Annotated in this window: 44 protein-coding genes (2 of these 44 cut by a window edge); 18 read left to right on the top strand and 26 right to left on the bottom strand. The window is 61.5% G+C overall.

The window, feature by feature from the left end; all coding sequences use genetic code 11:
• The 5 genes from OKC41_RS10555 to OKC41_RS10535 all read left to right on the top strand — a co-directional run.
• Positions 1–1200: the 3' portion of a putative nucleotidyltransferase substrate binding domain-containing protein gene (locus tag OKC41_RS10555; RefSeq protein ID WP_201894129.1), read on the top strand. It extends 588 nt beyond the left edge of the window; only the last 1200 of its 1788 coding nucleotides appear in the window; its start codon lies off the left edge, out of view; it ends in the stop codon at positions 1198–1200.
• 2 nt (positions 1201–1202) lie between these two features.
• Positions 1203–1829, top strand: a complete 627-nt coding sequence (locus tag OKC41_RS10550; protein ID WP_201894130.1) for a 3'-5' exonuclease — start codon at positions 1203–1205, stop codon at positions 1827–1829.
• A 107-nt stretch (positions 1830–1936) separates the two neighbouring features.
• Positions 1937–2248 carry a DUF485 domain-containing protein gene (locus tag OKC41_RS10545; protein WP_039039049.1) on the top strand — a complete coding sequence of 104 codons (312 nt, stop codon included), beginning with the start codon at positions 1937–1939 and terminating at the stop codon, positions 2246–2248.
• Positions 2245–3900, top strand: coding sequence for a cation acetate symporter (locus OKC41_RS10540; RefSeq protein ID WP_039039048.1), 1656 nt, complete (start codon positions 2245–2247; stop codon positions 3898–3900). Before OKC41_RS10545 ends, OKC41_RS10540 begins: the two co-directional genes overlap by 4 nt.
• A gap of 210 nt (positions 3901–4110) precedes the next feature.
• Entirely contained in the window at positions 4111–5703 is a 1593-nt protein-coding gene (locus OKC41_RS10535; RefSeq protein ID WP_041215256.1) for an ABC-F family ATPase, read from the top strand.
• Between the two features lie 283 nt (positions 5704–5986).
• Here the strand turns inward: OKC41_RS10535 and ppiD are convergent, their stop codons facing one another.
• The 6 genes from ppiD to tig form a co-directional block, all read right to left on the bottom strand.
• The gene (gene ppiD / locus OKC41_RS10530) at positions 5987–7900 is read right to left on the bottom strand and encodes a peptidylprolyl isomerase (RefSeq protein ID WP_201894131.1); all 1914 of its coding nucleotides are present in this window, start codon (positions 7898–7900) and stop codon (positions 5987–5989) included.
• Between the two features lie 149 nt (positions 7901–8049).
• A complete protein-coding gene (hupB, locus tag OKC41_RS10525; RefSeq protein ID WP_005315375.1) occupies positions 8050–8322 on the bottom strand; it encodes a nucleoid-associated protein HU-beta in 273 nt (90 codons plus the stop codon).
• A 240-nt stretch (positions 8323–8562) separates the two neighbouring features.
• Positions 8563–10917: an endopeptidase La gene (lon, locus tag OKC41_RS10520; RefSeq protein WP_010674574.1), complete on the bottom strand. Its 2355-nt coding sequence runs from the start codon at positions 10915–10917 to the stop codon at positions 8563–8565.
• Between the two features lie 139 nt (positions 10918–11056).
• Complete coding sequence (gene clpX / locus OKC41_RS10515) at positions 11057–12331, bottom strand: ATP-dependent protease ATP-binding subunit ClpX (protein WP_010674573.1); 1275 nt, start codon at positions 12329–12331, stop codon at positions 11057–11059.
• 70 nt (positions 12332–12401) lie between these two features.
• Positions 12402–13025 carry an ATP-dependent Clp endopeptidase proteolytic subunit ClpP gene (gene clpP / locus OKC41_RS10510; protein ID WP_270671996.1) on the bottom strand — a complete coding sequence of 208 codons (624 nt, stop codon included), beginning with the start codon at positions 13023–13025 and terminating at the stop codon, positions 12402–12404.
• 86 nt (positions 13026–13111) lie between these two features.
• Positions 13112–14422, bottom strand: coding sequence for a trigger factor (tig, locus tag OKC41_RS10505; protein ID WP_151028030.1), 1311 nt, complete (start codon positions 14420–14422; stop codon positions 13112–13114).
• Between the two features lie 430 nt (positions 14423–14852).
• Between tig and OKC41_RS10500 the strand changes: the two genes are divergently transcribed.
• Together OKC41_RS10500 and yfbR are read left to right on the top strand one after the other, a co-directional pair.
• A complete protein-coding gene (locus OKC41_RS10500) occupies positions 14853–15287 on the top strand; it encodes a YccF domain-containing protein (protein WP_039039046.1) in 435 nt (144 codons plus the stop codon).
• Positions 15288–15371: 84 nt separating this feature from the next.
• Entirely contained in the window at positions 15372–15962 is a 591-nt protein-coding gene (gene yfbR, locus OKC41_RS10495; protein ID WP_010674569.1) for a 5'-deoxynucleotidase, read from the top strand.
• 130 nt (positions 15963–16092) lie between these two features.
• On the opposite strand, the gene lolE is transcribed toward yfbR, so the two are convergent.
• The 3 genes from lolE to OKC41_RS10480 are packed head-to-tail and all read right to left on the bottom strand — an operon-like array spanning position 16093 to position 19308.
• Entirely contained in the window at positions 16093–17334 is a 1242-nt protein-coding gene (gene lolE, locus OKC41_RS10490; RefSeq protein ID WP_270671994.1) for a lipoprotein-releasing ABC transporter permease subunit LolE, read from the bottom strand.
• Positions 17334–18032, bottom strand: coding sequence for a lipoprotein-releasing ABC transporter ATP-binding protein LolD (gene lolD / locus OKC41_RS10485; protein ID WP_201894132.1), 699 nt, complete (start codon positions 18030–18032; stop codon positions 17334–17336). The genes lolE and lolD overlap by 1 nt, the downstream gene beginning before the upstream one ends.
• A 40-nt stretch (positions 18033–18072) precedes the next feature.
• The gene (locus OKC41_RS10480; RefSeq protein WP_201894135.1) at positions 18073–19308 is read right to left on the bottom strand and encodes a lipoprotein-releasing ABC transporter permease subunit; all 1236 of its coding nucleotides are present in this window, start codon (positions 19306–19308) and stop codon (positions 18073–18075) included.
• 76 nt (positions 19309–19384) lie between these two features.
• Here OKC41_RS10480 and OKC41_RS10475 point away from each other — a divergent pair, with 76 nt between their 5' ends.
• Positions 19385–19960, top strand: a complete 576-nt coding sequence (locus tag OKC41_RS10475; RefSeq protein WP_042863798.1) for a PilZ domain-containing protein — start codon at positions 19385–19387, stop codon at positions 19958–19960.
• A 42-nt stretch (positions 19961–20002) separates the two neighbouring features.
• On the top strand, positions 20003–23467 hold the full coding sequence (mfd, locus tag OKC41_RS10470) for a transcription-repair coupling factor (protein ID WP_103260032.1): 3465 nt from the start codon (positions 20003–20005) through the stop codon (positions 23465–23467).
• Between the two features lie 528 nt (positions 23468–23995).
• Here the strand turns inward: mfd and fbp are convergent.
• The gene (gene fbp / locus OKC41_RS10465; protein WP_029314452.1) at positions 23996–25030 is read right to left on the bottom strand and encodes a class 1 fructose-bisphosphatase; all 1035 of its coding nucleotides are present in this window, start codon (positions 25028–25030) and stop codon (positions 23996–23998) included.
• On the bottom strand, positions 25018–25404 hold the full coding sequence (locus OKC41_RS10460) for a hypothetical protein (RefSeq protein ID WP_158654833.1): 387 nt from the start codon (positions 25402–25404) through the stop codon (positions 25018–25020). Before OKC41_RS10460 ends, fbp begins: the two co-directional genes overlap by 13 nt.
• Here OKC41_RS10460 and OKC41_RS10455 point away from each other — a divergent pair.
• Positions 25404–27020: a peptide ABC transporter substrate-binding protein gene (locus OKC41_RS10455; RefSeq protein ID WP_103243215.1), complete on the top strand. Its 1617-nt coding sequence runs from the start codon at positions 25404–25406 to the stop codon at positions 27018–27020. The genes OKC41_RS10460 and OKC41_RS10455 overlap by 1 nt on opposite strands.
• Positions 27021–27070: 50 nt before the next feature.
• Here OKC41_RS10455 and OKC41_RS10450 read toward each other — a convergent pair whose 3' ends face one another.
• The 3 genes from OKC41_RS10450 to sixA all read right to left on the bottom strand — a co-directional run bounded on the left by OKC41_RS10450 (position 27071) and on the right by sixA (position 28984).
• A complete protein-coding gene (locus OKC41_RS10450; RefSeq protein ID WP_039039040.1) occupies positions 27071–27991 on the bottom strand; it encodes a DMT family transporter in 921 nt (306 codons plus the stop codon).
• Between the two features lie 185 nt (positions 27992–28176).
• Positions 28177–28383 carry a DUF1107 domain-containing protein gene (locus OKC41_RS10445; protein ID WP_005324080.1) on the bottom strand — a complete coding sequence of 69 codons (207 nt, stop codon included), beginning with the start codon at positions 28381–28383 and terminating at the stop codon, positions 28177–28179.
• A gap of 133 nt (positions 28384–28516) precedes the next feature.
• Positions 28517–28984: a phosphohistidine phosphatase SixA gene (sixA, locus tag OKC41_RS10440; protein ID WP_201894138.1), complete on the bottom strand. Its 468-nt coding sequence runs from the start codon at positions 28982–28984 to the stop codon at positions 28517–28519.
• A 162-nt stretch (positions 28985–29146) separates the two neighbouring features.
• Here sixA and OKC41_RS10435 point away from each other — a divergent pair, with 162 nt between their 5' ends.
• Positions 29147–31921, top strand: a complete 2775-nt coding sequence (locus OKC41_RS10435) for an insulinase family protein (protein ID WP_202042535.1) — start codon at positions 29147–29149, stop codon at positions 31919–31921.
• Positions 31922–32205: 284 nt separating this feature from the next.
• On the opposite strand, the gene OKC41_RS10430 is transcribed toward OKC41_RS10435, so the two are convergent.
• Together OKC41_RS10430 and OKC41_RS10425 are read right to left on the bottom strand one after the other, a co-directional pair.
• A complete protein-coding gene (locus OKC41_RS10430; protein WP_041215264.1) occupies positions 32206–32853 on the bottom strand; it encodes a thiopurine S-methyltransferase in 648 nt (215 codons plus the stop codon).
• 110 nt (positions 32854–32963) lie between these two features.
• Positions 32964–34334: a leucine-rich repeat-containing protein kinase family protein gene (locus OKC41_RS10425; protein ID WP_201894140.1), complete on the bottom strand. Its 1371-nt coding sequence runs from the start codon at positions 34332–34334 to the stop codon at positions 32964–32966.
• A gap of 260 nt (positions 34335–34594) precedes the next feature.
• Between OKC41_RS10425 and OKC41_RS10420 the strand changes: the two genes are divergently transcribed.
• The 5 genes from OKC41_RS10420 (at position 34595) to OKC41_RS10400 (ending at position 38324) form a co-directional block, all read left to right on the top strand.
• Positions 34595–35125, top strand: coding sequence for a MarR family winged helix-turn-helix transcriptional regulator (locus tag OKC41_RS10420; protein ID WP_201894141.1), 531 nt, complete (start codon positions 34595–34597; stop codon positions 35123–35125).
• The gene (locus OKC41_RS10415) at positions 35122–35904 is read left to right on the top strand and encodes a HEAT repeat domain-containing protein (protein ID WP_201894142.1); all 783 of its coding nucleotides are present in this window, start codon (positions 35122–35124) and stop codon (positions 35902–35904) included. Before OKC41_RS10420 ends, OKC41_RS10415 begins: the two co-directional genes overlap by 4 nt.
• A complete protein-coding gene (locus tag OKC41_RS10410; protein ID WP_201894143.1) occupies positions 35901–36272 on the top strand; it encodes a DUF6616 family protein in 372 nt (123 codons plus the stop codon). Before OKC41_RS10415 ends, OKC41_RS10410 begins: the two co-directional genes overlap by 4 nt.
• A gap of 408 nt (positions 36273–36680) precedes the next feature.
• Positions 36681–37445 (top strand): SDR family oxidoreductase, encoded by a 765-nt coding sequence (locus OKC41_RS10405; protein WP_201894144.1) that lies wholly within the window; start codon positions 36681–36683, stop codon positions 37443–37445.
• 51 nt (positions 37446–37496) lie between these two features.
• Complete coding sequence (locus tag OKC41_RS10400) at positions 37497–38324, top strand: methylated-DNA--[protein]-cysteine S-methyltransferase (protein ID WP_270671982.1); 828 nt, start codon at positions 37497–37499, stop codon at positions 38322–38324.
• 250 nt (positions 38325–38574) lie between these two features.
• Here the strand turns inward: OKC41_RS10400 and OKC41_RS10395 are convergent, their stop codons facing one another.
• The 5 genes from OKC41_RS10395 to OKC41_RS10375 all read right to left on the bottom strand — a co-directional run bounded on the left by OKC41_RS10395 (position 38575) and on the right by OKC41_RS10375 (position 50224).
• Positions 38575–41526 carry a KAP family NTPase gene (locus OKC41_RS10395; RefSeq protein ID WP_270671981.1) on the bottom strand — a complete coding sequence of 984 codons (2952 nt, stop codon included), beginning with the start codon at positions 41524–41526 and terminating at the stop codon, positions 38575–38577.
• Between the two features lie 637 nt (positions 41527–42163).
• The gene (guaA, locus tag OKC41_RS10390; RefSeq protein ID WP_010674550.1) at positions 42164–43753 is read right to left on the bottom strand and encodes a glutamine-hydrolyzing GMP synthase; all 1590 of its coding nucleotides are present in this window, start codon (positions 43751–43753) and stop codon (positions 42164–42166) included.
• An 84-nt stretch (positions 43754–43837) separates the two neighbouring features.
• Entirely contained in the window at positions 43838–45301 is a 1464-nt protein-coding gene (gene guaB / locus OKC41_RS10385; RefSeq protein WP_010674549.1) for an IMP dehydrogenase, read from the bottom strand.
• Between the two features lie 265 nt (positions 45302–45566).
• The gene (locus tag OKC41_RS10380) at positions 45567–46202 is read right to left on the bottom strand and encodes a YitT family protein (RefSeq protein ID WP_010674548.1); all 636 of its coding nucleotides are present in this window, start codon (positions 46200–46202) and stop codon (positions 45567–45569) included.
• 815 nt (positions 46203–47017) lie between these two features.
• Positions 47018–50224 (bottom strand): alpha-amylase family glycosyl hydrolase, encoded by a 3207-nt coding sequence (locus OKC41_RS10375; protein WP_234922225.1) that lies wholly within the window; start codon positions 50222–50224, stop codon positions 47018–47020.
• 377 nt (positions 50225–50601) lie between these two features.
• Between OKC41_RS10375 and OKC41_RS10370 the strand changes: the two genes are divergently transcribed.
• Complete coding sequence (locus OKC41_RS10370) at positions 50602–51510, top strand: DMT family transporter (protein ID WP_201894147.1); 909 nt, start codon at positions 50602–50604, stop codon at positions 51508–51510.
• Positions 51511–51616: 106 nt separating this feature from the next.
• Positions 51617–52981 (top strand): exodeoxyribonuclease VII large subunit, encoded by a 1365-nt coding sequence (gene xseA / locus OKC41_RS10365; RefSeq protein ID WP_270671977.1) that lies wholly within the window; start codon positions 51617–51619, stop codon positions 52979–52981.
• A gap of 56 nt (positions 52982–53037) precedes the next feature.
• On the opposite strand, the gene hutW is transcribed toward xseA, so the two are convergent.
• The 5 genes from hutW to tyrR form a co-directional block, all read right to left on the bottom strand.
• On the bottom strand, positions 53038–54393 hold the full coding sequence (hutW, locus tag OKC41_RS10360) for a heme anaerobic degradation radical SAM methyltransferase ChuW/HutW (protein WP_270672017.1): 1356 nt from the start codon (positions 54391–54393) through the stop codon (positions 53038–53040).
• A 275-nt stretch (positions 54394–54668) separates the two neighbouring features.
• On the bottom strand, positions 54669–55157 hold the full coding sequence (locus OKC41_RS10355; RefSeq protein WP_010674543.1) for an OmpA family protein: 489 nt from the start codon (positions 55155–55157) through the stop codon (positions 54669–54671).
• A 33-nt stretch (positions 55158–55190) separates the two neighbouring features.
• Entirely contained in the window at positions 55191–56432 is a 1242-nt protein-coding gene (locus OKC41_RS10350) for a diguanylate cyclase (RefSeq protein WP_201894152.1), read from the bottom strand.
• Positions 56429–56971 (bottom strand): YfiR family protein, encoded by a 543-nt coding sequence (locus OKC41_RS10345; RefSeq protein ID WP_269475971.1) that lies wholly within the window; start codon positions 56969–56971, stop codon positions 56429–56431. Before OKC41_RS10345 ends, OKC41_RS10350 begins: the two co-directional genes overlap by 4 nt.
• A gap of 198 nt (positions 56972–57169) precedes the next feature.
• On the bottom strand, positions 57170–57671 hold the 3' end of the coding sequence (gene tyrR, locus OKC41_RS10340; RefSeq protein WP_010674540.1) for a transcriptional regulator TyrR. 1046 nt of this gene lie beyond the right edge of the window; the window shows 502 of its 1548 coding nt (coding positions 1047–1548); its start codon lies beyond the right edge, outside the window — the gene reads right to left on this strand; its stop codon occupies positions 57170–57172.

Genomic DNA, 57671 nt, shown 5'->3' with positions numbered 1-57671 from the left:
CTGCTCCACGCCCTCACCCTCAAGGGATTGCCGCTCAGTGCGCCGCTGGCGGTGCTGACTCCCACCCCGCTGACGGGTCTGCCACTGGGGAGCTATCTGTTCGATGCCCTGCTGCTGATGACCCGCCACCGCATCAAGCGCCTGGTCATCTGGCAGGGGCAGGAGGTGGCAGGCATCCTGCATCTGACCCAGGTGCTCGGGCTCTTCTCCACCCACTCCCATGTGCTGACCCTGCGCATCGCCCGCGCCGACTCCCCGGCCGCCCTCGAGGCGGTCGCCCGGGAGCAGCAGCAGCTCATTCGCTCCCTGTTTGCCCAGGGGATCCACACCCTGTTCCTGATGAAGCTCATCGCCACCATCAACGAACAGTTGATCGCCAAGGCCTTTTCCCTGGTGATCCCCGCGGCGCAGCAAGAGCAGGTGTGCCTGCTGATGCTGGGGTCGGAGGGGCGTGGCGAGCAGATCCAGAAAACCGATCAGGACAATGCCCTGATCCTGCCGGATGGCCTGCCGTGGCCCACCCAGTCGGCGGATCTGGCCGCCTTCAGCGCCCTGCTGGCGCGCCTGGGTTATCCCCCTTGCCCGGGCAGGGTGATGGTCAACAACCCGGCCTGGGTGAAGCCGCTTGGCGGCTGGCTGCAAGGGATAGAGCAGGCCTGTGTGCGCGCCAGCGAAGCGGATCTGCTCTGGCTCGCCACCCTGGCCGATGCCCAGGCCATCACGGGAGATCGCGCCCGGCTCGCCCCCGTCGCCCGCCACCTGCGGGCCTGCCTCGCCGACAGGCCGGATCTGCTGGCGGAGATGGCAAGGGCCGCCGTCGCCTTTCACGCCCCCCTCACCCTCTTTGGCAGATTGGAGCAAGCCCCGGAGGGGCTGGATCTCAAGCGGGGCGGCCTCTTCCCCCTTGTCCACGGCGTCCGGGTGCTCTCCCTGGAGGCGGGGATCCTGGAGACCTCGACCACAGGACGCATCGAGGCCCTGGTGGGCCAGGGACGCCTCAGCCGGGACTATGGCACCAATCTGGCGGAGGCCTTCCGGCTGTTCATGCGGCTTCGGCTGCGCAGCCAGTTGCAGGAGGGAGACGGACGGGTGCGGGTGGCAGACCTCGGCCCCGCAGAGCGGGATCTGCTGCGCCATGCCCTGCACCAGGTGAAGAAGTTCCAGCAATGGCTCACCTTGCACTTTCGTCTTAGGCAATAGCGATGTGGATGCACTGGCGCCGCCGCTGGCTTGGCAGGATGTTTCGGGAGGGGGAGTTTGCCCCGCTCTTTGCCCGCCCTGCTGGCGACGAGTGGGTGGCGCTGGACTTCGAGACCACCAGCCTGGATCCGGCGCTGGCGGAGATCGTCTCCATCGGGGCGGTGCGCATCCGGGGCAACCGGATAGAGACGGGCGATGCCCTTGCCATCCGGGTCCAGGCTCCCGCCAGCCTGAGCACCGGGTCCGTGGTGATCCACGGCCTGCGCCATCAGGATCTGCAACAGGGCATGGCACTGGAGCCCGCGCTGCGCGCGCTGCTGGAGTTCATCGGCCCCCGTGAGCTGGTGGGGTATCACATCGCCTATGACCTGCGCATTCTCAACCTCGCCTGCCAACGGCTGTGGGGGCTCACCCTCCCCCAGCGCGGCATCGAGGTGAGCCGCCTCTATCACGATCACCTCTATCGCCGCTATCCCGATGCCGCCATCGATCTGCACCTGGCCGCGATCTGTCGCCATCTGGCGCTGCCAGCCCTGCCCCCCCACGACGCCCTGAGCGATGCCGTCACCGCCGCCCTTGTCTTTGTTCGCCTGCATCAGGGCGGCCCGCTGGCTTATCCCAAAGTCTAATTGTCCACAAATAACATTTAATTCACATTTTGATTACATGGACAGCCGTGCTGTCCGGTAGGGAACCCCTCATCCACCGCTGACATTCACTGTCATGGAGAACTGCAATGGAACAGCAACCGTATCTTCGGATCCAGCAAGATCCCAACTTCCAGGCACTGGTCGCCAAACGCCAGCGCTTTGCCTGGACCCTCTCCATCCTGATGCTGGGGCTCTACCTGGCGTTCATCCTGCTCATCGCCTTTGCACCGGGCTGGCTTGGCACCCCCTTGAGCGAAGGCTCCAGCATCACCCGTGGCATCCCGGTCGGGATTGGTCTCATCGTATCGGCCTTCGTGCTGACCGGTATCTACGTATTTCGTGCCAACGGCGAGTTCGACGAGCTGAACCAGAAGATCCTCAAGGGAGCGCAATCATGAAAGGCAAGTTTCTGCTGCCGCTGGCAGGTCTGATCTCCACCCCCTTGCTGGCGGCCGACGCCATCAGCGGCGAGGTGCAACGCCAACCCCTCAATATCTCGGCCATCGTGATGTTCGTGGTCTTCGTGGCCGCGACCCTGTTCATCACCTACTGGGCCTCCAAGCGCAACCGCTCGGCTTCCGACTACTACGCCGCTGGCGGGCGCATCACCGGCTTCCAGAACGGTCTGGCCATCGCCGGTGACTACATGTCCGCCGCCTCCTTCCTCGGCATCTCCGCCCTGGTCTACACCTCGGGCTACGACGGTCTCATCTACTCCATCGGCTTCCTGGTGGGCTGGCCCATCATCCTGTTCCTGATCGCGGAGCGGCTGCGCAACCTCGGCAAGTACACCTTTGCCGACGTGGCCTCCTACCGCCTCAAGCAGACCTCGGTGCGCAGCCTCTCCGCCAGCGGCTCCCTGGTGGTGGTCGCCCTCTACCTCATCGCCCAGATGGTCGGTGCCGGCAAGCTCATCGAGCTCTTGTTCGGCCTCCAATACCACGTGGCCGTGGTGCTGGTCGGCATCCTGATGGTGCTCTACGTGCTGTTCGGCGGCATGCTAGCCACCACCTGGGTACAGATCATCAAGGCGGTGATGCTGCTCTCCGGTGCCTCCTTCATGGCCATCATGGTGATGAAGTCCGTCAACTTCGACGTCGGTACCCTGTTCAGCGAAGCGGTCAAGGTCCATGCCAATGGTGCGGCCATCATGAGCCCGGGGGGCCTGGTCGCCGACCCCATCTCCGCCATCTCCCTTGGGCTGGCCCTGATGTTCGGTACCGCCGGTCTGCCCCACATCCTGATGCGCTTCTTTACCGTGAGCGATGCCAAGGAAGCCCGTAAATCGGTGTTCTATGCCACCGGCTTCATCGGCTACTTCTACATCCTCACCTTCATCATCGGCTTTGGCGCCATCCTGCTGGTCAGCACCAACCCGGACTTCAAGGACGCCACCGGCGCCCTGCTGGGGGGCACCAACATGGCGGCGGTCCATCTGGCCGATGCGGTGGGCGGCAGCCTGTTCCTGGGCTTCATCTCCGCCGTGGCGTTTGCCACCATACTGGCGGTCGTGGCCGGGCTGACCCTGGCGGGGGCCTCCGCGGTCTCTCACGACCTCTATGCCTGCGTCATCAAGGAAGGCAAGGCCAACGAGGCCGACGAGCTGCGTGTCTCCAAGATGACCACCCTGGTGCTGGGTGTGGTCGCCATCGGCCTTGGCATCCTGTTCGAGAAGCAGAACATCGCCTTCATGGTGGGCCTGGCGTTCTCCATTGCGGCGAGCTGCAACTTCCCGGTGCTCTTCCTCTCCATGTTCTGGTCCCGCCTGACCACCCGTGGCGCCGTCTATGGCGGCTGGCTCGGTCTCATCAGCGCCGTAACCCTGATGATCCTGGGCCCCACCGTCTGGGTGAAAGTACTGGGTCATGCCCAGGCCATCTTCCCCTACGAATATCCGGCGCTCTTCTCCATGGGGCTGGCCTTCATCGGGATCTGGTTCTTCTCGGTCACCGACAAGTCCCAGGCAGCCTCCGACGAGCATGCGAAGTTCTTCCCGCAGTTCGTCCGCTCCCAGACCGGGCTCGGTGCCTCCGGCGCCTCCGCCCACTAAGTGGCATCCTACGCATCCAAGCCGGCCCAGTGCCGGCTTTTTTCATGACCGCTCCCTCGCCTCCCCTCTGCAAGAGAGGCCGGAGCCCGTTGCCGGCCTGGTCGTGAAACCTTCCCCCCTGCAATGGGGCCAGATCACAGTTCCTGCTAAAACTTTCGGGGGATCTGTGCCATAATGCGCGCCATTTGACAGACCAACCGGGACATTCCAGTGCTTTCAAGCAACAACATCACCATGCAGTTCGGCGCCAAGCCGCTGTTTGAGAACATCAGCGTCAAGTTTGGCGGCGGCAACCGCTACGGCCTCATCGGTGCCAACGGCTGTGGCAAGTCCACCTTCATGAAGATCCTCGGCGGCGATCTCGAACCCACCGGCGGCAATGTGAGCCTGGATGTCAACGAGCGCATCGGTAAGCTGCGCCAGGATCAGTTCGCCTACGAAGAGATGCGCGTACTGGACGTGGTCATGATGGGCCACACCGAGCTGTGGGCCGCCATCGCCGAACGCGATGCCATCTACGCCAACCTGGAGGCCACCGACGACGACTACATGAAGGCCGCCGAGCTGGAAGGCCTGGTCGCCGAATATGATGGCTACACCGCCGAATCCCGCGCAGGCGAACTGCTGCTGGGTGCCGGTATTCCCATCGAGCAGCACAACGGCCCGATGAGCGAAGTGGCCCCGGGCTGGAAACTGCGGGTACTGCTGGCGCAGGCGCTCTTCTCCAACCCCGACATCCTGTTGCTGGACGAACCGACCAACAACCTGGACATCAACACCATTCGCTGGCTGGAGCAGGTGCTCAACGATCGTGAAAGCACCATGATCATCATCTCTCACGACCGTCACTTCCTGAACTCCGTCTGCACCCACATGGCGGATCTGGACTACGGCGAGCTGCGGGTCTACCCGGGCAACTACGACGAGTACATGCTGGCTGCCACCCAGGCCCGCGAGCGCCTGCTGGCCGACAACGCCAAGAAGAAGGCCCAGATCGCCGATCTGCAATCCTTCGTCTCCCGCTTCAGCGCCAACGCCTCCAAGTCCAGCCAGGCTACCTCCCGCCTCAAGCAGATCGACAAGATCAAGATTGAGGAAGTGAAGGTCTCCAGCCGTCAGAACCCTTTCATCCGCTTCGAGCAGGAGAAGAAGCTCTACCGCAACATCCTGGAGATCGAAGGCGTCTCCAAGGGTTATGGCGACGGTCCCCTGTTCAAGGGGCTCAACATGATGCTGGAAGTGGGCGAGAAGGTCGCCATCCTGGGTACCAACGGGATCGGTAAGTCCACCCTGATCAAGACGCTGGTCGGTGCCCTGGCACCGGATACCGGCACCATCAAGTGGTCCGAGAACGCCCAGATCGGCTACTACGCCCAGGATCACGCCGAAGATTTCGACACCGATCTCAATGTGTTCGACTGGATGGCCCAATGGAAGCAGGAGAACGAAGACGAGCAGGCGGTGCGCTCCGTGCTGGGTCGTCTGCTCTTCTCCCAGGACGACATCAAGAAGCCGGTCAAGGTGCTCTCCGGTGGTGAACAGGGCCGGATGCTGTTCGGCAAGCTGATGATGCAGCGCCCCAACATCCTGATCATGGATGAACCGACCAACCACCTGGACATGGAATCCATCGAATCCTTGAACCTGGCGCTGGAGATGTACAAGGGCACCCTGATCTTCGTCTCCCACGACCGCGAGTTCGTCTCCTCCCTGGCGACCCGCATCCTGGAGCTGACCGAAGACGGCATCCGCGACTTCGGCGGCACCTACGAGGATTACCTGCGCACCCAGGGTGTGGTGTAATCCCCCGCCTTCAAGCAAAGCGATCAGAACCGGCGCCTCGTGCGCCGGTTTTTTTATGCCTCCTTTATCACGCCCCACAGCAAGAGAAGGATTGGGGATAAGGAGAGCAAGAGTACAGCGCGCTGTCATACACCTGTCCCGTTCATCCCCAGCCAGGATAGGCAGCACAAGCCCGTGCCTGGCCCCTTCCCTCCTGCGCCCGCCCGCTCTGCCGGGCTGTCGATGGCACAAAAAAACGGCTCCATCATGGAGCCGTTTTCACACTTGGGGCCGTGAGGCTGACTTACTCGACAGTGGCTTCCACGTCGGTGAAGTATTCGATCTTGGCCGCCTTGCGCAGCTCGTCGATCAGCGACTTGTAGTCGGCCTGTGCCTTGCCCTGACCCAGCTGACCTTGCAGCAGGCTCACCATCTGGGACGGCTCCTTGATGACGTTGACCTTGTCCAGCGCCACCACCACACGATCACCGTTGGCTTCGGTCACCAGCTCGACGCTCGGCTTGCCATCGATCGGATGGGGCATGCGGAACGCCTGGGTCACCAGGTTCTGATCCATCTCCTGGGCAAAACGGGATACGCCGGTATGGGTATCCACTTTCAGACCCAGCGCGGTCAGGTCGGCCTGAACGTTCTCACCGGCCTTGAGCTTGTCCAGCAGACCCTGGGCCTTGCCACGGGCCACTTCACTGGCCTTGTCGTGCTTGATGGCGGTGATCACCTGCTCTTTCACCTCGGCAAGCGGCTTGGCCGCCTTCGGCTGGTGACCCATGATGTGCAGCACCAGCGCCTTGCCGTCGGCCAGCTCGATCACGTCGGAGTTGGTGTTGTCATCGCGCAGCTGTTCGGAGAACGCCACGGAGAGCACCTTGGGATCATTGAGCGGTGCCGGCGCATCGGCCTGGCTGAAATAGCCGGTGGACTGCACCTGGAGGCCCATGGCTTCGGCGGTCAAGTCCAGGGAGTCCGGGTTCTCGAAGCTGCTGTCGGCCATCTTCTGCTGTTCGGCGAAGAACTGCTCCTTGGCCTTCTCAGACTGCAGACGGGCGATGGTATCGCTCATCACGTCCACGAAGGGCTTGGTCTTGGCAGGCTCGACTCCCAGCAGCTTGATGATGTGGAAGCCGAACGGGCTCTTCACCACGGCGGAGAGATCGCCGGCCTTGGCCAGCGCGAACGCGGCTTTCTCGAAGGCAGGATCCATCACCCCCTTCTCGAACCAGTCGAGCTCCCCGCCCTTCTTCGCGGAGAAGGTATCGGAGGAGTCGGCCTTGGCCAGCGCGGCGAAATCGTCACCCGCCTTGGCCTTGGCCAGCACGGCCTCGGCTTTCTGCTCGGCGGCCTTTTCATCCTTGCCAAACGGGATCAGGATGTGCGCCACCTGACGGCGCTCGGGACGCTGGAACAGATCCTGATGCTGGTCGTAATAATCCTGGGCATCCTGCTCGGTGACCTTGATGTTCTTGCCAAGGTTCGCGGCATCGAGCAGCAGATAGTCGACCTTGACCGTCTCGTCGTTCATGAAGCGAGCGCTGTTGGCCTTGTAGAACTGCTCCACCTCGGCATCGCTCACCTCGATCCCGTCCACATAGGCGGAAGCGGCCAGACGGATCAGGCGCAGGTCACGGGTCTGGTTGTAGAGACGATCCAGTTGCTCGGCTTCACCCTTGAGGGCGAACTCCGATCCCAGCACGGCGCCCATCAATTGCTGGCGCACCATGTCCTGGCGCAGGGAGTCGCGGAACATCTCGGGGGTCATGCCGGCACGGCGAATGAGCTGCAGGTAGCGGTCATTGCTGAACTTGCCGTTCTCGGCAAACTCGGGCATGGCGACGATGGCCTGCTTGATCTGCTCATCGCTGACGCGCAGACCCAGGGAGCGGGCCTTGTCATCGATCAGCGCCTGATCGATCAGACGGTCCAGCACGCCACGGCGGAACTGTTTCATGTAATCGGGATTGGCGGCCAGCTGGTTGAAGGCCTCACCCATTTGGGATTCCATGCGGGCCCGCTCATTGCGGTAGGCATTCTCCAGTGCGGGGGCACTGATGTCATTGCCGTTGACGGTGGCGGGGGCGGTACGTGCCGGGCCATTGAGGTAGCTGCCTACGCCGGCCAAGGCAAAGGAGAGGATGATCAGGCCCAAGATAACCTTGGCTACCTTGCCCTGCGCCCCTTCGCGTAGTTTATCCAACATCATGTTTGTACTTATGCTCCCGAACTCGATGGGCGTAAATAATGAAAAGGCGCACCGATTGCGATGCGCCTTGGTCAAGCAGTATGAGGGAGAGCCCTCTCACTTGTCTGGTCAGAGACCAAGGACGGTGCCGATAGATATCAGCGACCGGCTTAGTTGACCGCGTCTTTCAGGGCCTTGCCGGCTTTGAAGGCAGGAACTTTACCGGCAGCGATTTCGATGGTCGCACCAGTTTGCGGGTTACGGCCGGAACGGGCTGCACGCTCGCGAACGGCGAAAGTACCGAAACCAACCAGAGCAACCTGGTCACCCTCTTTCAGGGCTTCGCCCACGGCATCGATGAAGGCATCCAGCGCACGACCAGCGGCAGCTTTGGAGATATCAGCACCGTCTGCAATCTTGTCAATCAGTTGAGATTTATTCACTCTTATATTCCCCTTTTATCGAACATCGCTGCGGCGCTGATTTCCCTGGCCACAACAAGTGGAGGTTTTATAACAAGCCTCCTGATCAGTTGCAAGTGACAATCTGGCGCAAACCCGCGCCACATCACGCATTGCGACTCATCATGAGTACCCGATCGGTGGTCAAGGCTACTTCCGTTGTCCGGTGCATGCAAGCCTTAACCACCCCCCGAATGCGCCAAATTTGCGGCGCATCAACATTTACACGACAGAAACGCGTTCGAAACCTTGCGGATTGTCCTGCAACGCCAGTGCAAGCACCTCATCAATCCAGCGAACCGGATAGATTTCAAGATCTTGTTTGACGTTGGCCGGGATCTCCTCGAGGTCACGTTCGTTCTCTTTCGGGATCAGCACACGCTTGATGCCACCACGGTGGGCCGCCAACAGTTTCTCCTTGAGACCACCGATGGGCAACACCTCGCCACGCAGGGTGATTTCACCCGTCATGGCCACGTCGGCACGCACCGGGTTGCCGGTGAGGCTGGAGACCAGGGCGGTACACATGGCGATACCGGCGCTCGGGCCGTCTTTCGGGGTCGCCCCTTCCGGCACGTGCACGTGGATGTCGCGCTTCTCGTAGAAGTCGCCGTTGATACGCAGCTTCTCGGCACGGGCTCGCACCACCGTCATGGCCGCCTGGATGGACTCCTGCATCACGTCACCGAGGGAACCGGTGTAAGTGAGCTTGCCCTTGCCCGGCATGTTGGTGGTCTCGATGGTGAGCAGATCGCCCCCCACTTCGGTCCACGCCAACCCGCACACCTGGCCAATCTGGTTCTGGTCGGTGGCCTTGCCGTAGTCAAAGCGCTGTACCCCCAGGAACTCCTTGAGGTTCTCCTGGTTGACCTGAACATGCTTGATGCTCTTGTCCAGCAGGATGCGTTTGACTGCCTTGCGACAGATTTTGGAGATTTCACGCTCCAGGCTGCGCACACCCGCCTCGCGGGTGTAGTAGCGGATCACCCCGATCAGCGCCGAATCCTCGATGGTGATCTCGGAAGGCTTCAGGCCGTTGCGCTGGATCTGCTTGGCCACCAGGTGCTGCTTGGCAATGTTGAGCTTCTCGTCCTCGGTGTAACCGGACAGACGGATCACTTCCATCCGGTCCAGCAGCGGACCCGGGATGTTCATGGAGTTGGAGGTGGCCACAAACATCACGTCCGACAGGTCATAATCCACTTCCAGATAGTGATCGTTGAAGCTGCTGTTCTGCTCGGGATCCAGCACCTCCAGCAGGGCGGAAGCGGGATCGCCACGCATGTCCGAGCTCATCTTGTCGATTTCGTCGAGCAGGAACAGCGGGTTCTTCACGCCGACTTTCGCCATCTTCTGGATGAGCTTGCCGGGCATGGAGCCGATGTAGGTACGGCGGTGACCGCGGATCTCCGCCTCGTCACGCACCCCACCCAGGGCCATGCGCACATACTTGCGGCCGGTGGCCTTGGCGATGGACTGGCCCAGGGAGGTCTTGCCCACCCCGGGAGGCCCGACCAGGCAGAGGATGGGGCCCTTGAGCTTGTTCACACGCGCCTGCACCGCCAGGTATTCGAGGATGCGATCCTTGACCTTGTCCAGGCCATAGTGATCCGCATCCAGCACCTCCTGGGCCTTGCCCAGGTCTTTCTTGACCTTGGAGCGGGCCTTCCAGGGCACCTGCACCATCCAGTCCACATAGCTGCGCACCACGGTGGCTTCCGCCGACATGGGTGACATCATCTTGAGCTTGGCGAGCTCGGCCTGGGCCTTCTCGCGGGCATCCTCCGGCATCCCGGCCTCTTCAATCTTGCGATTGAGGGCTTCGAATTCATCCGGGCTGTCTTCCAGCTCACCCAGCTCTTTCTGGATGGCCTTCATCTGCTCGTTGAGGTAATACTCCCGCTGGCTCTTCTCCATCTGCTTCTTGACCCGGGAGCGGATGCGCTTCTCGACCTGCAACAGGTCGATCTCCGACTCCATCATGGCCATCAGAAACTCGATGCGCTCGGACACGGAGGCGATTTCCAGCACCTTCTGCTTGTCTTCGAGCTTGAGCGGCATATGGGCAGCCATGGTATCGGCCAGGCGCGCCGCATCGTCGATCGCCGAAATCGAGGTGAGTACCTCGGGCGGGATCTTCTTGTTGAGTTTGATGTAACCTTCGAACTGGCCGATGGCAGAGCGCACCAGCACGTCCTGATCCTTCTCCTCGATGGGGGCGGACGCGATGTACTGGGCCTCCCCGACAAAGAAGTCGCGATCGTCGATCATCCGCTCAAGGCGGGCACGCTGGCCCCCCTCCACCAGCACCTTGACGGTGCCGTCCGGCAGCTTGAGCATCTGCAGAATATTGGCCACTGTCCCGACGGAGAAAATTTCCTCCACCGTCGGTTCGTCAGTCGACGCATCCTTCTGGGCCACCAGCAGGACTTTCTTGTCCTGCTCCATGGCCGCTTCCAGACAGCGAATGGATTTTTCCCGCCCCACAAAGAGTGGAATGACCATGTGGGGATAGACCACCACGTCACGAAGAGGCAGGACGGGAATCTCGATGCGTTCTGAACGCTCTAGGTTCATATATGTCCTCTCGGCTTGTTATACCGTTGGCAAAGGCTTGGCTGAGTATATGGGGGCGCAAAGATGAGATTCAATCGCCTTGGCCGTAAAAAGCATGAAAGGGGCAAAAAGCCCCTTTATGTGATTAAAAATCAGACAGTTACTCTGAGGCTGCGGCCTGAGTCTCGGGATTGTCGTAGATCATCAGGGGCGCGGAGTCTCCCTTGATCACCGTCTCGTCGATCACCACCTTGCTGACCCCTTTCAGGGAGGGCAGGTCATACATGGTGTCGAGCAGCACGGCCTCGACAATGGAACGCAGACCCCGGGCACCGGTTTTGCGCTCCATGGCCTTGCGGGCAATGGCATTGAGCGCGTCGTCACGAAACTCCAGCTCCACCTCTTCCAGGGCGAACAGCGCGGCATACTGCTTGGTCAGCGCGTTTTTCGGCTCTTTCAGGATCTGGATGAGGGCAGCCTCGTCAAGCTCGGTCAGGGTCGCGACCACCGGCAGACGACCGATGAACTCGGGGATGAGACCGTACTTGATGAGATCTTCCGGCTCCACCTTGGCAAAATTCTCGCTCAGGGTTGCCTTGGCATTCTTGGATTTCACCTCGGCGCCAAAACCGATGCCGGTGCCCTTGACGGAGCGCTGCTCGATCACCTTGTCCAGCCCCGCGAAGGCACCACCACAGATGAAAAGGATCTTGGAGGTATCGACCTGCAAAAACTCCTGCTGAGGGTGCTTGCGACCGCCCTGAGGCGGCACGGAGGCGATGGTGCCTTCGATCAGTTTCAGCAGGGCCTGCTGAACCCCTTCCCCGGAGACGTCGCGGGTGATGGAGGGGTTGTCCGACTTGCGGGAGATCTTGTCGATCTCGTCGATGTAGACGATACCGCGCTGGGCCTTCTCCACGTCGTAGTCGCACTTTTGCAGCAACTTCTGGATGATGTTCTCCACGTCCTCGCCCACGTAACCGGCTTCGGTCAGGGTGGTGGCATCGGCCATGGTGAAGGGCACATCCAGCAGACGAGCCAGGGTCTCGGCCAGCAGAGTCTTGCCGCTGCCGGTGGGGCCAATCAGCAGGATGTTGGATTTGCCCAGCTCCACGCCACCGGACTCGCTGCCGCTGCGAAGACGCTTGTAGTGGTTGTAGACAGCCACTGCCAGCACCTTCTTGGCGTACTCCTGACCGATCACGTAGTCGTCCAGATGGGCGCGGATTTCATGAGGGGTCGGCAGCTCGCTACCATCGCGCTTGGGAGAGATCTCGCGGATCTCCTCGCGGATGATGTCGTTGCACAGCTCGACACACTCATCACATACGTAGACGGAAGGGCCAGCGATCAGCTTGCGCACTTCATGCTGGCTTTTGCCGCAGAAAGAGCAATACAGCAGCTTGTCGCCCTCACCCTTGCGTTTCTCTGTCATTCAGCGACCTCGTTTTATCAATAGAGGATGGATCGTCCTGTTGAGTTTACAACAGGACGGGGTACCCTGCTCAGCCGCGCTGGCTCAGGATGCCGTCAACCAGACCATAGGCAACGGCCTGCTCGGCAGACATGAAATTGTCACGGTCGGTGTCGCGCTCGATGGTGGCCATGTCCTGACCGGTATGGAACGCCAGACGATCGTTCAGGATATTCTTGATTTTCAGGATCTCCTGGGCATGGATCTGGATGTCAGAAGCCTGCCCCTGGAAGCCGCCCAGCGGCTGGTGGATCATCACTCGGGCATTGGGCAGGCAGAACCGCTTGCCCTTGGCGCCACCGGCCAGCAGGAAGGCCCCCATGGAGCAGGCCTGCCCCATGCAGACGGTGCTCACGTCCGGCTTGATGAACTGCATGGTGTCATAGATGGACATACCCGCAGTGACGGCGCCACCCGGCGAGTTGATGTAGATGCTGATGTCCTGATCCGGGTTCTCGGACTCCAGGAACAGCAGTTGGGCCACCACCAGGTTCGCCATGTGATCCTCGACCTGACCGGTCAGGAAGATCACCCGCTCTTTCAGCAGACGGGAATAGATGTCGTAGGAACGCTCCCCTTTCGCGGTTTGCTCTACCACCATCGGGATGAGCGCATTGCGTGGGGATTCAGTCACATCGTTATAGTTCTTGTACATAAGGCATTGTCCCTAAAATAAAATGGCCCGAGTGGAGATCACACGAGCCATTATACTTAACAGTTTTGACCTTAAGTCAAATGTTCTTAGGCAGCGGCACCGGACTTGTTGATCACTTCGTCGAAGGCAACTTCTTTCTCGGTGACTTGCGCCTTGGACAGGATCAGATCGATGGCTTGATCTTCAATGGCCAGGTTGCGCACGCCGTTCAGCATCTGCTCGTTCTGCTGATAGTACTCGATCACTTCTTTCGGATCTTCGTAGGCAGTGGCCATGGACTCGATGATGCTGGTCACACGGGCGTCGTCAGCCTTGATCTCGTTGGTGCGGATGACGTCACCCAGCAGCAGACCAACGCGGACACGGCGCTCGGCCTGGGCCTGGAACAGCTCGGCCGGCAGCTCGGGGGCGTTGCCGCCCTGGAAGCCACCGAAGCGCTGCAGAGCCTGCTGACGCAGGGTGTCGATTTCCTGGGCAACGGCAGCCTTCGGCAGATCGATCTGGTTGGCTTCAACCAGGCCGTTCAGTACCTGCTCTTTCACGCTGTTTTTCAGGGCCTGGGCCAGTTCGCGCTCCATGTTCTTGCGCACTTCTGCCTTCAGCTCTTCAACGCTGCCGCTCTCGATGCCGAAACGCTTGACGAACTCTTCGGTCAGCTCGGGCAGCACCTGCTCTTCAACCTTGTGCAGCTTGGAGGCAAACTTGGCAGCCTTGCCCTTCAGGGCTTCGGCGTGGTAGTCAGCCGGGAAAGTCACCTCGATGGTGAACTCGTCACCCGCTTTCTTACCCAGGATGGCGTCTTCAAAGCCCGGGATCATGCGGCCAGCGCCCAGTTCCAGGGTGAAGCCTTCAGCCTTGCCACCATCGAACTCTTCACCGTCGATGGAACCGACGAAGTCCATGGTCACACGCATGCCATTGGCGGCAGCCACAGCGGCTTCAGTCCAGGTGGCGTGCTGCTTGCGCAGGGTGTCGATCATGTTTTCCAGGTCGCTGTCCTTCACGGTGGCAACCGGCTTCTCGACCTTGATGGTCTCCAGACCGGCAACTTCGAACTCCGGATACACTTCGAAAGTGGCGGTGAACTCGAAATCCTGACCTTCTTTGATCTCTTTCGGATCCATGGTCGGGGCGCCAGCCGGGCTCAGTTTGTTCTCGATGATGGCCTTGATGAAGTTGTTCTGCATCATTTCATCGGCAACGCGGGCGTGAGCCATGGCACCGAACATCTTCTTGATGATGGCAACCGGAGCCTTGCCAGGACGGAAACCGTCGATGCGACGAGTTTTGGCCAGGCCATTCAATTCTTTGCGCACGGCGGCGTCAACGGTAGCGGCCGGTACAGTGATGGTAAGACGGCGTTCCAGACCCTGGGTTGTCTCTACAGAAACTTGCATTCTTTTACCTCGTTCAACTCAGCACTGCGTGCTGACCCTTTATTGCCCCCGGGCAAGCCCGGAGTCTTCCTGTTTATAAAGACAACGACTGTCTTTGTGATGAGAAAATATGACGCGACATTATAGCGGCGTGCAGTGGTCGCGTCGAGCCGCACATCCCCCATCCGGGGCACAGACAGCACAATTTGCGCAAGACTTTCTCCTATATGGGGAAGTCTTGCACCGAGTTCAAGCATTCCATCCGCAATAATTTGCACTGGCTCACTCTTTTTCACGGCGAACGGGCCATTTTGATCGCCATCCGCCGCCAATCGGGCACAAAAATGGCGTGCTGCGACCCAAATTGTCCACCTTCTCGCCTGTGCCATTGCGTCCCCCGGCCGGGCTCGCTATGGTGACAACCAATTTACGTGCTGCTGGAGTCACCCACATGTCCTTTTTCCGCTTCTTGTTCAATCTGCTCTGGTTCGTGCTGGGAGGCGTCTTCATGGGGCTGGCCTGGTGGCTGGCGGGGCTGCTCTGCTTCGTCTCCCTCATCGGGATCCCCTGGGGACGCGCCTGCTTCGTCATCGGCACTTTCACCTTCTTCCCGTTTGGCAAGCAGGCGGTGAGCCGCAAGAGCATGACGGGCCAGAGCGACATCGGCACCGGCGCCCTGGGGCTGATTGGCAACATTCTCTGGTTTGTGCTCATCGGGGTCTGGCTGGCCATCGGCCACATCGCCTCGGCGCTGGCCTGTTTCGTCACCATCGTCGGCATCCCGTTCGGCATCCAGCACCTCAAGCTGGCCCTCATCAGCCTGGCCCCCATCGGCCAGATGATAGTGACCAACCACGAGGCCGAATCGGGCCGCTACATCCGCTGAGGGCCCATCTCAGGCTATCCTTGCGGGTGGAAAAAAGGGCAGACTAGGGTCTGCCCTTTTTCATTGCCCCATTCGAGGTCTTCCATGCTGCCCAGCCATTTTTTTGCCAACCTCGCCCGTATGCGCCTCATCTACCGCTGGCCCCTGATGCGCAACATCCAGCCCGAAAACATCGCCGAGCACAGCCTGCAGGTCGCCATGGTGGCCCACGCCCTCGGCCTTATCAGCAATCGCCTGTTCGGCGCTCAGGTGGATGCCGACCGGGCCGCCGTCATGGCCCTCTACCACGACAGCAGCGAGGTGCTGACCGGGGATCTGCCCACCCCGGTCAAGTACTTCAATCCCGAAATCGCCCGCGAATACAAGAAGATTGAGCTTGCCGCCGAGCAGCGCCTGCTCGGCATGTTGCCGCCTGAGCTGGTCGAGGACTTTCGCCCCCTGCTCGACTCCGGCGCCCAGGACGAGGCCCTCACCAGCCTGGTGAAGGATGCAGACACCCTCTGTGCCTACACCAAATGTCTGGAGGAGCTGAGCGTCGGCAACCGGGAGTTCGAGCCCGCGCGAAAGCGCCTCGAGCAGATGCTGGACGCCAGGATGAACCCCGCCATGCGCTACTTCATCGATGTCTTCGTGGGGAGTTTTTCACTGCCTCTCGATGAGTTGAATGCCCATTGATGCCATCAACACAGCACCGGGCATCATCTCCTCCTGCGTATTACCCCGATAACCGCCACGTCGGGGGTTTCCCCACAAAAGAGTGACAATAAAAAGGGCCCCGCAGGGCCCTTTATCACATCCATGGGCATCAATGCCCCAGTTCCCGGGACGGCACCAGGCCGCTCGCCCGCCAGGCGGGATAGAGGGTCGCCACCAGGCTCATCAGGATGGCGGCGCCGGTCACGATGAGCAAGTCCTGCATGTGCAGCTCGGTCGGCAGGAAGTCGATGAAGTAGATGTCGGGATTGAGGAAACGGTGCCCGATCACCCCTTCGATGGCGCTCAGGATCTGGGTCAGCTTGCTGGAGAGCAGGCCGCCCAGCAGGGCGCCGAGCAAGGCTCCCGCCACCCCGTTCACCATCCCCTGGATGACGAAGGTAAGCCGGATCTGGCCCGGGCTCGCCCCCATGGTCTTCAAGATGGCGATCTCGCTGCGCTTCTCGTTCACCGCCATCACCAGGGTGGAGACGATGTTGAAGCAGGCCACCGCCACCACCATCAGCATCACCACGTACATCACGGTGCGCACCATCTGGATGTCCTGATAGAGATAACCCTGACGGCTCATCCAGCTGCTGATATAGACGTAGTGCGGGAATTTCTGGGCCGCCGCCACCGTGATGGACTGGGCCTTGAGCACGTCGCTCACCTTGAGGCTGAACCCCTCCACTGCGCTGCCCATGCCGGTGATGGCCTGGGCGTCCGCCAGGTGCATGAAGCCGAGCAGGCCGTCGAGCTGGCCACCGATCTCGAGCAGCCCCACCACGGTGAGCGCCTCCCGTTTCGGGTTCTTGATGCCGGCGGCATCCCCCGCCTGGGGCAGCAGCAGGGTGACGGTGTCCCCTGTCTTGACCCCCAGCTTGTCGGCGATGATCTTGCCGAGGATGACCCCGTGTTCCCCCGCCTGCAGCTCGCGAAGGCCCCGACCCGTCATGAAGTTGCCCGCATCGGAGAGATTGGCTTCCAGCTCCGGCAGCACCGCACGCAGCTGGACCCCCTTGAGGGAGGAGCCGTGCTCCAACAGGCCGTCCAGGCGAATGACGGGGGCAGCCGCCTCCACCCCGGGCTGGGCCAGCAGGTAGTCCCTGAGCCTCGGCCAGTCAGGCAGCGGCGCTTCCATGCCGATGAGCTCGCCGTGGGGGACCACGGAGAGCACCCGGTTCTTGAGCTCCCGCTCGAACCCGTTCATGGCGGAGAGGCCAAGAATGAGGGCCATCACCCCGAGGGCGATGCCGATGAGGGAGGAGGCCGAGATAAAGGCGATGAAGCCGTTGCGGCGGCGAGAGCGGCTGTAACGCAGGCCCAGGAACAGGGGCAGCGGTTTGAACATCAGGCGACCTCCGCCATGATGCCGCTCACCAGGGTGACCCGGCGGTGGAGCTTGGCGGCCAGGCTCAAGTCATGGGTCACCACCACGAACGCGGTGCCAAGCTCGCGGTTAAGCTCGCAGAGCAGCTCATAGACGGCGGTGGCGCTGGCATGATCCAGGTTGCCGGTGGGCTCGTCCGCCAGCACCAGGCTGGGTTCGTTGACCAGGGCACGGGCGATGGCCACCCGCTGGCGCTCGCCACCAGAGAGCTCGGACGGTCTGTGGTTGAGACGGTGGGAGAGCCCCACCCGCCCCAGCATCTTGCTCGCCTTCTCGGTGGCGCTGGCCACCGACTCACCGGCGATCAGCAGCGGCATGGCCGCATTTTCCAGCGCGCTGAATTCCGAGAGCAGGTGGTGGAACTGGTAAACGAAACCCAGCTCCTGGTTGCGAAACCTCGCCTGGGTACGGCTGTCCCAGCCATTGATGTCCTGCCCCTTGAACAGCACGGCGCCGCTGGAGGGGTTGTCCAGCGCCCCCATCAGGTGCAGCAGGGTGGTCTTGCCGGAGCCCGAGCTCCCCACCACCGCCAGCATCTCCCCGGGGGCGACGTCCAGCTCGATCCCCTTGAGTACCTGGGTCTCCAGATTGCCCTCTTTGTAGACATGATTGAGGGCCTGGCAGCGCAGCAGCGGCTCGCAGGGGACGGATTGATTCATAACGGGGGCTCCACTTGCACCAGTAACAACAGAAGATGAATTATTCATAACGCAGCGCCTCCGCCGGTTTGACCCGGGCCGCGCGGGAGGCCGGGTAGAGGGTGGCACTGAAACTCAGCAGCACGGCCCCCAGCAGGATCGTCATGACCTGGGCCGGCTCGACGATAACTGGCAGACCGCTGCCCCCCGCCGCCATATAGAGGTTGAGCCCAAGGGCATTGAGCAGAGGATTGAGGCCGAAGCAGAGCGCCAGCCCCGCCAGCCCCCCGAACAGGGCGCCGATGACGCCGCTCGACGCCCCCAGCACCATGAAGATCTTGACGATGCCGGATTCGCTCATGCCCATGGTACGCAGGATGGCCACCTCCCCTTCCTTGTCGGTGACCACCATCACCAGGGCGGAGAGGATGTTGAAGGTGGCGACCGCGATGATCAGCACCAGCATCAGCCCCATCATCCGTTTTTCCATGGCCACCGCCTGGAACAGCTCGCCGCGCTCGCGGCGCCAGTCCTGCCACTCCAGCCCGTCCGGCAACGCGGTCTTCACCACCTCGTCGGCGGCGAAGGGATCGTCCAGCCAGAGGCGGATGCCGCCCACCTTGTCTGCGGACAGGCGCAGCATGCGCTGGGCATCCCCCAGGGCAATCAGGGCCACCTGGCTGTCCACGTCGGCGCCGACCCCGAAGATGCCGGAGACGGTGAAAAGACGCTGGGCCGGCACTCGGCCAAAGGGGGTAAAGCGGGTACCTTCGGTCAGCATGAGACGCACCTGGTCACCGATGGAGACCTTGAGGCGGCTGGCCACCCCCTGCCCCAGCACGATGTGGTATTCACCGGCCTGCAGGCTGTCAAGGCGCCCTCCCAGCATCTGGGCGTGCAAGATGTCATCCTTGGGCCAGCGGGCGGGATCGATCCCCTGCACGCTCACGCCGGTGAGCTGACCCGGGCTTTGCAGCATGCCTTCACTGTCGAGCATGGGGGCCGTGGCCACCACGTGGGGCAGGCGGGCCAGATCGGGCAGACCTTCGGGCTCGGCCTCGATGCGTCCGGCCTGATTGGTCACCACCACATGGGGGATCACCCCGAGGATGCGCCCCTTGAGCTGGCCTTCGAACCCGTTCATCACCGAGATCACCACCATCAGGGCGGCGACCCCGATGGCGATGCCAAAGGTGGAGAACAGGGAGATAAAGGAGACGAAGCGGTTACTGCGTCGCGAGCCTGCATAACGCAGGCCGATGGCCAGCGACAGTGGCTGAAAAAGTCCGGTCTTCAAGGATATCTACGTTGCCAACGAAATAAGATACCGGATAATAAAGGGAAACCGTCTATGACAACAAGGGATAGCCTCCATGCAGGAACAGTTCTTCAGCGTCACCCATGCCACGCCGGTCAATGTGATCCCCATGCCGGCCGACTTTCGTCTGCCGACGCTGGAGGCCCTGGAGGCCGAGTTGCCCGAGCCGTTTCGCATCGCCTCCGCCATCACCTCCATCGATCTGGTGAGCAGCCGGTTGCTGCGCAGCCAGAACGAGTCCATGCACGATCTGGTGGAGATCATCAACCAGCAGTCCCGCAAGATCGACATGATCATGGGCTATGTGCTGGCGGCCCAGGATCACCCCGAGCACCGCTTCCACACCCTGCGCTTTGGCGCCGGGCAGCTCACCTACCTGCACCCCCACCAAGGGCACGGGGAGGCCCCCGCCCTGCACCAGATAGTGCGGCTCAAGATCTTCCTGCGGGAAGAGGCTTCCGCCGTCTACTGCTACGGCGAGGTCGTGCAGCGGGACGCCGGAGAGCACGGCACCCACGTGGTGCTCGACTACGTGCGCATCCGCGAGGATGACCGGGAGCTGCTGGTGCGCGCCAGCCTGCATGTGCAGTCGAAACAGCTCAAGCTGCGTGCCCAGGAACGTCAGCGCTAACCCAGGTCCATGTCAAAAGAACGCCAACAGTAAAAGACTCCGATGATGCCAATGACCCTCCCCGCCTTGCCCGCCAAAGCGGGCCAGAAGACAACGTTCGGCCAGCTGGTCGGCAGCAGCCTGGCGCTGGTTGCCGCCCGCCTCACCCGGGAAGCCCGAAGACCCGTCCTGCTGGTCACCGCCGATACCCCGAGCGCCCTGCGCCTTGAACAGGAACTGGGGTTCCTGCTGGCGGATCAGGATTGCCCGGTGCTGCTGTTCCCGGACTGGGAGACCCTGCCCTACGACAGCTTCTCTCCCCACCAGGACATCATCTCCCAGCGCCTCGAGACCCTCTACCAGTTGCCGCAGATGCGCCACGGCGTGCTCATCGTGCCCATCTCCACCCTGATGCTGCGCACGGCGCCCCAGGCTTATCTCGACAAATACAGCCTGATGGTCACAAGCGGCCAGCGCCTCAACCTGCAGCAGCTGCGCGGGCGTCTGGCGCAGGCGGGCTACGTGGCGGTGGAACAGGTGCTGGAGCACGGCGAATTCGCCGCCCGCGGCTCCCTGCTGGATCTCTTCCCCATGGGGAGCAGCCGCCCCTATCGCATTGATTTTTTTGACGACGAGGTGGACTCCATCCGCCCGTTCGACCCCGAGACCCAGCGCTCCAGCGAGCCGGTGAAGTCGGTGAGCCTCCTGCCCGCCCGGGAATTTCCCACCGACGAGGGGGCCATCGAGCTGTTTCGTGGCCAGTATCGCGAACAGTTCGAGATCTCCCGGGCCGAGGGCTCCGTCTATCAGGAGGTGAGCAAGGGGCGCTGGCCCGCCGGCATCGAATACTACCTGCCGCTCTTCTTCAACCAGACCGCCAGCCTGTTTGACTACCTGCCAGGCAACACCCTGCTGCTCACCGTGGGGGAGATCTACCCCGCGGCCCAGCGCTTCTGGAACGACATCGGCCAGCGCTATGAAGACAGGCGCTGGGACAACACCCGTCCCCTGCTGCCGCCCCAGCAGATCTATCTGCCGGTGGAGCAGCTCTTCGCCGCCCTCGGGGACTATGGCGCCGTGCGGCTGCAGGAGGCGACCGTTGACGGCGGAGCGGGTCAGCAGGATCTGCCCCTCGCCCCCCTGCCGGATCTGCAGCTCGACCACAGCAAGGAGCAACCCCTGCTGGCCCTTGACGGCTTCCTGCAAGGCTTTGCCGGGCGCACCCTGTTTGCGGTGGAGTCCGAAGGGCGGCGCGAGGGGCTCGGGGATCTGCTCGCACGGATCAACCTGCAACCCCGGGAGTTTGCCTCCCTCGACGCCTTCCTCTCGAGCGATGCGCGCCACGGGCTGCTGGTCTGCCCCCTGGAGCGGGGCTTCCTGCTGCAAGAGCCCGGCCAGACGCCCCTTGCCCTCATCACCGAAGCCGAGCTGCTCGGCGGCAAGATCCGCAGCAAGCGCCAGCGGGACAAGAGCAAGAACCTGAGCTCGGATGCGGTGATCCGAAACCTGGGCGAGCTGACCCAGGGCCAGCCGGTGGTGCACCTGGATCACGGGGTCGGTCGCTATCTGGGGCTCGAGACCATCGATGCAGGCGGCCTGCCCACCGAGTTTCTGACCCTGGAATACGCCGGCGGCGACAAGCTGTTCGTGCCGGTCACCAGTTTGCACCTGATCAGCCGCTACACCGGCTCGGACAACCCGCCCAGCCACAAGCTCGGCGGCGAGGCCTGGGTCAAGGCGCGGCGCAAGGCGGCGGAGAAGGTGCGGGACGTGGCGGCCGAGCTGCTGGATGTCTATGCCATGCGGGCAGCCCGTCACGGCTTTGCCTTCAAACACGACCGGGAGGCCTACCGCCAGTTTGCCGCGAGCTTCCCCTTCGAGGAGACCGAGGATCAGCTCAATGCCATCAACGCCGTGCTCGGCGACATGTGCCAGGCCAAGAGCATGGACCGCCTGGTGTGCGGCGACGTGGGCTTTGGCAAGACCGAAGTGGCGATGCGGGCGGCCTTTGTGGCCGTGCACGGCGGCAAGCAAGTGGCCGTGCTGGTGCCCACCACCCTGCTCGCCCAGCAGCACTACGACAACTTCCGCGACCGCTTCGCCAACTGGCCGGTGCGGGTGGAGGTGCTGAGCCGCTTCCGCTCCGCCAAGGAGCAGAGCGCCGTGATGAAGGAGATGGCCGAGGGCAAGGTGGACATCATCATCGGCACCCACAAGCTGCTCGGCGCCGAGCTCACCTTCAAGGATCTGGGCCTGCTCATCGTCGACGAGGAGCACCGCTTCGGGGTGCGCCAGAAGGAGAAGATCAAGGCGCTGCGCGCCGACGTGGATATCCTCACCCTCACCGCCACCCCCATTCCGCGCACCCTCAACATGGCCATGTCCGGCATGCGAGATCTCTCCATCATCGCCACCCCGCCCGCCAAGCGGCTCGCCATCAAGACCTTCGTGCGCCAGCACGAACCTGCGGTGGTGCGCGAGGCGGTACTGCGGGAATTGAAGCGCGGCGGCCAGGTCTACTACCTGCACAACGACGTGGAGAGCATCGAGAAGTGCGCCGCCGATCTTGCCGAGCTGGTGCCGGAGGCGCGCATCGGCATCGCCCACGGCCAGATGCGCGAGCGGGAGCTCGAGCGAGTGATGTCGGACTTCTACCACCAGCGCTTCAACCTGCTGGTGTGCACCACCATCATCGAGACCGGCATCGACGTGCCGAGCGCCAACACCATCATCATGGACCGGGCGGATCATCTCGGTCTGGCCCAGCTGCACCAGCTGCGGGGCCGGGTCGGGCGCTCCCACCACCAGGCCTATGCCTACCTGCTCACCCCCCATCCCAAGCTGATGACCAAGGATGCGGCCAAGCGGCTGGAGGCCATCGCGTCCCTCGAAGATCTCGGCGCCGGCTTTGCGCTCGCCACCCACGATCTGGAGATCCGGGGCGCGGGCGAGCTGCTGGGCGACGATCAGAGCGGCCAAATTGAATCGGTGGGCTTCACCCTCTACATGGAGATGCTGGAGCAGGCGGTGGAGGCGCTCAAACATGGCAAGGAGCCGTCGCTGGAGCAGCTCATGAGCCAGCATACCGAGGTGGAGCTGCGCCTGCCCGCCTTGCTCCCGGACGACTACATCCCGGACGTCAACATGCGCCTCTCCATGTACAAGCGCATCGCCAGTGCCGCCGACGAGCAGGAGCTGCGGGAGCTCAAAGTGGAGCTCATCGATCGCTTCGGCCTCTTGCCGGAGCCGACCAAGACGCTGATGGAGCTGGCCGCCTTCCGCCAGCGCGCCACGGCGCTGGGCATTCGCCGGGTGGAGATGAGCGAGCGCGGCGGCTATCTGGACTTTACCCAGGAAACCCGCGTCAACCCGGCCTATCTGGTCAAGCTGCTCTCCGAGCAGCCGCGCATCTACAAGATGGACGGGCCGACCCGGCTGCGTTTCCAGGTGCCGACCCAGGACAGGGCCATGCGCCTCAAACTGGTGGATGGCCTGCTGGCAGATCTCGCCCGCCATGCCACCCCCTGAGGGGAAGCATGACGTCAGCAGGGCGCGACCTGCCGCCCATAACAACGGGAGCCCCAGGGCTCCCGTTTCGTTGCTGGCAAGGGGCGGCATCTCGCCCCCGGCCCGCCTTCTTGCCTCCCGATGCCTCGGTTCGCCCTCCTGGCAGCACCATTTTGCCGCCGAATCCATCCACTGATGCGATACATTGAGTCATCACCCATCTAAAAAACAGATGGATGTGGGGATGATTGTGGGCAAAAAACGGGTTCAACGCGCCTCGATAGCCCCGCAGATGGCCCGTGCCGTATTTATCCCGCCCACGTATCCAGACCAGGTATCCCGGCAAGGGGGCCACCAGCCATTGCACCGCGACAACCGAGGCGCCGCGTCAGCCCGTCAGCCCGTCAGTCCGTCAGTCCGTCAGTCCGTCAGTCCGTCAGTCCGTCAGTCCGTCAGTCCGTCAGCATATCAACCTGGCTACACCCGCCTGCACGCCAATAAAAACGGGAGCCTTGACGGCTCCCGTGACGAAGGGACGCTGGCCCGGGCTCAGCCCTGGTTGGCCGGATCCTCGTGGGCGGAGAACTCCCGCATGAAGGCCTCGGCCCGCTCCACCATCCTGGTGGACCCGACGAAGTAGGGGGTGCGCTGGTGCAGGGCGGTAGGCTGGATGTCCATGATGCGGCCAAAGCCATCGGACGCCTTGCCACCAGCCTGCTCCACCAGGAAGGCCATGGGGTTGCACTCATAGAGCAGGCGCAGCTTGCCGTTCGGGGAGTTGGTGCCGGACGGGTAGATGTAGATGCCCCCCTTGAGCAGGTTGCGGTGGAAATCCGACACCAGGGAACCGATGTAGCGGGAGGTGTAGGGCCTGTGAGTCGCCTCGTCACGCTCCTGGCAGTATTTGAGGTACTTCTTCACCCCGTCCGGGAACTTGATGTAGTTGCCCTCGTTGATGGAGTAGATCTTGCCCTCCTCCGGAATGCGGATGTTCTCGTGGGAGAGGCAGAAGCAGCCGATGGAGGGGTCATAGGTGAAGCCGTTGACCCCAAAGCCGGTGGTGTAGACCAGCATGGTGGAGGAGCCGTAGACCACGTAGCCCGCCGCGACCTGACGGTGGCCCGGCTGCAGGAAGTCCTCCAGAGTGACCCCGGCGCCCGGTTTGCTGACCCGGCGGTAGATGGAGAAGATGGTCCCGACCGAGACGTTGACGTCTATGTTGGAGGAGCCGTCGAGGGGGTCTATCAGCACCACGTACTTGGAGTGACGGGAGAGCTCGGAATCGAAGGAGACGAAGTCCTCCTCCTCCTCAGAGGCCATGCCGCACACCTCGCCACGGGCCTCCAACGCCGCCTTGAAGCGCTCGTTGGCGTAGACGTCCAGCTTCTGCTGCACCTCGCCCTGCACGTTTTCGGCGCCGATGGAACCGATGATGTCCGCCAGACCCGCCTTGTTGATCTCCCGGTTCACCACCTTGGCGGCCAGGCGGATGGAGCTGAGCAAGGAGGTCAGCTCGCCGGTCGCGGTCGGGTAGTCCGCCTGCTTTTTGACGATGAACTCGCCCATGGTGATCATGTTTCGCATTCTTGTTCCTTTAAGATCGTTTCCGTTGGCCGTTGAAAACGTTTGCAAGTGTCGGCAAAAAAAGTGCCGATCCCCGGCAGCGTTGTTTTGTAACCCAATGTAACGCCTGTTTTTTGTTTTTGCAGCGAATTAAGCCGTTCTTTAAATCGCCAGAAAACCGCGCCACCACGGGCTTTCGGCGTGAAACAAGGGTGCCATCCGTCATCTTTTGGGGGGTTAATTCGTGACAAGAATGCATCCGGGCCGACGCGGCTGCCCGCCTTGCTCCCCCTGGCGCCCGGCAATGTTGCGCCAGAGGCTCCCCTCTTGAGATCTGCCCCCCAATCCCGCACACTGGCTGCGCTTTGGAAGCAAAAAAACATAAGGATATTCAATGAAAAAGTCGCTTATCGCCGGGGCGGTTGCCGCTCTGCTCACCCTCCCCGTCCTCGCCGCCCAGGTGCCTGAAGGCACCCAGCTTCTGCCAGCCACCCAGCAAGTGTTCGTGCGCAACATCGGCACCGAGCCTGCCTCCATCGATCCCCAGATGGTGGAAGAGAGCGCGGGCAGCGACGTCGTCAACGATCTGTTCGAGGGGCTCTATACCCTGGATGGCAACGGCAAGCTGCAGGCGGCGGGCGCCCTTGGCTACGAGCTCGATGCCACGGGCACCGTCTACACCTTCAAGCTCAGACCCGATGCCAAATGGTCCAATGGTGAGCCGGTGACGGCGGCGGACTACGTCTATGGCTGGCAGCGGGCGGCGGACCCCAAGAACGCCTCCAACTACGCCTGGTTCATCGAGCTGACCGGCGTCGCCAATGCCAGCGACGTGGTGCAGGGCAAGCAGAGCCCGGATGCCCTGGGGATCAAGGCGCTCGATGACTACACCCTGCAGATCACCCTGAAAAACCCGGTCCCCTTCTTCCTCAAGACCCTCTCCCACTACACCACCTTCCCGGCGCCCAAGGCCACCATCGAGAAGTTCGGTCATGAGTGGGTCAAACCGGCCAACATCGTCTCCAACGGCGCCTTCGCCCTCAAGGAGTGGACCCCGAACGAGCGCCTCATCGCCGAGCGCAACCCCCACTACTGGGACAACGAGCACACCGTGCTGAACAAGGTGATCTATCTGGAGATCGTCTCCGATACCGCGGCCTACAACCGCTATCGTGCGAGCGAGCTGCACTACACCACCTATCCCCTGGAGCAGTATCAGCAGATCAAGCGCCAGAGCCCGGAGGAGCTGGTGAGCGCCCCCATGCTCGCCACCTACTACTACGTGTTCAACACCCAGCGCAAACCCTTTGACGACGTCAGGGTGCGCAAGGCACTCTCTCTTGCCATCGACCGGGACACCATCACGGAGAAGATCCTGGGACAGGGGCAGCTCTCCGCCTTCAGCCTGACCCCGCCGAGCGTGGACGGCTTCGAGCTCAAACGCCCCGCCAGCGAGCTGATGAGCAAGGAAGAGCGCATCAAGCAGGCCAAGGCGCTGCTTGGCGAGGCGGGTTACGGCCCTGACAAGCCGCTGACGGTGGACATCCTCTACAACACCAACGAGGGGCACAAGAAGATAGCGCTCGCCATCTCCTCCATGTGGAAGCACAACCTGGGGGTCAAGGCGGAGCTCAACAACATGGAGTGGAAGACCATGGTGTCGGCCCTGAACGAGGGTGACTTCGGGGTGAGCCGCTACTCCTGGAACGGAGACTACAACGATGCCTCCACCTTCCTCGACATCATGACCTCCAGCAGCAGCGCCAACAGCGGCAAGTGGTTCAACAAGGAGTACGACGCCCTCCTGGCCAAGGCCCATGACGCCAAGGACCCCGCCGAGCGCAACCGCCTCTATCAGCAGGCCGAGGTGCTGATCGACGAGGAGGCCCCCATCGCCCCTGTCTACTTCTACGTGAAATCACGGCTGCTCAAACCCAACGTCAAGGGCTACCCCTACCAGAACCCGCAAGACCTGGTCTATGCCAAGGAGCTCTATCTGACGGCGCAGTGACGCTGGGCACCGAACCAAAAAGACCGCCTCGATGGCGGTCTTTTTTTATCCTACTTTTCCTGACAGCCCGCCACCGCGAGCCGGGCGCGTCTTCGTACCGTCACGGGCCTCACCAGCAACTGCGCCAGCAGCACCCCCATCAGGGTCATGCCGCCACCGATGAGGTGATAGCTGGTGAGCCGCTCCCCGAGCCAGCTGATGGCAAGGGCGGCCGTCATCACCGGCAACAGGTTCATGAAGATGGCGGTGCGGCTCGCCCCGAGCAGGGCAATGCCCTGCATCCAGAGCCAGGGCGAGAGGGCCGAGGTCGGGATCCCCGCATAGAGGATGAGCCAGAGGGCGCTGCCATCGGGCCAGTGCCCGTCCACCAGCAGATAGAAGGGGGTGAGGAACAGGAGGCTGCACAGCACCTGACCGTAGAGCATGGACCAGTTGTCCAGCCCCAGATCCCAGCGCTTGAGCAGCACGCTGTAGAGCGCATAGGTGGCCGCCGAGAGCAGCATGTAGACGGAACCGATATGGATGCCCTGGGTCAGCAGCCGGGCCGGATCCCCCTGCCCCAACAAAATCGCCAGCCCCAGAATGGAGATGGCGCCTCCCAGCAGCGCCCCCCAGGTGGGCCGCTCGCGCAGCAACCAGATGCTGAGCAGCACCGTCATCAAGGGGGTCAGTCCCATCATCAGGCCAATCTCGGTGGCACCCAGGGTCTGGGCCGCGTAATAGCCAAAGGTCTGGTTCAAGACCATCCCGAGCAGGGCCAGCACCGCCAGCTTCGAGAAACCGGCCCGCAGTTTGCGGCGCTCGCGCCAGGCCCGGTGAGCCAGAAACGGGGTCAGCACAAGGGCCGCCACCATCCAGCGCGACCAGGCGAGCGCCGCAGGAGACAACACCCCGACCGCCAGCTTGCTGACGATGCCATTGCCGGCCCAGATGGCCATGCAGGAGAAGGGAAACAGGAAGGCAAGGGGCATTGCGATATCCAGAATAAAAAGGCGGGTATTGCGCGCGAGTATAGAGAGGCAATCAGGATAAGCAAGCCTGCCAACGCAGGAAGAAGCGCCATGACGCGAACGGTTGGCGCCGCGCCCAGGCGCCATCAACAATCATGCCCGCACAGGGGCGGGCATGAGGGGGACCAGGGTCAGCCTGAGGCGCCTCAGGCGGCATCCATGTGGAGCCTTGAAATCAGTTCATTGACCTCGAGCACCGTCTGGCGATGGGGAATATCGGCTTGCAATGGCATCATCAGCAAGCCCGACTGGAAATCGAAGCGCCCCCTGCCGTGGATGTAAATCCGCCCCTTGAAGAAGGTTTTGACATGTTTTGCCACCATCAGTGGCAGGTACTTCTTGAACACTCTCATCGTTTGCAACCTCTTGAAGTTGTATCCGTATGACAGCAGCTTATGCGAAATAATTCCGTTAAATTTATATAAAAAACCGGAAAAATCGACTCTCTCTTCCCCAAAAAACCAAACTGTAACTTATTATTAACTTTTACCGTATTGTATGCGGTCCTTCCAGCCAGAGCAAGACTCCTTTGCCATCTTGCCATTCGATGCAGGCCAGCCCGGACGTCGCGAACATGGGGGCCCCTGCCGCCGGACAGAGACTCTGGACCAGATACCCCACCAGCGGCAGGTGACTGACCATCAGGATGTTGTCATGCTCCGCCGCCAGCTCCGTGAGGTAGCTCGCCACGAAAGCCGGGTCCCCATAGGGGGTGATGTCGCCGCTCTCCTCGACCTTGAGGGCCTTGGGCAACTCGGGGGCGATGGCCTGCCAGGTCTGTCTGGCACGCAGGTAGTTGCTGTGGATCACCAGGTTCAGGGAGCCTGCCAGTTGGGGAGCCAGCCAGCCCGCCATGTGGATGGACTCTTCGATGCCTTGCTCGGTCAGTGGACGCTGTTCATCAGTCTTTGCGTTCATGCCAGCCTGGCCATGACGCATGATGTAGATTTTCATTACAACCTCGCCCAGGGGGCCTGTTTAAATAGCGGGGGGATCTTACCCCGCCATGCCGGGGGAAACAATTGCGCCACCTCTCAGAAAAGGGTTTGCCTCGCAAGATAGCGGGGTCGATAATCATGTTTAAATTCAAATAAATTCACCGCGAGCCCCTCCCCAATGAGCCCATATGCCAGTCCCAATGACCATCGGCGGTATCACTATCTGGAGCTGGCAAACCGGCTCAGGGTCTTGCTGATCTGTGATCCCGAGACCGACAAGTCCGCCGCCTCCCTGGCGGTGAATACCGGCCACTTCGACGATCCTGCCGATCGCCAGGGCATGGCCCATTTCCTCGAGCATATGCTGTTTCTCGGTACCCGCACCTACCCCAAACCCGGTGAATACCAGCAATTCATGAGCCGCCACGGTGGCAGCAACAACGCCTGGACCGGTACCGAGTTCACCAACTTCTTCTTCGACATCGACAACGGCTTCTTCGAGGCGGGGCTCGACCGGTTCTCCCAGTTCTTCATCTGCCCTACCTTTGCACCGGAGTGGGTCGACAAGGAGCGCAACGCGGTGGACTCCGAGTACCGCCTCAAGCTGCAGGACGACGTGCGCCGCAGCTACCAGGTGCACAAGGAGACGGTCAATCCGGACCACCCCTTCTCCAAATTCTCGGTGGGCAACCTCGACACCCTGGCGGATCTCCCCGGCCGGGATCTGCGCTCGGACCTCATTGCGTTCTACGAAACCCACTACAGTGCGGATCGCATGGCGCTGGTCATGCTTTCACCGGCACCCATCGAGACCCAGCTGGCCTGGTGTGATCGCTTCTTTGGTGCCATTCCGGATCGCCGCCTCGGCCCTCCGGTACTGAGCCATCCTCTCTACCGGCTCGATGATCTCGGCATTCGCATCCAGCTGACCCCGGTCAAGGAGACCCGCAAGCTGGCGCTGACCTTCCCGCTGCCGTGCGTGGATGAGTATTACGACAAAAAACCCCTCACCTTCCTGAGCCACCTCATCGGCTATGAGGGGGAAGGCAGCCTGCTCTCCCTGCTCAAGGGGCGAGGCTGGGTCAATCAGCTCGCCGCCGGCGGCGGCATCAGCGGCGCCAACTTCAAGGACTTTGGCGTGAGCTTTGGCCTCACCCCCCTTGGGCTTGAGCATGTGGACGAGATCATCGCCGCCCTGTTTGGCTATCTGAAGCTCATCGAGCGGGGTGGGGTGCAGGCCTGGCGCTATGAGGAGAAGCGCAGCGTGCTGGAATCCGCCTTCCGCTTCCAGGAGCGGGGCCGGGCCCTCGACACCGTCTCCGGCCTCGTGCTCAACCTGTTCAGCTACGGGCCGGACGATCTGCTCTACGGCGACTACATGATGCGCGAGTTCGATGAGCCGCTGATCCGGCGCTTCCTCGCCAAGCTGACCCCCCACAATCTGCGAGTGACCATCCAGGCCCCGGAAGTGAGCACGGATCGCCTCGCCCGCTGGTACCAGACACCCTACAGCGTCCAGATCATCAGCGAGGCCGAGAAGATCCGCTGGCAGCAGAGTGAACCGGATCCCGCCCTGCACCTGCCGGCGCCCAACCCCTTCATCAGCACCCGCCTCGACGCCCGTCTGCCGGCGCTGCCCGCCGACATGCCGTCCTGCCTCATCGACAGGCCCGGTTTCCGGCTCTGGCACCTGCACGAGCATCAGTTCAGCGTGCCCAAGGGCAGCCTTTACATCTCCGTCGACAGCGAACATGCGGTCAAGAGCCCGCGTCACATCGCCATGGCGCGTCTGGCCGTGGAACTGCTCACGGATCACCTCAACGCCCTCACCTACCCGGCGGAGCTCGCGGGCCTTGGCTACCAGATTTATGCCCATCAGGGGGGCTTTACCATCAACCTCAGCGGCTTTGCCGACAAGCAACCGCTGCTGCTCGACATGATCCTCGGCAACCGCACCCTGGGGTATCCGGATCCGGCCCGCTTTAGCGAGATCAAGGAGCAGCTAATCCGCAACTGGGAGAACCAGTCCAAGACCCGCCCCATCTCCCAGTTGTTCAACCAGCTCACCAGTTTGCTGCAACCCAACAACCCGCCCTTCGAGCAGCTGTTGCGCCACCTGCGCACCGTCGAACTCGGGGAGATGCCCGGCTTCGTCTCCGAGCTCTTTGCCAGGGTGCATCTGGAGGCCCTGGTACACGGAGACTGGACGGCCGCCGAGGCCCTCGAACTCGCGGCCCTGCTGGAGCGCCACCTCGGTGCCAACAGCCAGCCCAGCGCCGAGACCCGCCGCCCCCTCATCTCCATCCAGGACAGAGGCACCCTCATTCGCGAGCAGGGGTGCGATCACGAGGACTCGGCGCTGCTGGTCTACTACCAGTCGCGCACCACCCGGGCGCGGGATCTCGCCTGCTTCACCCTGGCCAACCACATCATGTCATCCACCTTCTTCCACGAGCTGCGCACCCGCCAGCAGCTCGGTTACGTGGTGGGAGCCGGCAACCTGCCCCTCAACCGCCATCCCGGTCTCATCTTCTATATCCAGTCGCCGGTGGCGGGGCCGCAGATCCTGCTGGATGCGGTGGAGGAGTTCATCGATCTCTTCCCGCTCGCCATGCTGGAGTTCACCGAGCAGCAGTGGCAGGAGAGCAAGGCGGGGTTGCAGGCCCAGCTCAGCGAGCGGGATGCCAACCTGCGCAGCCGCGGCCAGCGGCTCTGGGTCAGCATCGGCAACAAGGATCTGGGTTTTGATCAGCGCGAACGGGTACGCGAGGAGGTGGGCAGGCTCAGCCGTGCCGATCTGGTGCGCTTCATCACCCAGCTGAGATCCCGTACCTCGGATCGCCTCATCCTCTGCAGCTATGGCCTGGGCCACGAGCACGACGAGCGGATCACCGGCCAGTTTGTCGACGATCCCAGGGCATTTCGGCTCAACGCCGCCACCTTTGAAGGCTGACCTCCCCTGTTGGCAACGCGCAGACAATAAAAAGCCGACCCCGTGGGGTCGGCTGGAAAAACCATAATCAATTGCGACCAGAGCCGCCAAAAGTGAACATGAGCGTGAAAATCAGACACTGGGTTGATGTTCGACCGGCGTTCAAACCAGAGCTCACCGGTCGGCACCAGCAGTGATTGAGAAACAGCCTCATCTTAGGCATTTCCCTGATTTTCCACGTTGATCTATGTCAAAGGAGGTAAAACAAGCGTCACTTCCATCCTTGGCAGCGGCCTCGCGCCCTCTCAGCCCCGGCGGATAAGCCGGTAAGCCACCTCGTCGAAATAGGAGAGCTGCCCCGAGAGCACCCTGGGGTGATCCAGCTCAGCCCCCCGGCCCAGCACCTCGACACCAAAGTCGCGCTCAAACAGGGTGCGCACCTCCATCTCCCCCACCGAGAACGGCGGCTGCTGCTGCTGCTCGGGCTGATACTCGAGGGTCACCAGCAACACCTGCCCCCCCGCCTCCACCAGGCGGCTCATCAGGGCGGCATACTGGCGGCGCATGGCGCCCGGCAAGGCGATGAGGGCCGCCCTGTCATAGACCAGGCGATAACGCTGCCCGAGCTCCGGAGCGGCGAAGAAGTCCCCCTGATAGATGCGCAGATCGGCGTGCCGGTGGCACTGATAGGGACCCACCTCGCTTCTCTCTGCACTCAGGTTGTTCTCGTCAAAAAACTGGGTAATGGCGAGCTCGGAGAGCTCGAAGCCATCCACTGGATGCCCCTGCTCACGCAGCCAGAGCATGTCCCGGGACTTGCCGCAAAGGGGCACCAGCACAGGGTCGCTCCCTTGCTGGGCTGACCACCAGGATTGCAGCCAGCGGTTGAAATCTGCCTGATGAAAGCCAATCCGGTTCTCTTTCCACTTCTGGTGCCAAAATGCCGCTTCCATCATCTTCCTCTCGTCATCTGCAATGGTGCATCACTATCACAACTTCACCGAAGTGGCGCAAGCCCCATGATCCCGCCCCTGTGCAAGAGAAGGCCCACGATGGGCAGGCCTCAGGCCACGGCCCCAGGCAGGCTTGTCGCCATCGCTGCCAGCCGGGTCAGGATCTGCGCGAAGGTGGGTCGCCGGGAAGGCACCTCAAAGCCGCACTCCCCGGCCAGTCGATGAAGGGGGTCGAGGTCGGCGTCCCCCCCATCACAGCGCGCCAGCAGCTCGGCCAGCAGGCAGCCAAAGGCCCGCACTTCCAGGCGCTCCAGCCGCCCGGCCAGCACCTCATCGGCGCGGTCGTAACAGGAGGCGGCACCAAAGTCACCGAGCAGCACCCGGCCCGGCGCCTCCTGCGACGAGTGAGGCATCGCGGGCTGCAAGGAGTACAGCAGGTTGTGTGCGTAGAGATCGCCGTGGAGGATGCCCCGCTCGTGCAGGTGCCGGGCGGCCGCAGCCACCCCTTGCACCATGGCCATCACCTGGGCCGGGGTGAAGTTCAGATCCACCCCATAGACATCCCGGGTGCAGGAGTCCAGGCTCGGGGGGCCCGCCAGGGTGGAGAAGGCGGGGTCTATCAGGGGCATCACCAGTGCCGGGATGCCGGAGGGATGATCGCTCACTCTCCCCATCACACCGACCAGGTTTGGATGACGACCGGCGGCCAGGGACGCAGTCATCTCGCTCAGGGGCAAGCCATCGCTGGTGACGGCCCCCTTGAAGAGCTTGACCGCCACCGCCCCGGGCCCTTCGGCACTCGCCCACTCGGCGCGATAAATGACGCCGGATGCCCCCTCCCCGAGCACATCCCCCAGTGAGAGCCCCTGCCAGGGGATCTCGGTAGTGAACTCCGATGTGCCGTTCAGACACGCCTGCTCATCACAGAAAGGGTTGCCCGCAAAGGCCAGCCAGGACAGACGCGGCATCGAGGGCAGCCAACTCGGCAGCGCTGGCAGGCGATTGGCGGCGATGCGCAAAAGCTCCAAACGGTGGCAACCGGCAAGCGTCTCGGGAAGCTCATGTAGCCGGTTGCCAGAGAGCATCAGCTTTTGCAGATCAATGCAGCGCCCCAATTCTCCGGGCAGTGTCTCTATCTCGTTGTCGGTCAGGATCAGCCAGCGCAATCTGGCGGGCAGGGAGGCGGCCGGGACGGTCGCGATGCGGTTGGCCTTGAAGCCCACCATGGTGAGCGCAGGGCAGCGCCCCAGCACCTCGGGCAGTTCGGTGAAGTTGTTCTCGGAGCAGAAGAGGATGCGCAGCTTCTTGCATTCGGCCAGCTCGTCAGGCAACTCGCTCAGCTGGTTGCCGGTGAGATCCAGCACCTCCAGGGTCTCCTTGAGGCTCAGGATCTCGGGAGGGAACACCGCGAGGTTTTCAGCAAGTTTGAGGTGGCGGGCGCCACAGAGTTCGCCTGCGCGAAGCTGTTCCAGGGTATGCATGGGATCGTCTCTATCAACATTCGGGCTTGCGGTGGCTCACTGCGGGGCACTCCCCCCAGACCACACAGGAGGGGCATTATAAGGAATGACGGCCAAAGATGGCCGATTTTCTTGCAAAGCCTTCTCTTGCAAAGGCCCCCCATCGCCACACTCCCGCTCCCCGTTGCCATGAACCATCCCGGTCGCGCGCTTGGGTGGTTGATCATTTGATTGGCGCCATATAGTATGGCGCCATATAAAGTCATTCGAGACTCACCATCATGATCACGCTGGAACAGAAACACCTCGCCCTGCTCGAGGATGCAGAGCGCCGCGGACACGCGGACACCCAAAACATGCGCGTCTGCTTTGAGGTGTTGACCCTCGCCGCTGCCATCGATCAGGCGTGCGCGGCGCGCCTGGCCCCTCACCGCCTCTCCGAAGGCAAGTTCGTGCTGCTGTTTTTGCTGCGCGACCTGCCACAAGGGCTGGCCCCCCACGAGCTTGCCGACAAGGCGGGGGTCACACGGGCCACCATCACCGGCCTGCTCGACGGGCTGCAACGGGACGGCCTGTTGGCTCGCCACAGCGACAGCCAGGACAGGCGAAAGATCTCGGTGCGCCTGACAGAGCAGGGCCAGGCCCTGGCGCAGCACCTGCTCGATGAGCACAGCCAGTGGATAGGCTCCCTGTTTGCCGGGTTCGATCAGGCAGAGCGAGAGACCCTGAGTACCCTGCTCAAGCGGGCCTGGCTCAATGTCCTCTCATCCCGGGCAGGCTGCACTGAGGCCACCACAGAGGAGCACCCATGACACGCAGCCGCATCACGGATATCGCCCCCTCACGCCTCGCCCAGCTCAACCGGGGAGAGGCTGAGGCAAGCAACCTGACCGAATGCCTGGCGGTGAATTTTGCCGCCCTGATGCAGTGCACCCTGCCTTCGCTCGGGCCCCAGGCGCTGGCGTCGATGCACGCTGCATCCGGGGAGGGCATTACCCGGCGCATGGCCCTGGCCGCCAGGCTGCTCCTGACCGAGAACGGCACGAGGGATCTTGCGGCGCTCAGCCGTCATCCCTCCGATACCGTGCGGGGCTGGGCCTGTTTCATGGTGGGCGCGAGCGAGGGGCTGTCGCTCAGCGACCGCCTGGCCCTCATTCGCCCCCTCGCCGATGACCCGCACTTTGGGGTGCGCGAGTGGGCCTGGCTCGCAATGCGAACGACCATTGCTGCGCAGCTCGAGGCGGCCATTGCCGCCCTGGTGCCCTGGACGGTGGAGCCGTCCGAGCGACTGCGACGCTTTGCCAGCGAAGCGACCCGGCCCCGCGGCGTCTGGTGTACCCATCTTGCGTCCCTGCGACAAGCGCCGGAGCAGGCCCTGATGCTGCTCGAGCCCCTCAAGGCCGATCCCGCCCCCTATGTGCAGGACTCCGTTGCCAACTGGCTGAACGATGCGAGCAAAGACAGGCCACAGTGGGTCACTGACCTCTGCGCGCGCTGGTCTCGCGAAAGCCCCAGTCCCGCGACAACCCGGATTTGTCAACGCGCCTTGCGCACCTTGCGCAAGGGCCAACTCCCGAAGGAACCCCTATGACCCACTATCTGGCAGAGCTCTACACCCCCACTCCCGCCTGGCTGGCATTGAGCCAGACGGCTCGTCAGCAGTTCTTCGAGGCCATTGGCACAGGCATGGCCAACCTCGCCGCCCTCGGGGTGGAGCCCATCGCCTTGGGCGAGACCGATGCTGCCACCCTCCATGGTGCGCCCCACCCCTTCTTCGCCATCTGGCGCGGGCCGGATGCCGCAGCCATCGAGGCCCTCGTCCAGGGAATAGCCGCATCGGGCTGGCACGACTATTTCGAGACGGTCAACGCCACCGGCGCCGGGGTCCCCCTGGGCGAGCACCTTGCACAGTTGGCCGCCCTGCCCTGCGCAGCTACATCCAGCCCCGCCCTGGCCTGATAACCCCTAAAAGAGCGTTATCCCACCAGGCTTTGCATCAGTGCCGCCGACACCGGTGGCACTGTTTTCCATGCCCTGCCCTTGCAAACCCAGGTCACCACCACCTGGGAAAGCGGCGCCACCACCCCGCTCCCTTCCCACTCACTTCATAAAACGCTGATATCTCCTGATGCCGTGATGGCCCATCGCCGATGGGAAAAGTGAGCAAGATCCGGGTCGTCGTGACGAAGGTTCGCCGCCATAGTGCTTTCAAACCAACAGTGCTTTCAAACCAACAGTGCTTTCGACCCCCAAAGCTTTGAACCAAAGGAGGGTTGAACCAGGAGGGGGTTGAACCCATCCACTTGTCTGCCAACCCTGCATGAGCGTCGCCACCTGGCGCCATGCACATCTCTCGAGGGAACTGCTATGTCATTACTGTCCAACAAAGTCGCCATCATCACGGGAGCCAGCTCCGGTATCGGTCGCGCCAGCGCCATCCTGTTTGCAAGGGAGGGGGCCAGCGTCGTCGTCGGCGCCCGCCGCCAGCCCGAGCTGGATACGTTGGTGGAGGAGATCAGGGAATTCGGGGGCCAGGCGGTGAGCCTGGCGGGAGATGTGAAAAGTGAAACCTATGCCCGCGCCCTGGTGGATCTCGCGCTGACCCGTTTCGGCGGACTCGATATCGCCTTCAACAACGCCGGCACCACGGGGACACCGGGCAGCGTGCCGGGGCTTGAACTGGCGCAGTGGCAGGAGACCCTGGATACCAACCTCACCAGCGCCTTTGTGGGGGCCAAGTACCAGATCCCCGCCATGCAGGCACGCGGGGGCGGTTCCCTTATTTTTACCTCCACCTTCGTCGGCCATACCCTGGGGCTGCCCGGCATGGCGGCCTATGCCGCGAGCAAGGCGGGTCTGATCGGTCTGACCCAGGTGTTGGCCGCCGAATATGGGGCACAAGGGGTGCGGGTCAACGCCCTGCTGCCGGGGGGCACCGACACCCCCATGGGGCGGGCCTTTACCGATACACCGGAGAGTCTCGCCTTTGTGCAGCATATGCATGCCCTCAAACGGCTGGCCCAACCGGAGGAGATCGCCCGCTCGGCCCTCTATCTGGCGTCCGATGCATCCAGCTTTACCACCGGCATTGCCCTGCTGGCCGATGGTGGGGTATCTATTTGTCGCACATGACCTTGTCGCACCCAAGATACTGCGGCTGCCAACTTATCGTGAGAGCGCCTTATGTCTGATTACGCCCGCATCGCCGATGCCATCCGTTTTATCGCAAGCCAGGTGGCGCGCCAGCCCACCCTGGACGAGATAGCGGCGCACGTTCACTTAAGCCCCTTTCACTTCCAGCGGCTGTTCAGCCGCTGGGCCGGGGTGACGCCCAAACGCTACTTGCAGGTGCTGACCCTGGAGCGGGCCAAGGCGCTGCTGCAGGAGTCGCGCCCGCTGCTGGAGGTGGCCGATACCCTGGGCCTGAGCAGCGGATCGCGGCTCTACGATCACTTCGTGCAGCTCGAAGCGGTGACGCCGGGCGAATACAAACAGCGCGGGGCCGGGCTGGTGATCGATCACGGGGTGCACGACACCCCCTTCGGCCAGGCATTCGTCGCCCTGACCCCGCGGGGGGTATGCAACTTCTCGTTTCTCGATGACCAGGCCCCAGAGGCGCCCCTGGCCGCCCTCGCCCAGCGCTGGCCTGCGGCAGAGCTGCGAGAAGCGCCATCGCGCACCCAGGGGGTCATCCACACCATGTTCGATAGCAGCAAGAAGGCGGATCGCCCCCTCTCCTTGCACGTGAGCGGCACCAACTTTCAGATCAGCGTCTGGCGGGCGCTGCTGCAGATCCCGCCCGCCAGGGTGGTGAGCTACGCCCAGGTGGCGAGCGCCGTCGGCAACCCCAAGGCCGCCCGCGCCGTGGGGCTGGCGGTGGGCGCCAACCCCGTCGCCTTGATGATCCCCTGCCACAGAGTCATCCAGCAAAACGGCAAGCTCGGCGGCTATCACTGGGGCGAGACCCGCAAACAGGCGATACACGCCTGGGAAGCGGCAAGGTATGAGTGAACTCGGCCTTTTCTGCCCGGCCTGATGAGGAGAACAGGAATCTTGGTAGTGAGTCAGCAGACAATCCGACTGCGCCAGATAAGCGTGTGGCGATATAAAACGGGGACATAAGAAGAATCGGGGTGCAGATCACCCCCTTTTATTGCTTTGGCAAGGCATGGCGCTCAGCTATGTCACTCCCATCGAATTGACAAAGAGACACGTAGGGTGCAATTTCATTGCACCCTACGGTACTGTAACGAGTAATCAATCATGACATAGAACATTCAGCAGCCAGTTCATCAAGCACTGCGAATACTCCATCAAGATCATCACGATAGAACGCTGTATAATTTGATGTAAATACACATCTCTCGCTAGTATTTAGCTTAAGTCCTCGGATCAGCTCGCGATTTTTAACCCAATAACTCCCCATCGCTATTGGATCCAAACCACCTGAAATTGTTTCTCTGGTGGCAATATAGCCATCGTCATTCCTACCCAAGAAAAATGTACTGCTTAGGTTTGACAAACAGTAATCAAGGAATAGAAATATATTTCTTTCATCGTTATCAGGATTGAAGCATATATCAAATACGTAGTTGTTTACTAACCGAGCGATTCCACCATTATCCCCACTCCCGCTCTCATCGTAATACCCACAACCTACGCCTGAACCATCAGGAGGATTTGAGTTACTAAGTTGATATATAACGAATATTTTTACGATATTACGTGTAACAGCAACTCTTCGAGCGAGTGAATTCTCTTCTGCTAATGTCGGGTCTTGTAATGCCTCTTCTATAAATTTAATATAAGCCGAACCAAGATAAACATCCACTGGCACATCATTGACTTCTGAAAAAAAGTTTTTCTGTTGATCGATATAAGTCTGCTTGAAGAGAAAGAAGACCTCCTGTGAGAATTTTCTCATTTCCATCAAAGCAAGATCTCTTACAAGCCCTGATGTAGGTGCATTATTATCTTGATGAACAATAAGTGCTCTTTGCAAATTATATAATTGACCACCACGATCAGATGAGCACTCTAGCCTAAATATCATGAGGTCATACCAACCAAGAGCACCACGTTCAGAACTTATAAGCTTCCGCAGTATGCCATTACCTTGATAGATATTTTCTCCAAATAATCGCCACGCAATTTCTATGACATTTTCGGAACTATTTGATAGCCGCCGTCCAGACCCACTGCCCCAACCGACGCTATTCAGCAATCGCAATAAAGAGTAAATTGAACGCTGACGCAACCCCTGATCATTATTATTGAACATTGAGTAATGTGGTATGTACGCAATAAGCGTATTTATCGCATCCGCTGCCTGCGTATTTGTGAGTTCATGAGATTGGTTGACTAAAACACGCCAAAATTGATCATGAGAATATTCTCCATTGGTCAACTCAAAATCCGGTAGTGTTAGTATTGACGTAATCAACGAACCATTTTTAACCCGTGCAACTGCTTTTTGGTAAAGAATAAATGTCTGTTGTGGTTCGGGTGTTGAAAACCGAACAATGAGTTTTAGATATGCCTCTAAATTTCTAAAGCCACTACTATTAAAACATGCTCTAGTTCGGCGTTCAGCTTCATCGATATCACTGCTAAAACCAATGTCCACATTACTCACATCAAATAGCTGAGATAATAAAAATCGAGCAGGTCTTGGCAAGTTATCTTTCAATTCTGAAAAAACATTTGAATTTATAAAACCTTTATTTTGGGGATCTTTCTGAACTGAAAATGAGCCACTTCTACCTTCAGTCTCTTCTACATAAATACGTCTAAACAAACCAGGGTAATTAAGATACAACAATATAAGATTGATAAGATCTCTGTTATTGAAATCTGTTCTCCCCAAGTCTGTTTTCTCAATTTGCATTAAGATCATTGCATTAATGAATCGTTTTAACTTTCGTAAATTGCCAACCAAAGGCATATAGTCAGAAGCTAAAACACCATCAAAAATATCTGCAAGCTCATTAAGAATGGTACCGAGCTTGAACATGGTATCAGAAGGAACGAGGCTAAGCTGTTCATTACTATCTTGCCAATTTCGCCGCAAAAAATTACTGAGACTAGAGCTATCTACGAACAGGCTTAACTTTACCGTTACAAACTTTTCTAAAAACTCGCGCGCTCTTTCACCTTCTTCATTATTACCAGTAAGCACTTCGGTGTCATAGCAAAGAACATATGTTGCCTGAGACAGCTTGAAAGTCCTCCTCGTTGCAAACAAAACACTGTTTATTGTTTTCGCGTCCAGACGGTCTAGATCATCAATTACTATAATTACACGTCGATCGATACGGCGCAAAACATCATCAATATCATCGAGAAGTTCATCGATCGTTTCCTGAGAGGGCTCTAGCGAAAGCTTGAACCCGAAGAATGAAATATCTGTTTTTCCTTTGATAAGGCGGGAATATCTCGAAGCTGCCGGTCTAAATTCTGGCGCAAATACCTTGTCTTGAATCACAGCTGATAGATCACGAATTAGGCGGTCAGCAAGATCAGGTTCAGAGGCATAGCGTAACGGCTCGAATCGACAAACAAGAACCTTGTCATCAGCATCTTCCCAATAACGCTCAACTAGATTAATAAAACTCGTTTTTCCTACGCCCCATGGACCATCAACCCCAAAGATCAATCCCGGATTGGAACCACTTGAAAGAACAGTCTCTGCAAACGATTTAGCCTGAAGTTCGTTTGTCAGAATATCGTCACTTCTATCGTCAATTTCTTCATCTGCTATGAAATAGAGCTGGGAAGTCATTTTTTCAGCGCGTGTTCTACTTTGCAAAATTGGTGATAGAAACATAGCGCAGAAAAAAATGAGAATAGCAGGAGCCCAATGTGGATCAGCGGATTGTAACGCTGCATGAAACTTTGCAAACCAAGGTGAGGCTAATTTGCTTGACCAAGCGCCAATAACTACACCTGCAAATAAATCAATACGATAACTACGAACTATACGCATAGCTGCCAAGTGAGCATTTCGCTTGACAGCGTAAAGCAGACAAATACACAAACCAGTTATTATTCCAATTACCTTTAGGCATAGAGAAATATCAACAATTTGCTGTGCGAAGCTAGTTCCCAAGAGAAAAAAGATACGTGCGACTTCAGCTCCAACAAAGCCAATAAAGAGCATCCTCGCGAAAACTAATAACTCGGGCATCTTCATCGCTGAAGGTTTACTCGCCATCGACTTCTCCTTTCGATGTTACTTGCAGTGTTAGGAAATCTACTTTACCACGCAAACGATATGAAAATGAAAAGACACTACTCGGGTGTCTTTCTTATTGTTGGGTGTTGGAGCCAACTGGTTGGAGGCTATGACCCCTCCCCGCTTTGCCCCGTAGCCAAATCAGATCGGGGTGATGGCGGTGATATGGGCCGAACCATCCAGGGATTGGAAGATCTGCACCACGGCTTCCCCGTGGATCGGGTTGGGCAGCGGCACCATGGTTTTGCATTTGAAACGGTAACTGGTACGCCTGCTATCACTTGGGGGGATTTTGAAGGAGTGCTCCCTTCCCATCTTTTGATGCTGGACACAGTGGCACTTAACTTTCTGGGCATAACACTCGTGGATGGCCTTCAGAGGCTATGCAGCAAAGCCTTTCCTCTGCCCGGAGAAACCACAACCTGCCGCCGTGTGTGGATGCGATAGATGAGGTTCTGCCGATCGACTCGGGCACTCACCACGACAACATTGGCAACAGAGCCCTCACCCCTTCGCCAGGAGCAAAATTTTCTCGCAAACGATTGGAAAAAGAAAAGGCGCCTCAAGGGCGCCTTTTTGACAGTTTTGCGTGATCGCAGGGAGAGGCGTTAACCGCTTATTCCCATTCGATAGTTGCGGGCGGCTTGCCGGAGACGTCGTACACCACGCGGGAGATGCCGTTGATCTCGTTGATGATGCGATTCGACACGTGGCCGAGAAAGTCGTACGGCAGGTGAGCCCAGTGGGCGGTCATGAAGTCGATGGTCTCGACGGCGCGCAGCGCAATGACCCAGTCGTACTTGCGGCCATCGCCCATAACGCCGACGGAGCGCACCGGCAGGAAGACGGCGAACGCCTGGCTGACCTGGTTGTAGAGGTCGGCCTTGCGCAGCTCTTCGATGAAGATGGCGTCAGCCTTGCGCAGCAGGTCGCAGTACTCTTTCTTCACTTCGCCAAGCACGCGCACGCCCAGGCCCGGACCCGGGAAGGGGTGACGGTAGAGCATGTCGTAGGGCAGGCCGAGTTCGAGGCCGACACGGCGCACTTCGTCCTTGAACAGCTCGCGCAGCGGCTCCACCAGACCCATCTTCATCTCTTCCGGCAGGCCGCCGACGTTGTGGTGGGACTTGATGACGTGGGCCTTGCCGGTCTTGCTGGCAGCGGATTCGATGACGTCCGGGTAGATGGTGCCCTGGGCCAGCCACTTGGCGTTCTTGAGCTTCTTGGACTCGTCGTCGAACACTTCGACGAAGACGCGGCCGATGGTCTTGCGCTTGGCTTCCGGCTCGTCAATGCCCGCGAGGGCGGAGAGGAAGCGCTCTTCGGCGTCAACCTTGATGATGTTCAGGCCGAAGTGATCGCCGAACATGTCCATCACCTGCTGGCCTTCGTTCAGGCGCAGCAGGCCGTTGTCGACGAAGACACAGGTCAGGCGATCGCCGATGGCGCGGTGCACCAGCATGGCGACCACGGAGGAGTCCACGCCGCCGGAGAGGCCCAGGATCACCTCGTCGTCACCCACCTGCTCGCGGATGCGGGCAACGGCGTCGTCGATGATGGTGGCCGGGGTCCAGAGGCATTCGCAGCCGCAGATGTCCTTGACGAAGTGCTCCAGCATGCGGGCACCCTGACGGGTGTGGGTCACTTCCGGGTGGAACTGCACGCCGTAGAAGCGCTTGGCTTCGTCGGCCATGGCGGCGTGGGGGCAGGTCGCGGTCTGGGCGATGGTGGTGAAACCGGCGGGGATCTCGGTGACCTTGTCGCCGTGGCTCATCCAGACATCCAGCAGGGCATTGCCGTTGTCGGCAATCGCGTCTTCGATGTTGCGCAAGAGGGCGCTGGTCTTGCCAGACTGGCCCAGCACTTCGACCTGGGCATAGCCGAATTCACGCAGGTTGGAGGACTGCACCTTGCCGCCGAGCTGCTCGGACATGGTCTGCATGCCGTAGCAGATACCGAACACCGGCACACCGGCGTTGAACACGTACTCGGGGGCGCGCGGGCTGCCCGCCTCGGTCACGGATTCCGGGCCGCCGGAGAGGATGATGCCGCTCGGGTTGAACTCGCGGATCTGCTCTTCGGTTACATCCCAGGCCCACAGCTCGCAGTAGACGCCGATTTCACGGACGCGACGGGCGATGAGCTGGGTGTACTGGGAACCGAAATCCAGGATAAGGATACGGTGGGCGTGAATGTCTTTAGTCATTTTATTCCTGCATCAGGCTGATGTTGTCACAAAAAGCACGGGATAAAAAAAGGGTGGAAAAACGGGGCGCAGAGCCCCGTTTCATCAGCCCATCCGGTAGTTGGGGGCTTCTTTGGTAATGGTCACGTCGTGAACATGGGACTCTTTCATCCCGGCGCCCGAGATGCGCACGAACTCGGCCTTGGTGCGCATGTCGTCGATGGTCGCGCTGCCGGTCAGACCCATGGAGGAGCGCAGGCCGCCCATCTGCTGGTGGATGATCTCTTTGAGGCGGCCCTTGTACGGCACGCGCCCTTCGATCCCTTCCGGCACCAGCTTGTCGGCGGCGTTGTCGGTCTGGAAGTAACGGTCGCTGGAGCCCTTGGACATGGCACCCAGAGAGCCCATGCCGCGGTAGGACTTGAAGGAGCGGCCCTGGTAGAGCTCGATCTCGCCCGGCGCTTCTTCGGTACCGGCAAACATGGAGCCCACCATGACGCAGCTTGCGCCCGCGGCGATGGCCTTGGCCACGTCGCCGGAGAAGCGGATGCCGCCATCGGCAATCACCGGCACGCCGGTGCCTTCCAGAGCGTCAACGGCGTCGGAGATGGCGGTGATCTGGGGCACGCCCACGCCGGTCACGATACGGGTAGTACAGATGGAGCCCGGGCCGATACCGACCTTGACGGCGTTGACACCCGCTTCCACCAGCGCCTTGGCGCCCGCGGCAGTGGCGACGTTGCCGCCGATGATTTGCAGGTCAGGATAGGCTTCACGGGTCGCCTTGATGCGATCCAGCACGCCCTGGGAGTGGCCGTGGGAGGAGTCAATCAGCAGCACGTCCACACCGGCTTCCACCAGGGCGGCGACGCGCTCTTCGTTGCCGGCACCGGCACCGACGGCGGCACCGACCCGCAGACGGCCACGCTCGTCTTTGCAGGCGTTGGGCTTGCGCTCGGCTTTCTGGAAGTCCTTCACGGTGATCATGCCCTTGAGCTTGAAGTCGCCGTTGACCACCAGCACCTTCTCGATGCGATGCTTTTGCATCAGAGCCACCACCTCTTCACGAGGGGCCCCTTCACGCACGGTCACCAGACGATCTTTCTGGGTCATGATCTGTTCGACAGTCTGGGAGAGATCGATGACGAAGCGCACGTCACGGCCGGTGATGATGCCCACCAGCTGGTTGCCGTCAGTCACCACGGGGTAACCGGCGAAACCGTTCTTGTGGCTCAGCTCCTTGATCTGGGCGATGGTCATGTCAGGGCGCACGGTAACGGGGTCGCTGACCACGCCGCTCTCGTACTTCTTGACCTTGCGCACTTCGGCAGCCTGCTGCTCGATGGACATGTTCTTGTGAATGAAGCCGATACCGCCTTCCTGAGCCAGTGCGATAGCCAGACGGGCTTCGGTCACTGTGTCCATGGCAGCGGAGATCATCGGGATATTCAGCGTGATCGCAGACGTGAGCTTGGTACGCAGGTCGGCGGTATTGGGGAGAACAGTGGAGTGGGCTGGAACCAACAGTACATCGTCGAAGGTCAGCGCTTCTTTGGCAATCCTGAGCATGGCAATATCTCACCGTTGAGGAGTGGGGGTGTAAAATATTGCCGACAAATTTTACTCATGCATTGGGCAGTGGTAAAGAAGTTTTTTGAATTTTTTATGGCGTAGCCCGATTTAACGCCACCAACAGGGCAAAAAACCAATAAATTCAGCCGTAACCATGCCGTTTTTCCCGACAAGATGATCTTTTTTGCCGTTGAGCCCCTTTCTGCCGCCAGTCTCCCGGAACGGCCTTTTTTCCACTCACAGCCGTCAGCCAGACCGGGGGTCAGTTCCCCTGATAGCGGCCCGGCTTGTGCCAGTTCATCAGCATGGCGTTCATGGCCAGCGCACTCAGGGTTGACCAGAGCAGCAGGGGAAGCGGCAGGGTGAGCAGAGAGAGCGCAAACACCAGCACATCCAGCACCATCTGGCTCTTTCCCGCATTGATGCCGGTGCGCCGTTGCAACCAGAGCGTCACCACGCCGGTGCCCCCCACGGAGGCATTGTGGCGCGCCAGAGACAAGACCCCCATGCCGAGGAAGGTTCCCCCCACCAGGGCGGCAAACAGGGGGTGGACATAGCTCACCGTCAGCAGCAGCGGCACCGCCTGGGTGGCCGCCGAGAGGGCGACGTTGACGATCAGCGTCTTGAGGGTGAAGGCGCGCCCCATGGTGACGTAGCAGAACACCATGAAGGGCAGGTTCACCAGGAAGAAGAGCACGCCGATGGGCAGGGTGCTCACATGGGCGATCAGCAGGGCGATGCCCGCGATGCCGCCGGTGATCATGCCGGAACACTTGAGCAGATTGAGCCCCACGGCGATAAACATCACCCCGAGCACCATGCCGTAGACATCGTCCTTGAGGGTATGGGCCAGCCCCCTGCCCGCGGCCGCTGGCTGCATGGTCATTTCACCTTCCATATGACTCCTTAGATCCGATTTGATGGTGGCATCCGTTGCCCGACAACCAGGCCGCGTTGAGGCTGATGGCAGCGACCCGTTCACCTTGCCGTCCCCACCCCCGCCCTTGCGGCCCCCTGCCCCTGACATCGCCATCATGGGCATGACAAGTCACAGCAAAAAGAGCGCCAATCAAAACAAGAGTCCGAGATAACATCAAAAATCGAATTTAAATTCCGCATATCTATCAAGAAACAGATAGATCATGCCAGTCCTGGGATCGACTTCCGAGTCGGATCAGCATGTTTACCCAATCAACTGAAAAACATGTCGCTGTCATCCCTGATTAACCAGGTTTTTCGGTGGATCATGCCGATGGCATGCCACTTTACAGCATGGATGATGCCTGTCATAGGATAAGCCCGAGGGCTATACGGCGTGTTTCTTCGGGGCGGGCTCCAGGGGCGGATGTGGATGGAGCGCACCAATAAAGTGCAATTGCACCAATATAGATCAACCGAGTGGCACAGTTTGCCTTGCACCGCGGCGCAGAGGCGACATGGGCACCGCTTTGCTCACTGCCATGAGCACTGCAATATGCAGAGCATGGAGTGACTCGGGCGGCGGATGCACCACTCCCCTTCCCTCTAGCCCCCTGCCCATGAGCATGCTGGTCGCAAGTCCACAGGTCTGCCCATCCACCAGCCCCCGCAGCCAGAGCCAGAGCCAGAGCCCCATCAGGATGGGGCATCCATTCAGGCATAGGCAGAAGGCAGAAGGCAGAATAAAAAAGTCGGCCCGAAGGCCGACTCGCTGCACCCTGTGACAGGGCTTCCTTACTTGAGGTATTTGCCGTCAGCGCCCACCTTGCCCGGGCCGTTCAGTACCCAGACCCGCGCCGAATAGGCGGGCACTGCAAAGCTCAGGCTGCCGTTGCTGACGCTCTGGCTCGCACCGGTTACCGCGTCCGTGTAGGTGCCGTTCTTCAGGCCACTCAGGTTTATCTGCTGGGCCGAGTTGGCCGCAAGGCCCACGGCGGCGTAGCTCCCTTGGGCGCTCAGATCACGCACGAAGCTGATGCCGCTGCCCCACTCGTTCACCTGGCTCATGGGCGCTTTTTGCAGGGCGGGCACCGCCTTGCGGATCTGGTTCAGGCGCTTGATGTGCTGATAGAGCGGGTGGCTCGGGGTGGCGGGGTTGTCCAGCACATCCCCGTAGTAGGCACGACCGGTCTGATCCACCGTCATGGTGGCCCCGTCGATATCCTGAGGCTTGCCCGCCTGGAACATCACCTCCTCCCCGTAGTAGAGGGTCGGGATCCCCCGCGCCGTCCAGAGCAGGTTGTAGGTCATGGCCGCATTCCCCTCTTCCCCTCCGTAGCGGTACTTGAAGTCGTTGTCCGGCCCCACGTCGTGGTTCTGGAAGAAGGTGATGAGCTTGGTGGCATCCCCATAGACCCAATCCATGGCGAAAATCCCCCCTACCCCGCCAAAGTTCCCCCGGGTGACGTTGTCACGGAAGGTGGAGAACAGCGAGAAGTCCAGCACCGAGAGGCCGGAATCGCCCCCTGCACGGGGATTGGCCGGGTTGGCCGTGGTGCGGGTGTACCACCAGGGGCGGATCACCGCCGAGGCATTGTCATTGGCCAGCTCAGAGCCCCAGCCGGTGCCCTTGACCAGGTTTTCGCCAAAGACGAACAGCCCCGGCTTGTGGGCCTGCCAGTCGTGGACATAGGTCAGCAGTTCGTCCCGCTCGATGTGCTTCAAGGTATCGATACGAATCGCATCCACCCCCATGTCGAGGTACTGACGAATGGCGCCGTTGAGGTACTCCTTGACGTTCTGGTTGCCGGTGGCGAGATCGATGCAGTCTCCCGCCATGTGCTTGCGCTGCAGGGCGAGCGGGCTCTCCCAGTCACCGCCGGACATGAAACCGTCCAGGTGATACCAGGCGGGATCCAGGGTCTGGGCGTCGATGCCGAAGAAGCGGTTGGGGTTGTAGCCTGCGCTCGGCACGGTGGCGCCTGTCTTGGGGTCTACCAGGGGCTGGGTGCCCGCCGGATCGGACTGGCAGCGGGCCTTGTACCAGTCGGGAGCCGCCGGGTTGTCGTCGTCACAGCGGTTGGCACTGGCGTAGTCCCCGAGATTGCCCTGATAGGGACCATTGTTGATGAGTCCCTGGCTCGACCCCGCCGGTACGTAGTATTTGACGGGCAGGCGATCGATCCAGGTCTTGCCGCGCAGGCCGTACTGGCTCGAGTGGTTGAGCACCACATCCTGGATCACCTTGAGCCCCTTGGCGTGGGCCGCCTGGATGAACTCCCGGTAACCCGCCCCCGGCGACTCCAGACGGGGATCGACCCGGTAGAAGTCGTAGGCATGGTAGCCGTGGTAGTCGAGGCCGGAGCGGTTCTCCACCGGCGGCGTCACCCAGATGGCGGTGAAGCCGAGATCCTTGATGTAGTCGAGCTTGGCGATCAAACCCTTGAAGTCGCCACGCCACTGGGGATCCCCCGCCTTGTAGCGATCCCGGTTGTAGTAGTTGTTGCTGGCATCGCCATCATAGAAGCGGGCAGTCAGCAGGAAGTAGATGCTCTCGGCGCGAAAATCGCCGCTCGCCACCCCCTGCTCGCCGATACGGTACTCGAAGCGCTGCTCGCGCTGATTGCCGCTGGCGTCGATGGCAAGGGTGCGGATCACCAGATCGGTGCCGCTCCCCTTGTCACTCGCCAGCAGGGGCTGGCCTGCATAGCGGGCCGATGCCGTGGTGGGCTGGCTGCCGTCCGTGGTGAAATGCACGGCGGGGGCGCTGTCCTGATCGTCGCTCACTCCAAGGGTGATGGACTGGCTGTCCACATAACTCCCCGGGGACGGGGTGGCCGTCACCGTGGGGGCCTGCAGATCGGCCCCGGCCAGCGTCTCCACCTCGATGGCCTTGCGCAGGCTGTCAAAGCAGATGCGATAACTGGTGTTGGCGCTGACCAGGTAATCCTGGGCCGGATACGCCTCGGTCCAGTCCCCCTTGTGGTCAATCTTGAAGCGGGGGTTGTTGCTGCCAAAGGCCTGCTCGGTGCAGAAGGTGGTGCCATCCTCGCTGGTCATGGGGGTGAGCCCCCAGTTGTTGGCCGTGCCCCGGAAGTACCAGCTGTCGCTGCTCTGTCCTGCCCCGACCACCACGCTCACGCTGCTGCTGCCCTTGGCGCCCTGATCGTCGGTGACCGTGAGGCCATAGGTGAAGGTGCCGGTCTGGGTGGTGTTGACGACGATGCTCTCCGTGGTCTCGCCGCTGCTCCACAGATAGCTCGCGATCTGGCCGTCAGGATCCGTGGAGTCGCTGCCGCTCAAGGTGAGCGACGCCCCCTGGGTCACGTTCACCGTCCCCCCCGGGGTGATGACCGCGAGCGGCGGCTGGTTGTCATCCCCAAGGGGGGTGATGCTGTAGGCCAGGGTCTGATCGTTGACCTGGATGCGCACCGTGCCCACGGTGCTCCAGAAGATGTCGCCGCCACTTTTCTCCAGCACGCCGTCGCCGTTGCTGTCGCCAAAGTTGACGGCCCAGTCCCCAGCCTGATCAAACTTGAGGCGCTGGCTCGCCTTGCCATCCAGGTAGGCTTCCACCTGCCACAGGTGATCCCCTACCAGGGTCATGGGGAGGCTGGCCCAGCCGTTGAAGGTGCCGCGCACGTTGAGCTGCGGCAAGGTGCTGGCAAACCCCGAGGCCTCGCAACTGGCCACCGCCGTCGCGCTCACCGCCTGGGTGCTCGCGTTGATGCGGATCTGGTACGCCGTGTTGGCATTGACCCCGTAGTCGGCCGCCGGGTAGCTCTGCTGCCAGTTGCCGTACCTGTCTATCTTGAAGCGCGGGCCGCCGCTGGCATCCCCGCTCACGAAGCGCTGACAGGTATCAAAATTGACGCCGTCCGTCGACGTCATGGCGGTCGCCGCCCATCCATTCGCGGTGCCCCGGAAGAACCACTCCGCCGCCGTGCTCGGCGCCGTGATCAGGGTTCCCAACAATCCGGCCGCGAGTATCCATCTAGCCATTGATAGTCCTTTATTTTCATTGTTTGTGTGTGATGCCGGTGTGTCCCGGCATTCCCCCATCCGCAACGTCCCGCCTTCAGATGAGCCCGACCAGTCTAGAGTCCCCCATGGCCAATTCATGGCCAACGCGTGCAAAATGTGACCACTGTCGACCTCGTCATGGGCTGTATGTGATTGATAGCGCTTTCATTTCCTGGCGCAGAAGTGAGGGGCACCCCCATCGGGGAGAGCAAGATGGCCGCCCTCCGCGATCACCTCGGGCACAGGGTCAGCCCCTGCCTCCTGCACGGCGCCGTTGCCATCGGGGACACTTGCCCCCATGATGCAATCCCCCTTGCCATTCTCGGGCAACAGGGCGGTTCATTCAGGGAGAGACGATGAGACCATCGGATTACGGGAGATTGCTCGCGCTGGCGGCCATCTGGGGCGCCAGCTTTTTGTTCATGCGCATCGCGGCGCCCGCCTTTGGCTCGGTCAACACCACCTTCCTGCGGGTCTTCTTCGCCCTCATCGGCCTCGCCGCCATGTTGCTTCTGCTGCGCACCCCCATGCGGTTCCAGGGCAAACTCAAGTCCGCCATGGTGCTCGGCATCATCAACTCCGGCGTCCCCTTCCTGATGTACGCCATCGCCGCCCTCTGGCTGCCCGCGGGGTATTCCGCCATCCTCAACGCCACCACCCCGCTGATGGGGGCCCTGATCGGCTTCTCCTTCTTCAGCGAGACGCTGACCTTGCGCAAGTGGGCCGGGGTCATGCTGGGGCTGGTGGGCATCGGGCTCATCACCACCACCGGGGAGGTCGACCTGAGCGGACAACTGGCCATCGGGGTGCTGGCCTGCCTCATCGCCACCGCCTGCTATGGCTGCGCCGGCTTTCTGACGAAACGCTGGGTCACCGAGCGGGGAGGCCTGGACGCCAAACTGGTGGCCTTTGGCAGCCAGATAGGGGCCGTCCTCTTCCTGCTTCCCTTCTTCGGCTACACCCTGGCGACCGGCCCCGCCGTCGACTGGGCCCAGCCTTGGGTCTGGGCCAGCGTGCTGGCGGTCGGCTTCCTCTGCACCGCCTTCGCCTATCTGCTCTATTTCAGGCTGATCGCCGATATCGGCCCCCTGCGAAGCCTCACTGTCACCTTCCTCATTCCGCCCTTCGGCATCCTCTGGGGCTATCTGGTGCTGGGGGAAACCCTCACCGGCGGCTTCGTGTTCGGCGGCGCCGTAGTCTGCCTCGCGGTCTGGCTGGTCACCAGCCCCGCCAAAGCCGTCAAGTCGGCCAAGGCACAAGCCTAGGCTCCGCGTCATCTGCCGGGCCCATGGCTCGGCAGATGGGCGCAACTGGGGTAAGATGACCCCCATCGTTTCTCCCGCCCCGGCGGACACCACAGCAGGGCCAGCCTTGAATCACCTCGAACCCGCCAGTCAGAGCAGACAACAGCAGATCTTCACCGTCACCCGCCTCAACAGCGCCGTGCGCATGATCCTGGAGCAGGATCTGGGGCTGGTGTGGCTGACCGGGGAGCTCTCGAACCTCGCGATGCCAAGTTCCGGCCACTGGTACTTCTCCTTGAAGGACATGTCGGCCCAGGTGCGCTGCGCCATGTTCAAGGGCAACAACCGCCGGGTGCCGTTCCGTCCCCAGGATGGCATGCAGGTGCTGGTGCAGGCGCGAGTCTCCCTCTATGAACCCCGGGGCGACTACCAGCTCATCATCGAGTCCATGCAGCCCGCCGGGGATGGCATGCTGGCCCTGCGCTTCGAGGAGCTCAAGCGCCGCCTCGGGGCCGAAGGGCTCTTTGACGAAGGGCGCAAGCGCCCCTTGCCCCGGGAACCCCGCGCCGTCGGGCTGGTCACCTCCGCCACCGGCGCCGCCCTGCACGACATGCTGACGGTGCTTGAACGCCGCGCCCCGGACTTGCCCGTTTTCATCTACCCGACCCAGGTGCAGGGGAGCGCCGCCACCGCCCAGATCGTCTCGGCCATCATGCTTGCCAACCGCCGCGCCGAGGTGGATGTGCTCATCGTCGGACGCGGCGGCGGCTCCCTTGAAGATCTCTGGTGCTTCAACGAAGAGGCGGTGGCACGGGCCATCGCAGGCTCTGCCATCCCCGTGGTGAGCGCCGTAGGACATGAGGTGGACGTCACCATCAGCGACTTTGCCGCCGACCTTCGTGCCCCCACCCCCTCTGCCGCCGCCGAGCTGGTGGCGCCGGACAGGCGCACCCGCGCCCAACGCCTCGTGCACCTGCGCCAGCGGCTCACCCAGGCCATGAGCCGTCACCAGGTCGCCGCCCGCCATGGCTTCGTCCTGCTGCAGAAGCGGCTCGATCATCAGGATCCCAAGCGACGGCTGGAGCAGCAGTCCCAGCGCCTCGACGAGCTCGACCGCCGCTTGCAGCAGCACCTGCGTGATCGCCTGCACCAGGGGGAGCGGCGCCTGGCGGGCCTCGCCATGCGCCTGCAAGCCAGAAGCCCCGAAAAGCTGCTGGCTATCGGCAAACGTCGTCACCAGCTTGCCGAGGAGCGCCTCCATGCTCTCATCGCAAAACGCCAGGATCTCGCCCGCCACCGCCTCGCCATGCTGGGAGCCCGCCTCGACGGGGTCAGCCCGCTGGCCACCCTGGGGCGCGGTTACGCCATCGTGCGCACCCCCTCCGGGGAGGTGATCCGCCGCGCATCCCAGGTCAATGCAGGCCAGACCCTGATCACCACCCTCGCAGAGGGAGCGCTGCGGGTACGGGTGGACGAGGTCGACAACCGCTGACAAAAAGCGGGGGCCTGCACCTGGCCCCCGCCTCCTTTCTGTGCTCCGATAGCCCGTTATACCCGAGCATGACCGGCCATCTTGCCCGGGTGGCCGGATGGTTTCTCGCCCCCTTTGCTCCCCCCCGGTGGATTGCACCTCAGATACTCGAACAACCCGGCCTGCAAATTCACGTTCCAGAAACGCCCCGCCAGGGTGAGGGCGAGACGCTCGGCCGAGAGCCGTGCCAGCCCGTGTCGCTGCCAGGCCTCAAAGAGCGGCATCAGGTGGGAGACCAGCCCCTGTGGCAATTGCGACAACGCCAGCCATCCGGTATCGAGCCCCCCTCGCAGCAGCCCGTCGAGACGGGCATCGGGATTGGGCCTCATCACCATGCCGGGAGCACGCACGCCCTTCGCCTGCGCCTCATGCCAGGGCGCCAGATCCCGGCCATACATGAGGCCGTGGCCGTGAATGTTGCCCCCCGCCCCTGCGCCGAAGGGCAGGATCTCGGCGCCCCACTTGGCCATCTGGTTGTAGCGGCTCTGCTCGGCATCGGTGCGCCGCCAGTGGCTGCAGGAGAGCCGATCCCAGCCCCCCGCCTCCAGCGTCCGTGCCCCGTCGGCATACATGACTGCCCGCTGCTGGCCATCGGCGGCCCAGTCCAGGGTGCCTTTCTCGTCGGCGCGCGCCAGGTTGGTGCCCGCCATGGAGATGAGTTGATAGAGATCCACCCCGTGCACCCCGCTCGCCATCACATCCGCGATATCCTGGCGCCACACGGCCTCATCCTGCCCCGGCAGACCGAAGATGAGATCCGCCACGATCACCGCCTCGTTGTGGCGGGTCAGCGCCGCCAGCCGGGACAGCAAGGTCTCCCTGTCATCGAAGCGGGCCGCCTGCTGGCGCACGCGGGTATCAAAACTCTGCACGCCGAATGAGAAGCGGTTGAAGCCACCCGCCAGGGCCGTCTGCCACTTCTCGTCATCAAAGCCGTTAAGCCGCCCTTCCAGGGTCAGCTCCGCATCCACTGTCAGGGGAAAACGGCGGATGGCGCTGGCCAGGCGGGCGAGATCGCCCGCCGCCATGTCGGTCGGCGTGCCGCCCCCCACATAGACCGCCGAGAAAGGCCGGCTCTGGACGAGCGGCGTCTCGGCTGCCTGGTGCAGCGACCCGCAGAGTGCCTCCATGTAGCGGCTCATGCGCGCCGGATTGGCGCCGTTTTCGAAGAAGTTGCAAAAACTGCAGCGCTTGCGGCAAAACGGGATATGGATATAGAGCGCTCGGGCCTTGGCCTCGCTCTCCTGCTGCCACCAGGCTTGCCAGCCGGCATCGTCCAGCATCAGGGGGGCGGCCCCTCCCCGGCTGGCATGGGCCGACGTCTTGGCGGTGAAGGCGAATTTGAGGGGATCCGGGGTACACAGCCCCGTCATAGTCGAAGAAAGCTGGAGAGTCGTCACTGGGGTTACCCTGCGTAAATAACGCAAATGATAACGAATATCAGTTGCAGATGTTTGTGCTGGATCAAGTCGGGAAGGATTGAGCCGTCACTCTGTCCCCATAAGGGCAACAGCGCGTCAGGCAAGGAAGGCGTGAAACAACAAGGGAAGAGAGCCACTCCCCCACTGGAGAGTGGTGGCACACACAGGATCAGGCGGTTGATTCAAGGCTCCCGACGGGAGCGCCGCGCCGATACCGGCTGACGGGGTCAGCCATTGCCGATGATGATGGCAACCCGGCGATTTTCCGCTCGTCCGGCAGCGGTCGCGTTGTCGGCGATGGGCGCCTCTTCTCCGCGGCCGCGGATATCCAGGTTCCCCTGGGGCATACCCACCGACACCAGGACATCGGCCACCGACCGTGCCCGCTTGAGGGAGAGTTGCTGGTTGTAGGCCTCATCACCGTTGGAGTCGGTATGACCGTCCACCCGAGCCCGGTTCAGTCCGACCTCAATCAGGGCCTTGCCGAGTTTCTCCACCACCTGGCGGGTCTCGGGGTTGAGGGCCCCCACATTGTTGGCGAACAGCACCTTGTTGGAGATATCCAGGGTCCATCCCTCGTCGGTCAGGTGAAATCCCTGCTCCTTCAAGGCGGCGATCTGCTCCGCCGTGAGCCCCTGGGGAGGGCTCTGGCACGCCGCCAGCACACTCAGCAACAGTGCCACCAGGCCCGCTTTGATCGGGTTCAACATGCGCATTCTTATCATCCTTTCACTATTTCCGGTTCAACTTCACGTGCTCGTTTTTCGTGTTTCTCTCTCCTCCCTGCGTTGTCGTTTGGTTTGATACATGGCGTCGTCTGCCCATTGCAGCAGGGCATCCGCCGTCCTCCCCTGCTCGGGATAGCGGGCAGAACCGATGCTGATCCCCACCCCGAGATGGCGACCGTCACTCAATACCACGGGGGTGTTCATCGCCTGCTGCACTCGCCCTATCACCTCGCGCACCTCGTCCTCCCCCTGGATCGGGGTCAGGAGGATGACGAACTCATCTCCCCCCAGCCGGCAGACCAGATCCAGGGGCCTGAGCTGATGCTGCACCCGCCGCGCCACGGCGATCAGCACTTCGTCGCCGATGCCGTGGCCCAGGTTGTCGTTGATCTGCTTGAAACGATCGCAATCCAGATAGAGCAGGGCAAAACCTTCATGCCCCTTGTTGCCTGCCAGAATGGCCTGCTCCATGCGAGCCTCGAACAGAGCACGGTTGGGCAGACCGGTCAGGGGATCATGGGTTGCCTGATGCAGCAGGCTGGCGTTCTCCCGCTTCTGGTGGGCCTGCCAGGCTTCCAGCTCGTCGAGCAGCGAATTGAAATCCTCCCCCAGCTCGTGCAGCTCGGCGATATTGGCCGCCGGCACCCGCTCCTTGAGGGCCCGCTGGCGGCTGACGTTGTAAGCCACCTCGGTCAGGGCCTTGAGGGGTGCCGTGATGGAGCGCTGCATCCGGCGCGCCACATGGAGTGCCCCGAGAATACTGATGAGCAGGCACACCAGGGTAGCCAGCAAGGTCTGCAACAGGAATCGCAGCAGGTACTGGCCGTGACCGACCAGATGCACCCTGGCTATCTCCTTGTGCTCGCGCACCATGGGGAGCGCCACGGGCCCCGGCAGGATCAGGCGGGCCAGGTGCTGCTCCAGGGTGGTCCAGGGGGTAGTGATGTCCCGGCGCCAGCTCGCCAGCACCTGGCCGTCCGGCAGCACTATGCTGGCGCTGGCTATGTCTTCCCGGGAGGTGATGGTCTCCAGGGCATCCAGTGCCGCCTCCTTGTCATGGAAGACCACGGCCGCCTCAGTGGTGTAGCTGATGGCCCGCGCCACCAGCTTGAGGTTGTGATCCGCATAAAGGCGCAGCGCCAGCAGCGCCGTGACGGTCAGAAACAGCCCGGCCATGCAGACGGCAGTCAGGGAGATCATCATGTGGGTGCGCCCCAGACTCTGTCGCAGGGTAAGCCGGGGAGTGGCGTGATGGACCGTCATCGCACCTCCTCATCGGCTCGCGCCAGCTTGAGCACGGCCGGGTGTACTCGCACGCCGCTGCGGGCCAGCGCATCCAGATTGACCCGAAAACGCACCCTCTCCTCCCCGGCCTGCAGACAGAAGACCGCATCGGCGATGCACTCGCGGCTCTGCTCGCTGATGCTGAGGATGGCGTGACCGCGCAGGCGCTCGAACAGGGAGAGGCGCTGCGCCGGTGCCAGCACCCCCAGATAGATGACATCGCAGCGCTGGATCAGCGACTCGTCGTCCATGTCGTAGTGATGGACCTCCACCGGTCGGCCATTGGCCTGCCGTTCGATGGTCAGAAGGGATGACGCATATTCCGTCGGCGCCGTGATGCAGAGCCGAAGTCTGTCGGGCTCGCTGGGCCAGCGGGTGTAACTGAGGATATCGAGCACGGTCTGGCGCACCATGTCGCTGCGCGCCTCGGCGGAGGTTGCCGCCATGGCCTGGTTTGCCAGCATCAGCATGCAGCACAGTGGCGCCAGCCACATCAGTAACCGGAGGTAACAAAACATCTGCATGGTGCCCGCGAGAGTGTCCAGGTCGGCGCCGGGGTCACCCGACGCCCATGATGAGAGTGCCTGCATGGCACCGCACCGAGCTTACCAGCCGGGTGGCCAGCCCCCAGAGGCAAGTGGCACGGTTGCGTCACCGGATGTCGCAGCCGTGCCTGCAAGGCGCTCAATGCCCCTGGCAGACACCGTCCATCGACACTACTTCTTGCCAATCCCATATTCGCGCAGCTTGTTGGCGATGGCGGTATGGGAGACACCGAGCCGCTTGGCCAGTTGGCGGGTGGAGGGGAACGCCGGGTAGAGCCGCTCCAGCAGGCGGCTCTCGAAACGCTTCACCGCCTCGTCGAGCCCCCCTTCGAACCACTCGTCGATGAGCGGCATGGCATCGGCCGCCACCGGCAAGTCCACGTGCTCGGGTCCAATCTCGTCCCCTTCCAGCAGGGTCATGGCCCGATAGAGGCAGTTGCGCAGCTGGCGCACGTTGCCGGGCCAGCGGTAGGCGGTGAGGTACTCGGCCATGTTGCGGGTAAAGCGCGGGCGCGGACGCTGCAGTTCGCTGGCAAAGCGCGACACGAACTGCTGGGCCAGGGCCATGATGTCCGCCTTGCGCTCGCGCAGCGGCGGCAGATTGAGGCTAAGCACATTGAGGCGGTAGTAGAGATCTTCGCGAAACTTCCCTTCATGGACCAGATCCAGCAAC

It is taken from the genome of Aeromonas sp. QDB17 (assembly GCF_027705305.1).
GTDB classification, from domain to species: Bacteria; Pseudomonadota; Gammaproteobacteria; order Enterobacterales; family Aeromonadaceae; genus Aeromonas; species Aeromonas caviae.
The sequence above is the reverse complement of the archived record's forward strand: the minus strand, read 5'-3'. Positions and strand labels throughout refer to the sequence as shown.

What these genes read in the sequence shown, in the direction of transcription:
- OKC41_RS10550 (WP_201894130.1), top strand. Translation starts at nt 1,203, where the DNA reads ATGTGGATGCACTGGCGCCGCCGCTGGCTTGGCAGGATGTTTCGGGAG.
- OKC41_RS10545 (WP_039039049.1), top strand. Translation starts at nt 1,937, where the DNA reads ATGGAACAGCAACCGTATCTTCGGATCCAGCAAGATCCCAACTTCCAG.
- OKC41_RS10540 (WP_039039048.1), top strand. Translation starts at nt 2,245, where the DNA reads ATGAAAGGCAAGTTTCTGCTGCCGCTGGCAGGTCTGATCTCCACCCCC.
- ppiD (WP_201894131.1), bottom strand. Translation starts at nt 7,900, where the DNA reads ATGATGTTGGATAAACTACGCGAAGGGGCGCAGGGCAAGGTAGCCAAG.
- lon (WP_010674574.1), bottom strand. Translation starts at nt 10,917, where the DNA reads ATGAACCTAGAGCGTTCAGAACGCATCGAGATTCCCGTCCTGCCTCTT.
- clpX (WP_010674573.1), bottom strand. Translation starts at nt 12,331, where the DNA reads ATGACAGAGAAACGCAAGGGTGAGGGCGACAAGCTGCTGTATTGCTCT.
- clpP (WP_270671996.1), bottom strand. Translation starts at nt 13,025, where the DNA reads ATGTACAAGAACTATAACGATGTGACTGAATCCCCACGCAATGCGCTC.
- tig (WP_151028030.1), bottom strand. Translation starts at nt 14,422, where the DNA reads ATGCAAGTTTCTGTAGAGACAACCCAGGGTCTGGAACGCCGTCTTACC.
- OKC41_RS10500 (WP_039039046.1), top strand. Translation starts at nt 14,853, where the DNA reads ATGTCCTTTTTCCGCTTCTTGTTCAATCTGCTCTGGTTCGTGCTGGGA.
- yfbR (WP_010674569.1), top strand. Translation starts at nt 15,372, where the DNA reads ATGCTGCCCAGCCATTTTTTTGCCAACCTCGCCCGTATGCGCCTCATC.
- lolE (WP_270671994.1), bottom strand. Translation starts at nt 17,334, where the DNA reads ATGTTCAAACCGCTGCCCCTGTTCCTGGGCCTGCGTTACAGCCGCTCT.
- lolD (WP_201894132.1), bottom strand. Translation starts at nt 18,032, where the DNA reads ATGAATCAATCCGTCCCCTGCGAGCCGCTGCTGCGCTGCCAGGCCCTC.
- OKC41_RS10475 (WP_042863798.1), top strand. Translation starts at nt 19,385, where the DNA reads ATGCAGGAACAGTTCTTCAGCGTCACCCATGCCACGCCGGTCAATGTG.
- mfd (WP_103260032.1), top strand. Translation starts at nt 20,003, where the DNA reads ATGATGCCAATGACCCTCCCCGCCTTGCCCGCCAAAGCGGGCCAGAAG.
- fbp (WP_029314452.1), bottom strand. Translation starts at nt 25,030, where the DNA reads ATGCGAAACATGATCACCATGGGCGAGTTCATCGTCAAAAAGCAGGCG.
- OKC41_RS10455 (WP_103243215.1), top strand. Translation starts at nt 25,404, where the DNA reads ATGAAAAAGTCGCTTATCGCCGGGGCGGTTGCCGCTCTGCTCACCCTC.
- OKC41_RS10450 (WP_039039040.1), bottom strand. Translation starts at nt 27,991, where the DNA reads ATGCCCCTTGCCTTCCTGTTTCCCTTCTCCTGCATGGCCATCTGGGCC.
- OKC41_RS10445 (WP_005324080.1), bottom strand. Translation starts at nt 28,383, where the DNA reads ATGAGAGTGTTCAAGAAGTACCTGCCACTGATGGTGGCAAAACATGTC.
- sixA (WP_201894138.1), bottom strand. Translation starts at nt 28,984, where the DNA reads ATGAAAATCTACATCATGCGTCATGGCCAGGCTGGCATGAACGCAAAG.
- OKC41_RS10435 (WP_202042535.1), top strand. Translation starts at nt 29,147, where the DNA reads ATGAGCCCATATGCCAGTCCCAATGACCATCGGCGGTATCACTATCTG.
- OKC41_RS10430 (WP_041215264.1), bottom strand. Translation starts at nt 32,853, where the DNA reads ATGGAAGCGGCATTTTGGCACCAGAAGTGGAAAGAGAACCGGATTGGC.
- OKC41_RS10425 (WP_201894140.1), bottom strand. Translation starts at nt 34,334, where the DNA reads ATGCATACCCTGGAACAGCTTCGCGCAGGCGAACTCTGTGGCGCCCGC.
- OKC41_RS10420 (WP_201894141.1), top strand. Translation starts at nt 34,595, where the DNA reads ATGATCACGCTGGAACAGAAACACCTCGCCCTGCTCGAGGATGCAGAG.
- OKC41_RS10415 (WP_201894142.1), top strand. Translation starts at nt 35,122, where the DNA reads ATGACACGCAGCCGCATCACGGATATCGCCCCCTCACGCCTCGCCCAG.
- OKC41_RS10410 (WP_201894143.1), top strand. Translation starts at nt 35,901, where the DNA reads ATGACCCACTATCTGGCAGAGCTCTACACCCCCACTCCCGCCTGGCTG.
- OKC41_RS10405 (WP_201894144.1), top strand. Translation starts at nt 36,681, where the DNA reads ATGTCATTACTGTCCAACAAAGTCGCCATCATCACGGGAGCCAGCTCC.
- OKC41_RS10400 (WP_270671982.1), top strand. Translation starts at nt 37,497, where the DNA reads ATGTCTGATTACGCCCGCATCGCCGATGCCATCCGTTTTATCGCAAGC.
- OKC41_RS10395 (WP_270671981.1), bottom strand. Translation starts at nt 41,526, where the DNA reads ATGGCGAGTAAACCTTCAGCGATGAAGATGCCCGAGTTATTAGTTTTC.
- guaA (WP_010674550.1), bottom strand. Translation starts at nt 43,753, where the DNA reads ATGACTAAAGACATTCACGCCCACCGTATCCTTATCCTGGATTTCGGT.
- guaB (WP_010674549.1), bottom strand. Translation starts at nt 45,301, where the DNA reads ATGCTCAGGATTGCCAAAGAAGCGCTGACCTTCGACGATGTACTGTTG.
- OKC41_RS10380 (WP_010674548.1), bottom strand. Translation starts at nt 46,202, where the DNA reads ATGGAAGGTGAAATGACCATGCAGCCAGCGGCCGCGGGCAGGGGGCTG.
- OKC41_RS10375 (WP_234922225.1), bottom strand. Translation starts at nt 50,224, where the DNA reads ATGGCTAGATGGATACTCGCGGCCGGATTGTTGGGAACCCTGATCACG.
- OKC41_RS10370 (WP_201894147.1), top strand. Translation starts at nt 50,602, where the DNA reads ATGAGACCATCGGATTACGGGAGATTGCTCGCGCTGGCGGCCATCTGG.
- hutW (WP_270672017.1), bottom strand. Translation starts at nt 54,393, where the DNA reads ATGACGGGGCTGTGTACCCCGGATCCCCTCAAATTCGCCTTCACCGCC.
- OKC41_RS10355 (WP_010674543.1), bottom strand. Translation starts at nt 55,157, where the DNA reads ATGCGCATGTTGAACCCGATCAAAGCGGGCCTGGTGGCACTGTTGCTG.
- OKC41_RS10350 (WP_201894152.1), bottom strand. Translation starts at nt 56,432, where the DNA reads ATGACGGTCCATCACGCCACTCCCCGGCTTACCCTGCGACAGAGTCTG.
- OKC41_RS10345 (WP_269475971.1), bottom strand. Translation starts at nt 56,971, where the DNA reads ATGTTTTGTTACCTCCGGTTACTGATGTGGCTGGCGCCACTGTGCTGC.